The 57,671-nt window shown below is 56.7% G+C and carries 19 protein-coding genes (1 of these 19 running past the window's edge); 10 read left to right on the forward strand and 9 right to left on the reverse strand.

What is annotated here, in order from left to right; genetic code table 11:
* From LQR33_RS02665 to LQR33_RS02685, 5 genes are all read left to right on the forward strand, one after another.
* Positions 1-183: hypothetical protein (locus tag LQR33_RS02665; protein WP_414626562.1), on the forward strand; the 183-nt coding region annotated here is incomplete at its 5' end.
* A 10-nt stretch (positions 184-193) separates the two neighbouring features.
* Positions 194-1,450 carry an ABC transporter substrate-binding protein gene (locus tag LQR33_RS02670; protein ID WP_231467372.1) on the forward strand — a complete coding sequence of 419 codons (1,257 nt, stop codon included), beginning with the start codon at positions 194-196 and terminating at the stop codon, positions 1,448-1,450.
* 79 nt (positions 1,451-1,529) lie between these two features.
* Positions 1,530-2,399 (forward strand): carbohydrate ABC transporter permease, encoded by an 870-nt coding sequence (locus LQR33_RS02675; protein ID WP_231467374.1) that lies wholly within the window; start codon positions 1,530-1,532, stop codon positions 2,397-2,399.
* A gap of 7 nt (positions 2,400-2,406) precedes the next feature.
* A complete protein-coding gene (locus LQR33_RS02680; RefSeq protein WP_231467376.1) occupies positions 2,407-3,252 on the forward strand; it encodes a carbohydrate ABC transporter permease in 846 nt (281 codons plus the stop codon).
* Positions 3,249-3,743, forward strand: coding sequence for a hypothetical protein (locus LQR33_RS02685; protein WP_231467378.1), 495 nt, complete (start codon positions 3,249-3,251; stop codon positions 3,741-3,743). Before LQR33_RS02680 ends, LQR33_RS02685 begins: the two co-directional genes overlap by 4 nt.
* 47 nt (positions 3,744-3,790) lie before the next feature.
* On the opposite strand, the gene LQR33_RS02690 is transcribed toward LQR33_RS02685, so the two are convergent.
* Positions 3,791-4,084, reverse strand: a complete 294-nt coding sequence (locus LQR33_RS02690; protein ID WP_231467380.1) for a hypothetical protein — start codon at positions 4,082-4,084, stop codon at positions 3,791-3,793.
* 195 nt (positions 4,085-4,279) lie between these two features.
* Between LQR33_RS02690 and LQR33_RS02695 the strand changes: the two genes are divergently transcribed.
* Complete coding sequence (locus LQR33_RS02695) at positions 4,280-5,593, forward strand: MFS transporter (RefSeq protein WP_231467382.1); 1,314 nt, start codon at positions 4,280-4,282, stop codon at positions 5,591-5,593.
* Here the strand turns inward: LQR33_RS02695 and LQR33_RS02700 are convergent.
* On the reverse strand, positions 5,581-6,381 hold the full coding sequence (locus tag LQR33_RS02700) for a M90 family metallopeptidase (RefSeq protein ID WP_231467384.1): 801 nt from the start codon (positions 6,379-6,381) through the stop codon (positions 5,581-5,583). The two genes, LQR33_RS02695 and LQR33_RS02700, sit on opposite strands and share 13 nt — an antisense overlap.
* A gap of 93 nt (positions 6,382-6,474) precedes the next feature.
* Between LQR33_RS02700 and LQR33_RS02705 the strand changes: the two genes are divergently transcribed.
* The 4 genes from LQR33_RS02705 to LQR33_RS02720 all read left to right on the forward strand — a co-directional run bounded on the left by LQR33_RS02705 (position 6,475) and on the right by LQR33_RS02720 (position 11,142).
* Positions 6,475-7,680, forward strand: coding sequence for a cation:proton antiporter (locus LQR33_RS02705; RefSeq protein WP_231467386.1), 1,206 nt, complete (start codon positions 6,475-6,477; stop codon positions 7,678-7,680).
* The gene (locus LQR33_RS02710; protein ID WP_231178890.1) at positions 7,673-8,806 is read left to right on the forward strand and encodes a YbdK family carboxylate-amine ligase; all 1,134 of its coding nucleotides are present in this window, start codon (positions 7,673-7,675) and stop codon (positions 8,804-8,806) included. Before LQR33_RS02705 ends, LQR33_RS02710 begins: the two co-directional genes overlap by 8 nt.
* A gap of 25 nt (positions 8,807-8,831) precedes the next feature.
* Positions 8,832-9,629, forward strand: a complete 798-nt coding sequence (gene nudC / locus LQR33_RS02715; RefSeq protein WP_231467388.1) for an NAD(+) diphosphatase — start codon at positions 8,832-8,834, stop codon at positions 9,627-9,629.
* Between the two features lie 265 nt (positions 9,630-9,894).
* Complete coding sequence (locus tag LQR33_RS02720; protein ID WP_231467390.1) at positions 9,895-11,142, forward strand: hypothetical protein; 1,248 nt, start codon at positions 9,895-9,897, stop codon at positions 11,140-11,142.
* A 664-nt stretch (positions 11,143-11,806) separates the two neighbouring features.
* On the opposite strand, the gene fabD is transcribed toward LQR33_RS02720, so the two are convergent.
* The 7 genes from fabD to LQR33_RS02755 form a co-directional block, all read right to left on the reverse strand.
* Complete coding sequence (gene fabD, locus LQR33_RS02725; RefSeq protein ID WP_231467392.1) at positions 11,807-12,685, reverse strand: ACP S-malonyltransferase; 879 nt, start codon at positions 12,683-12,685, stop codon at positions 11,807-11,809.
* A gap of 64 nt (positions 12,686-12,749) precedes the next feature.
* Positions 12,750-22,097 carry an SDR family NAD(P)-dependent oxidoreductase gene (locus LQR33_RS02730; RefSeq protein WP_231467394.1) on the reverse strand — a complete coding sequence of 3,116 codons (9,348 nt, stop codon included), beginning with the start codon at positions 22,095-22,097 and terminating at the stop codon, positions 12,750-12,752.
* A 68-nt stretch (positions 22,098-22,165) separates the two neighbouring features.
* Complete coding sequence (locus LQR33_RS02735; protein ID WP_231467396.1) at positions 22,166-29,233, reverse strand: SDR family NAD(P)-dependent oxidoreductase; 7,068 nt, start codon at positions 29,231-29,233, stop codon at positions 22,166-22,168.
* Between the two features lie 51 nt (positions 29,234-29,284).
* The gene (locus LQR33_RS02740) at positions 29,285-34,855 is read right to left on the reverse strand and encodes a beta-ketoacyl synthase N-terminal-like domain-containing protein (RefSeq protein ID WP_231467398.1); all 5,571 of its coding nucleotides are present in this window, start codon (positions 34,853-34,855) and stop codon (positions 29,285-29,287) included.
* 68 nt (positions 34,856-34,923) lie between these two features.
* Positions 34,924-44,262, reverse strand: coding sequence for an SDR family NAD(P)-dependent oxidoreductase (locus LQR33_RS02745; protein WP_231467400.1), 9,339 nt, complete (start codon positions 44,260-44,262; stop codon positions 34,924-34,926).
* Positions 44,263-44,268: 6 nt separating this feature from the next.
* On the reverse strand, positions 44,269-55,023 hold the full coding sequence (locus LQR33_RS02750; RefSeq protein WP_231467402.1) for an SDR family NAD(P)-dependent oxidoreductase: 10,755 nt from the start codon (positions 55,021-55,023) through the stop codon (positions 44,269-44,271).
* A gap of 85 nt (positions 55,024-55,108) precedes the next feature.
* Positions 55,109-57,671, reverse strand: partial view of an SDR family NAD(P)-dependent oxidoreductase gene (locus LQR33_RS02755; protein WP_231467404.1) — the 3' end only. Its footprint extends 8,270 nt past the window's final position; the window shows 2,563 of its 10,833 coding nt (coding positions 8,271-10,833); its start codon lies beyond the right edge, outside the window; its stop codon occupies positions 55,109-55,111.

Here is a 57,671-nt window from a genome sequence, read left to right on the forward strand (position 1 = left end):
GCCTGGGCCATCGCCCGCGCGCTGGACCCGAAAGACGAATTGCCGGTGGCCTTGTGCGGCGGACTAGGCCAGGCGCTGCGCGATTGGCTGCCGCCGGGCTTCCGCCAGCGCCTCGTCGCGCCGCGCGGCGATTCCGCCCAAGGTGCCTTGCTGCTGCTGCAACGCTCGAACCCGCAACAATAAGGAGAAGACGATGAAACCGTTCCGCCCCGCGCTGGCCGCGCTCGCGCTGCTGGCCTGCAGCCTATCCGCTCATGCTGAAAAAGTCCGGCTGGAATTCTGGACCGACTCGCTGAAGCCCACCTTCGACGGCTACTTCGCCAACGTCAAGAAAACCTACGAGGCGCAACATCCCGACGTAGAAGTGCAGTGGGTGGACGTGTTCAACGACAATTTCGAAACCAAGCTCAACGCCGCCATCGCCGCCGGCCGGCCGCCGACGCTGGTCAACCACGACGTGCCGCGCCTGTTCAAATACGCGCAGAAAGGCACGTTGATTCCGCTGGACGCGGCGCTGGGCGCGGACAAGGCGGCCTATCTGCCCAACGCGCTGGCCGATCTCAGCTTCGGCGGCAAGCTGTATGGTCTGCCGTGGTACAACAACATCAATGTGCTGGTGATCAACGGCGAGCTGTTCAAGAAAGCCGGCCTGGACCCGAAACGGCCGATCGCCAGCCTGGACGACGAACTGCGCCTGGCCAAGATCATCAAGGCCAAGACCGGCGTGCCCGGCCTGCTGCCGCAACTGGGCCAGATAGACGGCATCATGCTGGGCCAGGGCCTGCCGCTGATCCAGAACGGCAAGGCCGTGTTCAACAGCCCCGCGCACGCCGCGCTGATCCGCAAGCTTGCCGACGCTTACAAGGCCGGCGCTCTGGCCAGGGACAATCTGTTCGCCGACGACAATTACCAGGCCAGCATCAAGCTATACAACAGCGGCCGGCTGGCGATGATGGAAACCGCGCCCACCTCCGCCCAGCGCACCCAGAGCGACGCGCGCAACATCTACGCCGCCACCGTGGTGCAGCCGGCGCCCCTGGGACCGACCAAGATCGCCCAGGGCGGCTATCTGTTCAGCTGGTCCGTATCCAAGGGGCTGCCGGCGCGGACGCAGCAGGAAGCGGTCAAGTTCGCCAGGTTTCTGACCGGCGACGCCCAGCAGCTGGCCTTCGCCAAAGTGACCGGCGCCACCTTCCCCTCCACCCGCCGGGCGCTGGCCGACAGCTATTTCGTCAAGACCTCGGCCGGCGGCGGCGCGGTAGAAAGCTCGCGCATCGAGGGCGCCAAGGTGGCGCTCAACATCCGCACCCTGGTGCTGACCGGCGTGCCCAATGTCGGCGATCTGAAAAAGAATCTGGTCGACAACGTGGAAGCCGCGGTCACCGGCAAGAAGGACGCGCAGAAGGCGCTGGACGACGCCGTCGCCTTCTGGAACCGCCAGCTGAAGTAACTCTCTTCCCTCCTCAGCCCCTCGCCGCGTCTTCCGGCAGGGGCGCTTTTTCTCCCGAAGCCCAAGCCGGACCGCAAGCATGACGCCGACCTCCGCCCGCAACGCCTGGCTGTTCCTGTCTCCCGCCCTGCTGCTGATGGGCGTTTTCACTTTCTGGCCGCTGCTGTTCGGTAGCTACGTCGCCTTCACCCGCTACGACCTGGTCTCGCCGCCGCAGTGGGTGGGCCTGGACAATTTCCGCTACCTGCTGGACGACCCGGTGTTCATCCAGGCGCTGGGCAACTCGCTGCGCTACCTGCTGGTGGTGCCGGCCATCCAGTTGGCCGGCATCGCGCTGGCGGTGCTGGTGAACCAGGCGCTGCCCGGCATCAAGTGGTTCCGCGCCGCCTTTTACCTGCCGGTGATCACCACGGTGTCGGTGGTGGGCATCATGTGGAACTGGATGTACGCCGATTACGGCGTGCTCAACGGCGCGCTGCATTGGCTGGGATGGGTAAAGCAGGAACACGATGTCGGTTTTCTCAGCGACGAAGACCTGGCGCTGTATTCGGTGATGTTCGTCACCTTCTGGCGCGGCATCGGCTATTACATGGTGCTGTATCTCGCCGGCCTGCAGGCGATTCCGGCCGAGATGCAGGAAGCCGCGCGGCTGGACGGCGCCAATGCCTGGCAACGCTTCTGGCGCATCACCCTGCCCATGCTCAAGCCCACCATCCTGTTCTGCAGCCTGATCTCCACCCTGGACGCGATCAAAGCTTTCGAGGAGGTGCTGGTGATGACGCGCGGCGCGCCGATGAACTCCACCTACACCGCTCTCTACTACGCCTTCCACCAGGGCTTCAACCAACTGGACTTCGGCCGCGGCAGCGCTGCCGGGCTGGTGCTGACCCTGGTCTGCCTGCTGCTGGCCTGGCTGAATTTCAAGCTGATCCGCGCCGATCACCGCTGAGGACGACATGACCGCCATCGCCCTGAACCGCGCCGCGCCGCGCAAGCTGCTGCGACGCCTGCCCGACTACCTGCTGCTGCTCGCGCTGTCCTTCGCCTGCGTCTATCCCTTCCTGTGGACGCTGGGCATCGCCGTCGGCGACGGCGAGCAGGTGTTCGACTTCCCGCCGCCGCTGTGGCCGAAAGACGCCGGCTGGCGACACTTCGCCGCGGTGTGGGACGCCATCCCGCTGGGACGCTTTTTCTGGAATTCGCTGTGGATGTCCGGCCTGACCACGCTGGGCACGCTGGCGGTGTCGGCGCTGGCGGCGTTTCCGCTGGCCAAGCTGCGCTTCCGCGGCCGGCAGCCGGTGTTCTACGCCATCATCGCCACCCTGCTCTTGCCCAGCGAGATCAACTTCATCAGCAACTACGTCACCATCAGCCGGCTGGGCCTGGACGACAGCCGGCTGGGCGTGGTGCTGCCGTCCATCGCCGGCGCTTTCGGCATCTACCTGATGAAGCACGCGTTCGAGGAGATTCCGGACGAGATCGTCGACGCCGCGCGAATGGACGGCGCCAGCGACTGGCAGGTGTTCCGCCGCATCTGCCTGCCGCTGTCCTTGCCCTACCTCGCCACGCTGGGCATCTTCACGCTGGTGTGGTCGTGGAACGTCTATGTCTGGCCCAGCGTGGTGCTGAAGACGCCGGACCTGTATCCGCTGTCGGTCGGCGTGCTCTATCTGAAAGGCGCGTTCGCCACCTCCACCCGGATGGTGGCCGCCGGCGCGGTGCTGACCATCCTGCCGGTGCTGGCGGTGTTCGCGCTGTGCCAGCGCTACTTCATGCGAGGAATGGACGGGGCGGTGAAATGAAAAACCCGGGCGACGGTTCCGGCGCGGCCGCGCCGCTGCGCGACATGGGTCCAGCGGACCCGTATCATGGCGATTCATCTTTCTCTCAGGAACCCGGCGTTCGCAATATCGCAATATGGGGGCTTCTCTCCGCCCTGCTTCTCGCCTTTTCCGCGGCCGCCGCTGCCGCGCCGCCGACACAGAAACTGCCTGAGCCGTCCATCACGGTGCGTTTCGATTATTACCCGCAAGACCTCGCCAGAATCCGCGCCCTGGAGCGCAAGCTGGCCAGCGCGATCAAACGCGCCAGGGCCGGCGAATTGGGCGAAACCGAGCTGCATCTGGACGGCAATGACGGCTTTTTGTACCTGTACGGCCCCGATCCGGACCGGCTATACGCGGCGGCAGGCCCCATCCTGAGACCATCCAGGCTGATGGTCCATGCCGAAGTGACAAAACAATACGCCGCCAGCTCAAAGACCTTTCCGCTGGGCAAAGACAATCCGGATTAAATCCGCCAGCCGCAGCGGGGATAGCCGCAGCCTCGACATGGGCTGGCTTAGAGATCCATCCGTTTCCTGAAAGACCGCAGCGCGCAGACCAGCGCCGCGATGCCGGGTATCGCCACGCACAGGAAGATGGGAACGCCCGCCGCGCCCATCAGGAAGCCGGCCAGCATCGCCGCCAAGCCGCAGATGGGAAGAATCAGCCACTCCCATAGCGCCAGGTTGGCGGCATCCTCCGCCATCGGACGCGGCGGATGGCCTCTTCCCCGCCGGATCACGCGTATCAGGTAAAGGTCCAGGACAAAGTCCAGCACGCCAAGCAGCATCCTGCCGATGAACTCCAGCATCGACGCCTCCATGATTCGATACGCGACGGTCCGAGTCTAGCATTGCCGGATGAAGACAGTGCCCTAACAACCGCGCGCCGCGAACGAGTCTTATTGTCAGACATCGCCGCCGTCATTTAATCTGCTCGGCACGACCTTACATTCAACAACCATACGGTCGATACATAACCATACCAAGACAAAGGAAATCGCCGCATGGACACCCGCTCCCTCTCGCCGCACCGCCCATTGAACCGGCAGGACTGCAAGACGCTGTTTCTGGCCGCGCTGGGCGGCGCGCTGGAGTTCTACGACTTCATCATCTTCGTGTTTTTCGCCGTGGTGCTGGGCAAGCTGTTCTTCCCGCCATCGATGCCGGACTGGCTGAGCCAGCTGCAAACCTTCGGCATCTTCGCCGCCGGCTATCTGGCGCGCCCGCTGGGCGGCATCGTGATGGCGCATTTCGGCGACCTGATGGGCCGCAAGCGCATGTTCACGCTGAGCATCGTGCTGATGGCGCTGCCTACGCTGGCCATGGGCATGCTGCCCACCTACCACGAAATCGGCATGGCCGCCCCGCTGCTGCTGCTGGCGATGCGCATCCTGCAGGGCGCGGCGATAGGCGGCGAGGTGCCGGGTGCCTGGGTGTTCGTCGCCGAGCACGCGCCGGCGCGCCACACTGGCTTCGCCTGCAGCGTGATCACCTCCGGCCTGACCATAGGCATCCTGCTGGGCTCGCTGATCGCCACCGCGATCAACCTGGCCTTCAGCCCGCAGCAGATCGCCGACTGGGCGTGGCGCGTGCCCTTCCTGGTGGGCGGCGTGTTCGGACTGGTGGCGATGCAGCTGCGCCAATGGCTGCACGAGACGCCGGTATTCGCCGAGATGCAGGCGCGCAAGGCCCTGGCCGAGGAGCTGCCGCTGAAAACCGTGCTGAAGAAGCACAAGGCCGCCGTCGCGCTGTCGATGTTCGTCACCTGGTTCCTGGCCATCTCCATCGTCGTCGCCATCCTGATGGCGCCGGCCTATCTGCAGAAGCAGTTCGGCCTGCCGGCGGTGGACACGCTGCGCGCCAACAGCCTGGCCATCGTCGCGCTGACGCTGGGCTGCCTGGTGGCCGGCGTGTCCAGCGACCGCCTGGGCAGCGGCCCCACCTTCATCGGCGGCAGCCTGCTGCTGGCCGCCAGCAGCTACGCGTTCTACTCGTCGATGGCGGCGCACGCCGGCCAGCTGTACACGCTGTATCCGCTGTTGGGCTTCAGCGTGGGCATCGTCGGCGCGGTGCCGCTGGTGATGGTGCGCGCCTTCCCGCCGCAAGTGCGCTTCTCCGGCCTGTCATTCTCGTATAACGTCGCCTACGCCTTCGCCGGCGGCCTCACGCCCATCCTGCTGTCCATCTGGCTGAAATACGACGCGCTGGCGCCGGCCTACTACCTGATGCTGCAATGCCTGATCGGCCTGCTGGTCGGCTGCTACCTGCTGTTCGCCGAAAAGAAAACCGGCTCGGCGGCGCTGGCTCAGGAAGGCTGAACCGGCATCACGCTGGTCTCGTCCACCGGCGGCAGCCTGGCCGCCGGGTCCTGGCGATAGAACTGGCTCAGCAGCCGGTACAGCTCGGGATAATCCCGCCGCGCCAGATGCGGGATTTCGAAGAAGGCCTCGCTGAGCACGGCGAAGAACTCCGCCGGATTTTCGCTGGCGTACGGGTCCAGCCAACCCTCCATCCCGTGGTCCACCTCGCGGCAGAACTGCCGGTAGGCTTGGTTCCAGGCCCGGCTCCAGGCGGCGCGGTCCATGCCCTTGTGCAAGGGCGGCGCGCCGTTGGCCGGGCCATCCAGCATGTCGAACTGATGCGCCGTCTCGTGGATCACCACGTTCCAGCCGTCCAGCAACGGCGATTCGTTGACGTCCGGCCAGGAAAACACCAGCGGACCCTGGTAGTTGGCCTGGCCGATCAGCACCTGCTCGCCCTCATGGGTAAGCCCTATCCCGTCCTGCCAGCGGTTGCGCGCCACGAACGGGGCCGGGTACAGTATCGCCTCGCGCCAGTTTTCGTAAGCGCGCATGCCCAGGTTCATGCCCGGCAGCGCCATTTGCAGCGCCAGCCGACAGCGCATGGCGTCGTCCACTTCCATGTCTTCCAGACCGGTAACGGTCTTGGCCAGCAGCAGTTCGCCGGCCAGCCTGACCAGACGGTCTGTTTCTTCGGCCGACAAGCCCTTCAGCAGCGGCATGCCGCCCGCCTCGCTCCGCAAGCGCGACAACAAGGCGGCCGGTATTCGTTTGCCGCCCAGGCGGCGCATCCAGTCTAATAGCATGAACTCTTGGCTCGGAATCGCGTCATTCATTGATACCTTAGGGCGGGGAAGGAGCAATTCAATGCCTCGCCCCGCAATACAGGAGAAACCATAATGACCACTCCCATCTGGCACAATCTGATGCTGAACCCGCTGGCCGCGTTTGGCATCCTGCTCGCGCTTGGCGTGATAGGCGGCCAGATCGCGGTGCGCGTCGCGCGCCTGCCCGCCATCACCGGCTACATCGTCACCGGCCTGATCATCGGTCCCTACAATCTCAATCTGCTCAACCAGCAATTGCTGAGCGAAGCCTCTCTGTTCGTGCAGCTGGCGCTGGGCATCGCGCTGTTCGAAGCCGGCCGCCGCGTGGACCTGCGCTGGCTGCGGGTGGAGAAAACCCTGCTCGCCACCACCCTTTTCTACTGCCTGCTGGTGTTCGCCGCGCTGTTCGCGCTGCTGAACAGCAATGGCTTCGGCGCGCCGGCCAGCCTGATGCTGGCGGCGCTGGGCATGGCCACCTCGCCCATCGTGGTGCTGGAGATCGCGCGCGAGTCGCGCGCCGACGGCCAGGTCAGCGAGCGGCTGCTGACCGCCACCGCGCTGTCCAGCCTGCTGGCGATGGCCGGCTTCGCGCTGGCGCTGTCCTACACCCATCTTTCCGCCGACCACAGCGTGGAGGACGGCATCCTGATGCCCGGTTGGCTGATCCTGGGCTCGGTGGCGCTGGGCCTGGTCGCCGGCTTGGTCACCACCCAGCTCAACCGCTGGCTGGGCGGCCATCAGCGCGAAGCGCAGCGCGTGCTGCTGTTCGGCCTGATCGCGCTGCTGGTCGGCACAGCCGACATGCTGCAACTGCTGGCCTTGCTGGCGCTGCTGGTGGCCGGCATGAGCACCCGCACGCTGCGTCACGGCTACACCGTCAGCGAACCGGGCATCCTGTCGATGAGCCATGTGTTCACCGTCGCCTTCTTCGTGTCCGCCGGCGCCCACCTGTCGCCTCAGGCGCTTGCCTCGCATTGGCAGCTGGCGCTGCTGTGCCTGATCCTGCGGAGCGGCATCGGCATGCTGGTGTGGTGGCTGGCCGCGCGCGGCAACGGTCTCTCCCGCCAGCAGGGCGCCTGGCTAGGTCTGGCGCTCAGCCCGATGAACAGCGGCTCCGCGCTGCTGCTGGGTCTGGGCATCGTGTCGCTGGGCGAAGCCGCCACCAGCTTCAGCGCGGCGTTGATGGCCGCGCTGCTGATCAACGAGATCGTCGCCCCCGTCCTCACCCGGCAGGCCCTGCGCCTGGCCGGCGAAACCGCAGGAGCCAGCCATGCTTGAATTCAACCAAAGCCAGCCGCTCACCCTGGGCGTGGAGCTGGAACTGATGATACTGAACCGCCGCGACTACAATCTCACCCGCGGTTCCGACGATCTGCTGCTGCAGATCAACCGCAAGCCGCACGACTTCGACATCAAGCCCGAGATCACCCAGGGCATGATAGAAATCGGCACCGCCGTCCACAGCGACGTCAACGCGATGCTGGAAGAGCTGCTCGCCATCCGCAAGCTGCTGGTGGACAGCGCCCACAAACTGAACCTGGGCCTGGCCGGCGGCGGCGCCCATCCGTTCCAGCACTGGGAAGACCAGCGCATCTATCCCAAGGAACGCTACCGCCTGGTGTCCGAGCTGTACGGCTACCTGGCCAAGCAGTTCACCGTCTACGGCCAGCACATTCACATCGGCTGTCCGGACGGCGACGCCGCGGTGCGGCTCACCCATTACCTGGCCCGCTACATTCCCCATTTCATCGCGCTGTCGGCGTCATCGCCTTTCTATCAGGGCGTGGACACCTCGTTCCAGACTTCGCGGCTGACCAGCGTCAACGCCTTCCCGCTGTCCGGCTGCATGCCGGTGGTGGATAGCTGGAACGCGTTCAACGACTACTTCGAACGGATGGAGGCGCTGGGCATCGTCGCCAGCATGAAGGACTTCTATTGGGACATCCGCCCCAAGCCGGAATACGGCACCGTGGAAATCCGCATCTGCGACACTCCGCTCTCCATCGAAACCCCGGTGCTGCTGGCCGCCTACGCCCAGATGCTGGCGCGGCGCTGCTTCGAGGAAGAGTGGAACGACATCTGCTCCGAACCCTACCTCACCTACAGCTACAACCGCTTCCAGGCCTGCCGCTTCGGGTTCGACGGCGTGATGGTGGATGCCCGCTCCAAGAACCAGCTGGGACTGCAGGAAGACCTGCTGGACACGCTGCGCGCGCTGGAGCCGCACGCAGAGGCGCTGGGCAGCCAGCACCAATTGGCGGCGCTGCGCCAGCGGGCATTGAAATGCCACAGCGACAGCCGCTGGCTGCGCCAGGTGTTCGAGCAGAGCGGATCACTGAGCGAAGTGGTGCGGCGCCAGAGCGAGCACTGGATGTACGCCGAGCCGGGAGTCGGCGTAAACTAAGCGATTCCAATCGGATCGCCCTTTTATGCCTTTCGAACTCCCGCAACAGCCGGCGCCGGAACTGCCCGCGCGCTGGTGCGTCTTCAACGGCGGCCTGCTCTGGCTGCAAAACCAGCAGCTGCCAGCGCATCCGCCTGCCGGCTGCGCGCTGACCGGCCAGCGCTTTCTCGGCATCCATGAAGACAGCAATCTGTTCATGGCGGATCTGGTCGGCGAAGCTCCGCCGCAAGCGGGAGAATGGCTGCCTCTGCGGCCGGCGCTGATGGCCATGCCCGCGGCCCAGGTTCAGGCGGCCGCCCGCGCCGCCCAGCTGCGCCAGTTCTTTCACAGCCACCGCTTCTGCGGCCATTGCGCCACGCCGCTGGCGGTAAACAGCGATCAGCTGGGCCGGCATTGCCCCAGTTGCGGCCAGGTGTACTACCCCCGCATCTCCCCCGCCATGATGGTGCTGGTCCGCCGCGGCCGCGAACTGCTGCTGGCCCGCAGCCCGCATTTCACCCCCGGCATGTACAGCGCGCTGGCCGGTTTCGTCGAACCCGGGGAAACGCTGGAAGAGTGCGTGCACCGCGAAACCTGGGAGGAAGTGGGCATCAAGGTGAAAAACCTGCGCTACGCCTTCTCCCAATCCTGGCCTTTCCCGCACTCGCTGATGCTGGCTTTCACCGCCGAATACGACAGCGGAGACATCCGCCCCCAGGAAGGCGAAATCGAGGATGCCGGCTGGTTTGACATAGACGCGCTGCCGACGCTGCCCTCGCCGATCTCCATCGCCCATCACCTGATCGCGCACGGGCGCGAGCTGATCCGAAATCAGCAAGCATAAGCCGCTCCCCAAACCTGAATCGGAGGGATGCGCCCTCCCTCCGATTCGGCGCCGGCTCCCAGACTTCACAAACCGTCCCAAAAGAAACGCCCGCACGGGAAAAATCCAGCGCAGGCATCGGCCAGCGCGTCCTCGCGCCATCTTTCATGAACAAGGCAGCGAGCTGTCATTGCCGCTGCGATGAAAATTCAAATAGAATATTTACTCGAGAAAAGCATTGCAAAATGCTGCTCGCCTTGTTTACTTCCGGATGAAAGAATCGATCGTGAAACAAAAAAACCTGCTGAACCTTGCCCTGACGATAAGCCTGCCCCTTGCCTGCGCAACCGCGCAGGCGGCCGCCATGACCGTGGACAGCCTGGACGGCCCGGTCACCCGCAACGAAATCCAGTCCTTCGTCGATTTCGCGCAGGGGCTGCAACCGGGCGCGTCCAATGTCGACAACGAATGGGCGCAAGGCCGCAGCGGCGAAAATCTGAAAGCCATGGCCCTGGTTTACGACATCGCGCCGAGCCAGCCCCTGCTGGACAAAATGGTGTCCTTCTGCGACGCGCTGCTGTCGGAACGCAACGACATCCTGCCGGCGCCAGCTGGCCAGCGAGTGATCTGGACCGGCCGCATCGATCCGGTATGGCCGAACAAGCCGGACGTCAGCCCGATCCAGACCGGCGGCGAACAAGGCGACCCGGTGGGCCACCTGGGCAGCTGCGCCCGGCAGATACTGAAAACCACTGCGGTATACAACCAGAAAGTGGCCGGCGGCGACCCCTTCCATTTCGGCGCCACCTATCTGCAGCGCGCCAAGACCTATCTGAGCCAAGCCGACAAGACGGTTGACCAGCACATCCTGAAATCGCTGATCAAGCTGACCGACGGCAACCGCATGTACTTCGCCGCCAACGCGCCATATAAAGCCGGTCTGCCCGTGCCGTGGAACCAGCAGATGATGTTCGGCTACGGTTTTCTCAACTTGGCACAGGCCCACGAACTGCTGAAAGACGACCCGGCCCGCGTCAAACGCTACGACCAGATCCTGCAAGCCAATCTGGACTGGCTCCTCCAGTCCGGCCTCACCCGCTACACCGACAAGGCCGGCCGCCCCGCCTACGATTGGGGCTACACCATGCCGGACACCTCCGGCGAAGACAACAGCCATGGCAGCCTGGACACCGCCGGCTTGTATCGGCTGTATCAAAGCGGACGCTACGGCCTGCAAGCCGCGCAGCTGGCGCCCATCGCCAACACCGTGCTCGACGTGATGCGCCTGGGCGACCGCCACTACGCCGGCCGCCTCAACGGCACCACCGGCGCCGGCAACAGCAAGGACACCAACTACCTGCGCAGCGGCTACCTGTTCACCGCGCTGTTCCAACCCAGCGCCTACTACACCATGATGAGCGACGCCGGCATCCAGGATGGCAGCAATGCTTCGCGCATCGACGCCTTCTCGCGCTTCCTAGCAGTGAAAGCCGTACGCGCGGGTGGAAACATCAAGTCGAAGACACCGCGCTGACGCCACCAGCCCTTCCCTGAACAAACCGCACAGAAAAATTGTGCGGTTCCGTCTTTTTCTATTCGGATTAGCGCCACACGATGCCCTCCCGTTTTAGCCGCGGAGAGCTTTAGAGTCCGGAGTTGATGTATCTGATTTCAGCGAACGATTTGGCGTAGACTGTCGGTGTCAAATAGATTTCTTGGGCCTTTCGTCATTGCATTCCCGCCGCCGAGCTTCGATCACAACCTGGGCATGCCGCACAAGCTGATGAGCCAGCGCTCATTCGGATACTCATAACGAAAGCGTCCGTTAAACGATTTGATATGGATGCTCTGTTTGGGTTGGAAGATCGAGAGAATTTGAGTCGGGCTATGGATCGCTGACGGCTACGCGATGAGGTATCAGCCGCTATCTGACGAATTGACATAACTGGCGGCAGCCCATCGTCACAACTATAGGTTTTCGCCGCCAGTCTGAGAAGCTCAACATTAAAATCTGTCTGAAAATGGCTAGCCAATACAGACTCAAGACTGCAGATGCTTCATAAAAATTGGCCTATTATACCTAATAAGGTGAAATGCAGCCCCCGGAATGCTTACTTGAATATTCTCACTCCGGGAGCTTGCAATTTTCATGCCCATCTTACACTATTCACCATCTGAACCAGATAGAAATCAGCTGATCATGACAGGCCAACACTAGCGAGATTTTTTTCGCTGCCAACTTCCTTGACCATCTTCGTCAGAATCGTGCTTCCAACTTCGATGAATTCAACATCGCCTTGGTCCATGACGTAGCGAACACTTTCCACCCATCGCACACAGTTGGCAATCTGCTTAATCAATGTTGCTTCTATGGCGTTGTTTTCGTAAGGTCTTGCAGTATAGTTTGCGATAACAGCACTCTTTGGGCTACGGAAAGCGAACTGTGCCGCAAATCTAACAAATACCGCCTGAGCATCCTCCATGTATCGCGAATGAAATGGCGCGCTAACATTCAATGGATAATAAGTGAAACCGCTAGAGTCAAATGCCTTTTCTGCAGCGACCATCGATTCCTTGGGACCTGCAATGATCGCCTGTGTTGGCGTATTCAGGTTGGCTATATCGATCTCATCTAGGTGATGGTCAGATATTATTTGTCGTACTTGTTCGATCCTAGCGCCAAGAATTGCGGCCATCCCCCCTTCTCTCGCCCGGGCCATGAGCTCGCCACGCTTCTGAACCAAACGAAGCCCCGTTTCGAAATCAAAAACATCGGCAGCCAGCAAGGCATTATACTCGCCCAAGCTGTGCCCCATCAGAAAATGGGCATCACCTAATTCCGGCCTCTCATTTTTAAGATTATAGTAATTTAGCGCATTCACTACATATAAGGCGGGCTGAGTATAATCAGTGTAACGCAGTTTCCCCTCAGGGTCCGATACACATAGCCGCTCGACTGAGTAACCCAAAATATCGGACGCCAGCTCAGTTAATTCGGGGAATAAAGGGAATACATCCTTGCCCATACCCTTGAATTGCGCGCCTTGGCCTGGAAAAAGAATTGCTATTTTTTTCAAAATGATCTCCTGATTGATAGCTTATCCAAACATGCCGACAAATGGCAGCATTACATAGACCCTACTAACTCAGACTCGACACTTTACCATCTGGCATATCTTTTTTCTGAGGAACACTCCAATTCAAGTGCCCAGTTCCACTTTCCATACTCGTTTTCGAGTAAAGATTCTCACAAAGACTGGAAATCTGTTCGAATGGTTGCTCTTCCGCCAGCAAGGACATGTGATTGGAAGAGTCAACATCTATGAACGTCAGTTTCGGCAGCAGTGCCGTCCACTCTTTCCAATAAGCTTCAGCTTCCATTTCAACCTTTTCACCTTCGGCCAGAAAATAAGGTTCCAGTACGCCGAGGAAAACACCGTTGCGATTCCTAAAGTAATGGCAGCTCACCTCTTCAGGTTTGCTCAGCGGAGAAAGAGTAATTTGATCCACCTGATAAGCATTTTGTACGCGAACATGCTGCATGACTTGTGAGCTCAACTTTACTGCGGGCCTCTTCAACCCACGCATCTTGGCGAGCTTCAGCAAAGCGGCAAGGTAATCTTGATCATCCAAATCCGAGGCCACTTCATCCCGATGTATCAACACCGACTCGGCTCCAGCCGGGTCCCCCAAAGACAATAACGACAATTGGGTGTTAATATATCTCAAAATATGCGTTTTGAGTGATATTTTTGAGTGCCTCATGGCATTGCCGTCAGGGGAGTCCAACATAACGATGCTATTGACCGTCCTCCCCAGTTCTTGCAATTGGCGTGTAACTTCGTATGCCAGCACGCCGCCTAAGGAGTACCCCCCCAGATCGCACCCCCCTTCCGGCCAAACCTTGCAGATTATGTGCGTATAGTAGGCTGCCATCGCTTGTATACCCTGCAGCGGTTCACGTTGCGTGCCCCACCCCCTGGCTTGAATGCCAAAAAATGGTCGCGTGCTCTTGCTGGCGATAGATTGATACGCCTCAACGCCCCCCATTCCAGCGTGAAACCAGAAAACTGGCATTCCCGTTGTATGGCGATTCAACTTTATCAATTCTGGAAATTGCGTCCAATCTTCTGCCACGCGCGCGTCCGGAAACGCTCCCATCAAATCACTCTCCTCATTTGGCGATCTGAAACGAGTGACTAATGCGTTAATCTCTTGGAGTGTGCGGCATGCCATTAAGTCTTCTGCCAAAATCGAAGAGCTTATTTTTGATTGCAATTGCGCAAGCAACTGCATCATACGAATTGAATCAATGCCGTAGTCACGTAATAATTTGCTAGGCTTCAATTCATCAACGCCTATTCCAATCAGCTCCGCGAGAATGCCCGCCACATTACTGACATGCGCAGTTGTTTTTTGCGTCGGTGCAGCTTTGCACTCGCTCGGCGCAGGGCCAGCATCCACCCAGTAGCGTTTTCTTTCAAACGCATAGGTCGGCAATACTATGCGGTGCGCGTTTTTCCCCTGGTGTAACAGCTCCCAGTCAATCGCCCCGCCGTATGCCCAGTAAAGCGCTATCTTTTCAGGGTTGCGTTCCTTGATGAGCGCCGCTGCAAGGTTCTCGCCAATAGATCCAAAGAACAACTCATTCAATATCGGGCCATCTTCGCTTTCCCCGACAAATATGGGAACTCTTACATCACCGTCCTTAGATTCATCCGGTTCAGAAAGGAATTCATTCAACCCAACGATCACGTCCGCGCAATGCTTAGCGACCAACGCAAGACGGCAGTCCATTGCCTCACGCCCGATCTGAAGCGTGTAAGAAAAATCAAGCAAGTTAATATCGCTCTGGGCTTCAATAAAATCCTTCAGCCGTCCCGCCATCCGCCGCAAACTAGTAGAAGATTTTGCGGAAAGCACGACAATGTGTTTCGTCTCATCGAAATCCGGCTGATTCAGAGGAGGCTCTTCCCGTACATATTCTTCAATGACAAGGTGCGCATTCGATCCCCCAGCGCCAAAAGCATTAATCATCGCGCGTCGAGGAAGCTCTTTTGCAACGCCTTCGATGTCGATGGCTGGCCGCCGCCAAGGCACTAACTCTTTGGCCAAACAAAATGGCATGCTTTCAAAATTTATATTAGGGTTCAGATTATCAGAATTAACTAAGGGCACGATCTGCTGATGCTGCATTTGCAGGACCACCTTAGAAAATTGCGACATGCCGGATGCCGCCTCTGCATGGCCTATGTTTGACTTCACCGACCCTATATGGCAAAAATCGCCCCTCGCCAAATCTTTTCCAAACACACTGGCCAACGCTGTCATTTCAATAGCATCGCCCAGCGGTGATCCATTTGCAGCCGCCTCAATATAACCGATCGTTTCCGGAGCGATGCCGGCTTTCGCCAAATTTCCTTTGATCAGCTGCGCCTGCGCATTAGGATTCGGTACGCCAAAACCATTCGTCTGTCCGCTATGGTTGATAGACGAGCTCTTGATAATGCCCAGAATGATGTCACCATCCATCTCAGCTTCGCTCAGCGGTTTCAACAATACTGCGCCCACTCCCTCCGCGGGTAGATAACCATCGCCATTGCAGAAACTTCTGCTACTGGGGCTGCTGCCAATTATCCTAGTCTGCGCTAGGCCGATATATTTCTGAGGACTGATCGATAGGTTGACCCCTCCGGCGATGGCCATCGCGCACTCGCCTTTGATTAGACTTTCGCATGCCATATGAATCGCACTAACGGAAGACGAGCACATAGTGTCGATAGCGATGCTCGGTCCATGCAATCCAAAGAAATGCGATACCCGATTCGCAATTGAACTATAGGAAGCCAGAGATAACACAGCTTCAATCTCAGGCTCCGTTTTCATCGCGCGATACTGCTGATACATGGCCCCGACAAAAACACCCACCTGTCCGGAAAATTTCTTTTTCAGCGAACTGCGCGTATACGCCGCGCTTTCCACTAACTCCCATACGGTTTCCAGGAACAAACGCTCTTGCGGGTCCTGCAGTGCGGCATCTCGCGGCGAGATGTTGAAGAACAATGGATCGAATTGGTCTACATCATCGATGAAACCGCCCCATTTGCAATATGTTTTCCCAGAAATATTGACATCGCTATCAAAATAAGGGGCATGATCCCAACGACTCTCGGGAATTTCCGTAATGCAGTCGCATCCGGCTTTCAAATTCGCCCAAAATTCATCCAAATTACGTGCTTTCGGATAACGGCCTGCCAAACCAATAATTGCAATATCAGTACTTCTCTCCTGATTTTTTTCCTCAAAAGGATTTGATTTAGGCAACAACGGCAATCTTTTATCTTTCAGCGCCTTGTAATCCAGACTCACACCATGAAGTGCAGGCAGTTCCGTTACCACATTGTTATCACGGAGATCTTTCTTGACCTGCCGTTCAGGTAGCTGCTCAGATGTAAATATTGCGGCCAGCCTTTCGCTATGTTCATTGACAAAGTACGAAGCAAGATCGCCAATATTCTGATACTCAAAGAATAATGTCTTGGGCAATTGGCCGAAAACTTTCTCTAACAAAGTAATCAGCTCCATCGACACAATAGAATCGACACCATATTTTTCTAGTGGTGAGTCAGGATCGATTTTATACTCAGGTACTTTTAATGCCGACGCTAGCGTATTTTTTAGCAAAGCGACAGTCTTTTCTGGTAACTTTGTTTTGTCGCTTTCTGCTATCAGTCCCGCTTGCTCCCTACTCAGCAGAGCATCCGAATACCGTTGCCCGGATGAAGGCGCAAAATGTTTTTTATGCCTGTTGTCTACATTGAGCTGCGTCCTTATCCGCGACACGTCCCCACACATGACAAGGAGTTGATAACATTCCGTTTGCAATGCGGCGGAGAAAATTTCGATGCCTGCAGACGCAGCCAACGGAACTAGACCAAGCTCCGTCGAATGTTGGTGTTCGCCACTAGGGCTCATCCCGCCTTCTTGCCAAAGCGGCCAATTGATCGAAATCGTTTTACCATAACGTTGCCCGCTTTGAACCAAACTATGCCGATACTCGGCATAACGGTCCATGAAGGCATTGGCCATAGAATAATCAGCCTGCCCTATATTGCCGCTGACACCAGCAAGCGAAGAGAACAACGCAAAAAAATCTAACTCGTCATACTTGGTGGCTTCGTCCAGATTGACCAGTCCCATGACTTTAGGCGACAACACCTTGTGCAGCTCGTCCGATGTTTTCTTGATAATGAAGTTATCTTGGATGACGCCGGCAAGATGAATGACTCCACTGATAGCTCCGTATTTATTTCGAATATATGTAAGTAAAGCCAAGGCTTCGCCGACGACCGCGACATCCCCTCTCTTGTACAGCACTCGAGCGCCCGCGGCGGCAATTCCATCGATAGCCAGCTGCTGGACCGCGGTCAGCTCGGAACGTCCGGCAAGTATGAGGACGACATTTTTCGCATGCGTCGCGGCTGCCTTGGCCAGGGCCAAGCCTATTTTTCCGGCGCCGCCGGTAATGAGATATACCCCATTGTCTTTCCACGGCATCTGGGCAGCATCACGCTGGCCGTGTTCGTCTTGCCATGCTTGAATATATCGTTTGCCGTTCATATCACGAACGAGCTTGTCTTGAGGTGCGCTGGCATTTTCCATAAGCAATTTAGCCAGCGCCGCGTCACTTTCTTCGCCATTAACACTGATTAATTGCCCAGACAAACCAGGATTTTCCAGACTGGCGGTATTCAGCAAGCCAATCAAGCCTTGGAGCGGCGTGTCTTCGCTTTTCCCCCCAACAAGGATTTGCACGAAGATACGCTGACTTCCCCTTTGTCTTAACACATCTTGGACTATGCGGAATGATGCTTCGGCATGGCATACAAAGCGTTCGTCAATCCCCTGTCCAGCTGAGCGCAGCAGATGGCACTGCACGCCTTGCGGCAATGCATCAGCCAGGGTTTCCGCTCCAACATCGCAGAGTAAAACCACATGTCTTTCGAAGGGAGGAGACGCGTTGACGCGCAGCGGCGCCTCCCGCCAGGCCGGCGTGAGCATGATAGAGCCAGCGGCCTCCGGCAAAAGGGCATCTCCGCCCGTTCCAGCATAGAGCCGAGCCGTAAATCCTTTCAGGTGCGCCTGTACCCAGCCATCTTGGTCGCACAGATCTATGTTCATCTCGATCTGTTCATGATTTAGGCTCTGCCCGCTCTCGCGACTGACAATCGCCCACATTTTCGGTGTGCACCGGCCCCGGACTTCCAGTTCGTGCAATGCGAAAGGCAGCAAAAGCCTGGATTGTCCATCCGTGCGGCTGTCGCTTCTCTCATCGAATAGCAAGCCAATACAGGCTTGCAGAGCCGAATCGGCAAGCCCGGGGTGCAGCGCGAAATCCTGTAAGGTCTGAAACATGTCTTCCGGCAGAACCAGCTCCGCAAGCGCCTTGTCATTGCCTAGCATAAGACTCTGAATCGTGCGATGTCCGTGTCCGTAGTCGACGCCTACCGCATGGAAAATCTGATAACACTCTTCATGGCTTAGCGTGCGCTGATTGCACTCAGCGATGCAGGCGGCAATATCAAACTGCTCTTTAGGAAAAGCTTCGACGAATTGCACATAGCCCCGGCTATGCGTCACTCTTGCCTCAATCGCATCTCGATCTGTTGTAAAGACTTCATAGGAAAGCTCGCCATCCTGCGTCGGAGTCAGCATCGCATGCACCTCGACTGTCTTATCGGTAAGCGATATCGGCCGTGCCCACACCACATTCTTGATCAGGACTCCAATTCCCTCCATCGCGACATCCATGGCATGTCGCGCAGCAGCCTGAGCCATTTCCAGATAAGCAACGCCAGGCAATACCGGATTGCCATTCACCACATGATCAGCCAAGAAGAACTCGCTGCCAGTGAATGTGGAACTGTATTTTTGCGCCGACAGATTCGAGGTATTCATATGCAACAAGGGGTGAATCCAGTTGACTGTCTGTCCAGACCCGGCATAAACATGACCACGTACCGCCTGGAGAGTCGGCTCGTACCAATATCGCTCCTTGGCAAATCGATAGGATGGAAGGCTTACCCGGCGCAGAGAACGATTGCCATGCAACAGCCTCCAATCGACAGCGGACCCATTGACCCAAAGCCGCAGCAATTTCTCATACTTGCCGTTTACTATCCAGGCAGAAATAAGCTTGTCCAAATCATCGTCGTTTAGCAGTATCTCCGACACCTGATTCTTGCTCGCCCGTCCTTGATAGAAATTTTTGATGCGCTTTTGCCCATCCAGGAATGCCTTCAGCATTTGCTCCAGCTCATCGAAGGAGCTCACCAGCATGGCCATGCGCTCCTCCATAGCCACTCTGCCGACTTGCAGCGTATAGGCCACATGCTCCAGGCTGGGGAGGGAAGTAAGTCTATGCTGCAGAAATGCTAGAAATTGCCGCGCTTGCTCTTCCAGTCTGTCGGCACTTTTGGCGGACAGCACTATGATCGCCGGTCCGATACATGGCGAATGGTCGGTATGACCATTGCAGCTATCAAATTCTTCAATCACTACATGCGCATTGATACCGGTGGCGCCAAAGCTGTTTATCGCCGCGCATCTCGGGTAGTCGGAATCAGGCCAATCCATCAATTGTGTATTGATGAAGAAAGGGCTTTCTTCTAGCTTGATAAAAGGATTGGTCTTCTCATAATTAAGGCTTGGCGGAATCTGCCTATTCTTCAGCGAAAGCAATACCTTGATCAACGACGTAATACCAGCCCCGGCGAAAGCATGTCCGATATTCCCCTTCACCGCGGTCAGCGCGCAATAAGCTGACTCTTGCGTGTTCTGCCGGAATGACGCCGTCAAGGCCTGCACTTCGATCGGATCGCCAAGTTTGGTGCCGGTGCCATGCGACTCGACCATGCCGATCCGGGCAGGATCGATGCCGAACTTTTTGTAGACTTGGCTCTGCAAAGCTGCTTGCGATGTCACGCTGGGCGCCGTCATCCCATTGGTCTTGCCATCCTGATTGCTTGCCCATCCGCGAATGACGCCATAAATGTGATCGCCGTCGCGGATGGCATTTTTCAGCAGTTTGAGCACAACCACGCCAAGCGCCTCGCCCAACACCGTGCCATTGGCGCGATGATCGAATGGCGCGCATCTCCCATCCGGGGAGAACAACAATGACTGACTGGACGAAACAAATAGGTTGGGTGTCGAATAAATACCGCCGCCACCGGCAAGTGCGACTTCGCAATTACCCAAAACTAGGCTATCGCAGGCATAAACTACTGCTGTCAGAGTGGATGAACACGCGGTATCAATACTCACTGCCGGCCCGACCAGATTTAATAAATAAGACACTCGGGAAGGAGCGGATGAATCCGTCGGCGCTAGGTAGGTATCATGCATTTTGTGAATGTGATAGGAATAATCTCCCTTAGCCGCAGCGAATACTCCCCAAGCTTTGCCGCTGATTTCGGTAGCCGCATAGCCAGCATCCTCAATCGCGCGCCAGCATTCCTGGAGAAAGATGCGCTCGCTCGGATCCATGCCCTCCGCCTCGCGCGGAGAGATGCCGAAGAACAGCGGATCGAACTTATCCACATCATCCAAAAAACCTCCCCACTTAGAGTAAGTCTTGCCGGGAGTTTGTGGTACTGGATCAAAATAATCGTCGATTCGCCAGCCTCTATCTGTCGGCGCCTCTTGAATGCTGCTAATGCCGTTCTGGAGATTTTCCCAGAAGCGGTCAACGTCCTCCGCGCCAGGAAACCTGCCAGACATACCGATAATGGCGACCGGCTCGGTCAGCTGAGTACCTGGAGACTGGATGCTCGCATTTTTGTCCTGTACTTCCGACGCGCCGGCGGTGAAAATCCCCACACACTGCCGAACGAATTTTTGCAGCCCTGCTTTAGAACGCAGAATATCGAAGTGATCCTCTCCATCTAGAATTATTGTCGTCAAGCTAGGCAATAACGTGTCCCATCTTGTCAACAGCGATAGCATGCTGCCATTCGCCTGCTGCACACGCTCCAAATACTCTGGACTCATTAATACACTAGAAGTCGCACGCCCTGTTCTCGTATGAAAGACAAATGAGCGGATCTCGTCCGGACGAGGCAAAGGCACGGCTTGATATTTCTGAGTTGCCACTAGGTTGGCCATATGAACGTCGGCCATAGACTTGAGCTTGAAAGCGACCTCTGCCCTGGATATCTTCAAACCACGTTGCAGACATAATTCCACTAAAAAATCTAATAAATTTTCGTCGTTTACGTCCGCGATATCGCTAGCATTAATCTGAATATCGGCCCAGGAAAATTCGCGACGCTCCAGCGCGTTCTTGAACGATGGATCCATGCTTAACAGCGTGATCAGCATGAAATTTGCATTAACTAGTAAATTATTTCGTGTTGACGACTGAAATAGCGGCCGATCTTTTTCCATCAACAGCGGCGCCTCAATCATGACTAAACTGGCTACCACCCGTTCTCGCAATTGCAATTGTCTGGCCACTTCGTAAGCAATTATTCCTCCCGTAGAAAAGCCAGCAAGATGAAAAGGTCCATCCGGTTCCAAGGCCACAATATGGTCCACATACCGCTTGGCCATTTCACGCAGGTCTGATAGTGGTTCACAATCAACCATCAAAAATCCGCGCGCCCGAATCCCAATCATTTGGATCGCATCGCCGAACTGCGTCGCAAGCCGGTTATACATACCGACATCTCCCGACATCGGATGTATCCAGAATGTTCGCGGCCCCTGCCCCTGTAGAGATAGGGGTACGATTTCCGGATTTCGCTTCGCGAATTCACTTATGCGCCGACCCAAGGTATCAGTTTCCCGCTCTGTATCACTATCAAAAGTCTTGATCGTATCGATATCATATTGAAGTAATATTCCATAGCCGAAATCTGGCCCCGTCTCCGACTGGTAATTCTCGATGACTCCGACAACGTTGGCCCCATTCAAGGTGTGGAGTTGAAATGCTGGCTCGCTCGCCCAGCCTTCTTTGATCGATTTTGCAAGATACGCAAGGTATGCCTGAGCATCTGAAGCTACAGCATGCATGCATCGCCCAACCCCTGCGATGCTTCGAATTCTCTGCTCAGCCTTCACGGCCTCTATCATGTTTAAGAGTAATAAGCGCCACACCTCCAACTCTTTCACACCCGATAGAATAGACACTCCCAGTAACAGCAGCGTCTCTCCAAATGGGTCGTGCAATGCCTGAAGATCTATCGCCTTGGCCCGATGCAGAGATTCAATGCCACCTATCCGCCTAGATAAAATCAGACCGACAACCCTCCCCTCTTGTTCAAGAAGAATCTGTCCTTGTGGAAAATCACGTACAAGGTCGGATATATCGACGTCGACACCAAAAATATCCGAGGCGGCACACTGCTTGCGAAGCTCCAAAAGCGCTGGAATATCTGAAATCTCTACCTTGCGAATCCTATTTTTATAGTTTGATATGGCTGGCATTATTTTGCATCCTATAAACATGTCGCTCGTCGAGCACCGAATAATTCAGACCGACTCATGGCTTGCTTTCACTCAACTCGCTCGAGACTAGATTCTGACCGCAGCAATGAGTGGATGTGGGCTCCCAGGGCTCTAATATTTGTATGGTCGAATACAATTGTCTCAGGCAATCCTAGACTTATTTCTCGATTGAGCTCATGCACATATGTAGCGATGGATATCGATGTCAAGCCTAGCTCAATGAAATTGGTTGCATCATCCACCTCATCCCTCTCGTCAAGGTAGAGAACTCGGTGCAAGACATCCCTGACAATTCCGATGATCTCGTCTAGCGTGGGTATTACAGAATCGCCAGGGTAAGACGACAACGGTTCGGTCGTAGTAGACAATCCCGTAGAGAACGAAGACAACAGCGCATCCAGCCCGATGAAACGCCCGGCCTCTTCCCGCGAGTGCTCTTCAGTATCCGCCTCAGTTGGCATAGGGCTATGCTGCGACAAGGATGTGGTAGGCGCTTGTGGATTCGGAACCTTTTCGCTCGCGGTGGCATCGACCCAGAGCTTTCTTTTCGCAAAAGGATAAGTCGGCAGCATCGTTAATTTTCCAGGCATGGCATTTTCGTATAACCGTTTCCATGGAATGGCTGCGCCGGCAATCCAAAGCTCGGCCAAAGCTTGACGATTTCTCTGAGCGATTAAGGTATCGATATCGGCCGTCTTCCCATTACCGGCATCGGTTGCCTCCTTGGCGCTCGCGGTTTGGGCATTGTCCTTGAAGTCTTGGTCGAGGTTGGCGATGAGTTGATCTACAGAATCGGCAACACAGGCGAATCTATGCTTCATTGGCTCGCGGCCCGTCTGCAATGTATAAGCAAGCGACAGCAGATTAATGTCCTGGTGCGCTTTTAAATAAGCCTGCCATTCTTTCTTGTATTCGCTTAAAGCTTGATTGGTTTTAGCGGACAGGACGAAAATGACCGGCTCTGACAATGGCAGACTGCCAGGACTCGCGATAAACTCCTCGATAATCACGTGGGCATTAACGCCGCCGGCGCCAAAGCTATTGACACCGGCTCTTCTTGGCATGGCCTTTCCAGCAATCCTCAACTCTTCCCAGTCGCATAATTCTGTCTGCAAGGTAAAGGGCAGCTTGTCAAACTCGATCGATGGATTTAAGAATGACGGCTGTGGGGTTGGGAAAATCATCTTCGATCGCAACTGAAGCACCGTTTTAATGATTTGCGCCATGCCGGAAGCAGCTTCGCCATGCCCCAGGCATGCCTTCACGGAACCAAGCCGATAATGCGCCCCACGCTCTTGCCTAGAGAAAGCAAACGCCTTTTCCAAAGCCTTCATCTCAATAGCGTCGCCCATTTCCGAACCATTCGCCGCCGACTCGATATAGGTAATCGTCTGCGGATCGATGTTTCCTCTTTCCAAAGCCACTTTGATGACAGCAGCTTGATGCTCAGGATCGGGCACTCCGTAACCGTTCGTTCGGCCCGCATGATTGATCGCCGATGCGCGAATGATTGCCAAAATATTGTCATTATCTCGCTTCGCATCTGCCAAGCGCTTCAACAGCACAACGCCAACTCCCTCGGAGGGCATAAACCCGTCGCCGCCAATGCCAAATACACTGCTCTCATGCGTAGCCGACAATAGTTGCCCTTGCGACAAGGCGACATAGTTAAGCGGGTGCAAATATAGGTTTACCCCGCCAGACAGAGCAATATCGATATTCTTGCTTCGCAGGCCTTCGCAGGCTTGATGCAAAGCCACCAAAGAAGACGAACACATGGTGTCCACCGGCAAACAAGGTCCGCGCCAATCCAGGTGATATGAGACACGGTTGACTAGCGAGGAGAAAGACGTGCTATAAACGACAGTGGATTTATCGCTGTTCCATAGATTAAATCCTGTCTTGGTAATGCCGCAAAAAACACCCGCGCGCTGCTTGATGCGCTCGGTCAAGGCTGACGGAGCATAGCCGGCATCTTCTAAAGTACGCCAACACTCCTGTAGGAATAAACGCTCTTGCGGATCAATGCCCATCGCTTCGCGCGGGGACATTTTGAAGAAAGTCGGATCAAAATCGGCAAAATCTTCCAGGAAAGCCCCGTGCTTGCCGTAACTCTTTCCCTTGACTCCCGCATGCTGCCTATCATTGTCGTAGAACACGCGCCAATCCCAGCGTTCCGCCGGTATCTCAGCGACCAGGTTCTTGGCCGTCTTTAGATTGTTCCAAAATGCCTCGATATTTTTCGCTTGCGGAAAACGCGCACTCATGCCGATGATGGCGACTCCATCATCCTCAGCCTCAATTTTTGCCGCGCTCCCAACTTGCGCAGTTAGAAATGCTGCCTGTGCGCGCGAAGTTTTGCTCCCGCATTGCGCCATATCCACATTCAGGTTCGTCGATGCAAAGGCACTCACCCATGCAAGACACGCGGTACGATACTCGTCAATGAGGTAATCCCCCAGCGCGCCGATATTTCTTTTCTCATAAAACAGAGTCTTGGAGAGGTTCCCGAAAATCACCGCCAATTTCTGATTGAGCTGAGTAACCATGACGGAATCCAGCCCTAACTCATCCATTGCTTCATCGGTATAGATATCTCGCGCATCCAGTTTAGTGATCTCGCTGAATATTTCCTTCAATTGTCCCAAAACGCCTTCGCGCAATTGCGCGTCGCTCAGATTCTCGGGTTCGGCGATGAGCGCAGGAGCGCCCTTTGCGGCATCGTTCAAAGAAAGACTCTGTCTTAGCCTATCCAGGTGCCCCGCCATCACCATCACTTGATCGATGCCAAGAGCGAAAGATCGATAGCAGGCTTGCATGCCAAGCGACGTCTCCATCGGCACCATGCCGAAGTTTTCCGCCATCAACCTCTCGGTTGTCTCATCCACCCCCATGCCGCCATCCCGCCATAGAGGCCAGTTAACCGACAAAGCGCGGCCATGACGTAGGCCTGCATCCGCTAGGCGATTCCGATAGGACGCGTATGCATCCATGAATGCATTGGCGGTCGCATAATCAGCCTGTCCAACATTGCCGATGACACCGGCTCCAGACGAAAAAATGAGCAAAAAGTCCAACTTCAGATGTTTGGTCTCTTCATCGAGATGCACTAGTCCATCGACCTTGGGCGCAAGCACTGAGGCGAACTCATCGACGCGCTTGCGAATGATGAAGTTATCCCGGATAAGGCCTGCGCTATGAATGACCCCGCTAAGCACGCCATGCTGACTGTCGATGTGTTCGATCAAGGCGCGCACCGCGGCACGATCTTCGATGTCGGCTCGACGATACTCGATACGCAAGCCGGGCCTCGCGAGCTTATCGATGCGCCCGCGCCTTTCTTCGGTCAATACACTGCGGCCCATGATTACAATCGTCGCCTCATGAACCTTGGACGCGACTTCCTCGGCAAATAGAAGCCCTAGTCCTCCCGCTCCTCCGGTAATGAGATAGACGCCCTGCTCTTTCCAGGGAATGGAGGTCGACTCTGCATGGTGGATGATGGACAAGGACTCGATCCAGCGCGCGCCATTGGCATACCTGACTCGATGGCACTCTGGATGTCGTTCCTCATCAATCAGTTTGGTTGTCATGGACAAGTCGACACCATCAATATCGACTTCAATGAGTTGGCCTATCAATTTCGGCTCTTCCAGCCTTGCCGTTTTCACGATGCCGGCCAACCCGGCCAGCAATTGTTCCGCCCCCACATTGGGCACCACAATTTGCACCAGCACATCATGAGTCGGTTTCGCCTGCACAATCCCTTTCACGATGTCAAATACGGTCGCCGCAGCCACATCAAACATTCGCGCGATTCCGCCATCGCAGACAGGGATCGAACGCAGCTGCAGCAATGGGATGCGTTCAGAAAGTTCTGCGGCATATATCTTGGCTGCGCCGCATAGCAGCACCCAACGCTGACTATATTCTCGCTGGGGAACTGGCGCGGCATCGCTTTCGCGCCATCCCGGATGCAGCATTAACAAATCATTGCCGGCCTGCTGCGATTTCCATTGCGCAGCTTCATCCTCCTTTTCTCGACGAACGGATATCCAGTAGCGGTCTTCCGCAAAAGGATAAGTCGGCAAACTAATACGACGTAGACGATATCCCGAATGCAGCAAGCACCAATCGACTGTCCCGCCAGATGTCCAATGCTGGGCGATTTTCTCGAACCGCTCCTCGCCCGCCCAGGAAGCTATTTTCTCGGCATGGTTTGGATCAGACAATGCGCTCTGGCCATGCGGCGTACTGCCGCGATAAAAACACTCTCCGTCGATTCCGCTTTCGATATCAGATTGGCTTGCGGCATATTCCAGATATAACCCCAATTTTTCTTGGAGCGCGGGAATACTGCTCACGACGAATGCAACTCGCTCGGTCAATGCCACTCGCCCCACCTGCAAGGTATACGCTATATCAGCGATTCGGATCCGCTGCTGATCCGCATGGCGGTCAAGGTGACTCAATAACTTTTTTGCATAAGCGCGCAAGCGCTCTTCATTTTTAGCGGAAAGAGGGATGATGAATACCGGCGCACCCTCCGCGCGCAAACCGGTATCGATGCAGGGGGCCTCGTACTCCTCAAGAATCATGTGGGCATTGGATCCCGATGCTCCAAACGCGCTGATCCCCGCTCGTCTCGGGATCGCCTTCCGGGCCTCAACGGTTGGCAGCGTTGGACGCTTCCACGGCTCCGCCCGGCGCTGGACATAGAACGGCGTCTGATCGAAGTCGATATAAGGATTCAGCTGATCCGCATGAAGAGACGGCACCAGCGTCTTGCGGGACAATTGCAGCGCCGTTTTGATCAAGCCGCAAACCCCGGCCGCGGATTCCGCATGACCGATATTCGATTTTAGCGAGCCGATGGCGCAAAATTGCTTGAGGTCAGTGTGCTTGCCGAAGGCTTTAACCAAGCCCTGTATTTCGATCGGATCGCCCAGCGAGGTGCCGGTTCCATGCGCCTCCACGTAGCTGATCGTGCTTGGATCCACAGCAGACTTGATGAGGCAGGCATCGATCATCTCGGCTTGCGCGATGGGGTTGGGAACCGTCACGCCGCTGGCGGATCCGCCATGGTTGATGACAGACCCCTTGATCACCGCGTAAATATTGTCCCCGTCCCGAATGGCCGCTTGCAGCGGCTTGAGCAACACGGCCCCCACGCCCTCCGCCGAAACATAGCCATCGCCGCCCGTTCCAAATGAACGGCATCGCCCATCTGATGAATGAAATTCGGCGATGCCGTATGTAAGGTATTTCGCGGGATGCAAAGACAAGTTCACGCCACCGGCCAGCGCTACCTCGCTCTCTCCTCGCAGAATACTCTCTACAGCAAGATGGCTTGCGGTCAGCGACGATGAACATACCGTATCGATCGCCATGCTTGGACCATGGAAATTGCACACGTAAGAAACGCGATTGGCAATTGGCGCGGTGTTAAGCGATAACGGAATTCCTTCCTCATGCCGCATCTCATCCATGCCTACAAGCGTGTAATCCTTATGCATCACGCCGACAAAAACACCGACCTTCCGTCGGCCCGCTGAGCCATGCGCGCTCACCAGGTTCTGAGGCGTGTATCCCGCATCCTCGATAGCCTCCCAGCACACTTCTAGAAACAGTCGCTCCTGCGGATCCATTAACTCCGCTTCTCTCGGCGTGATTCGGAAGAATTTCGCATCGAAGCGATCCACCCCGTCGATAAACCCGCCCCATTTGGAAATACGCTTCCCAGACGACGATTGGACCTTCTGATAACGCCTCCAATCCCATCGGTCGCGGGGAATTTCACTAACCGAGTCCACGCCCTCGCACAAATTGCTCCATAACGCCTCGATGTTCGCCGCACCCGGAAATCGCCCGCTGATTCCGATGATCGCGACTTCGCTGCCATTCGCGTCTTCGCGCGCATCCGGCGCCTGCGGTTCGCTCTCAGGCGCTCTCTCTTGCTGCGTCGTCTCCTGAAAGGATTCGGGATAGGTTTCGCGAAGATAATTCGCCAAACTGGCGATAGTCGGATACTCGAACGGCAGGATCGGCGAAACCGGTTGCCCAAGCTTGGCTTCGATATCCTTCATAATCAGCAGCATGGTCGCAGAACCAAGCCCCATCTCGTAGTATCCGGCGTCTGGATCTATTTGCGAGGCAGGGAGCTGCAAACGTTGCGCGATGAGTTCGCGTAGAAATGCTTGCGCATTCCTGTCCGCGGAAAAGGAGACGGGGCTCGCATCCGAGCTCGGCCGCGGCGGCGGGAAGCCATCCTGATTGCCGGCGCTAGCGCTTTCCCACCCCGCTCGAACCCTTTTGCTGGTAAGTTTCATGAGCTCGGCGACTTTCCGCCCATACTCATCGAAAAATTCCAAGGTTACACTCGACAGTTCTTTGTCATTGACGACCGGCGCTCGCCGCGCGCGCACGAGGCATCTGCTATTGAGCAATGCGGCTGCGCGAAAAGACTCGTAATACAGGGGCAGAAACAATGATTGGCTTTCGCCTTGGCCTCGCTCAAGGGTCACGGCGGCTCCGATCGCGCTGCCATCGATCAACACCGGATGAAACATGAAACCCGCCGCGCTATCGCGCGCGGCGCGGCCAAGAGAAAGATCCACAATCACAGCATCATTCACGCCATAAGCCGTGCCAGAGGCTCTCATGAATCTCGTGTGAACCAATCCGTACTCTTTGCAACCAGCATAAATCTCGCTCAAGGACGAGCGATTGGATGCGTCCCGCTTGAGCTCGCCCGCGCGAATCTCATCTTCGAATGACACGGGATCGACAATGCGCATTTGCGCAGTGGCATAGCATGTCCCCTCCCCCGTCAAGCCGTCGTCAACCGGACTCTTGCTATCGACACGAATCTTCCATACGCCTTCGGCGTACTCCTCACATTCGATTTCAATATCCAGCCCCGCGTCTTTCCGAACAACCATCGGATGGAAAATGAGCAGATCCCGCAACTCAAGACAACTAAAATCGTAACCGCGGTCACGGAAAATCTGGTACAGGATATCGATATATGCCAGCCCAGGCAGCAGGCTCTCTCCATGCACTTTATGGTTGCGAAAGATAGGATGGTCCACATCGAAGCGCAGCTGTTCTCTCATCTTGTTCTATCTATGCTATTGGTTTCAGGTTGTGCCCATTAACTCGGGATGCTATTCAAGTTCAGCAATGCCCTGCTTCCAGACATTTCCGTTGCGAGACTCGGCTCCCAGCTTAGTGCGCCCGCGAACAGGCGATGGAGCCGACGGCTGGCTGGCTCTGACATCAATGCGGCGCAACGAAGGCGGGGCTATTGATTGGCGTAAACCGGCTGTTGCGCGATATTCTCGCCAGGCGTCAATGACAACATGGGCATTGGTGCCACCGTCAGCGAAACAGTTGATTGCCGCCGTCGCAGTTTCCGCTGGCCAATCGCATGCTTCACGCGCGAATTCAAATGGCGAGGACGCAAGGTTGAAATGCGTCATCGGCTCGATAGCAGATAAGAATGGAACCAATTTGCCGTATTTCAGGCCGAGCGCGACCTTGATAAAGCTAGCGATGCCTTCCGCGCTGAGCGGATGTCCGATATTCGGCTTCATTGACCCCAGCCACAGCCGTTGTTTGGAGCCGGATCGATACACGGACTCGATCGCCTTAAGCTCCAGCAAGTCTGTCACCTCCGATCCGGAGCCATTGACATCGATATAGCTGATCTCCGCTGCAGTCTTGCCGCTGCGAGCCAAAGCCTGCCGTAACACTTGTTTTTGAGCCTGCGGATTGGGCGTGGCCGGACCCGCCGTGCGTCCATCGTTGTTGATGGCCATGCCTTTGATAACACAATGAATCTGATCGCCGTCCTCAAGCGCGCGCGCTAACGTCTTGATCATGACCACGCCGATGCCTTCTCCCAACACAATGCCATTCGCGCGATTGTCGAAGATGTGAAACTCGGCACCGCCGAGAATATGCCTTTGCATGAACAGCCGATGCGCGCCATCGCCATCCAGCAAACTGACGCCGCCGACTAAAGCAGCCTCGATATCGCCATCGCGCAACGCTTGTATCGCCATATTCATGCCTACCAGCGCAGATGAGCAGGCCGTATCGATAACCAGGCTAGGCCCGCGAAGGTCGAAAAACTGTGAAACATTAGCCGCCAGGTAATTCTGGCCAAGGGCGATGATAGGATTCTTCGTCGCAAGCAAACTGGCTTCGTCTGGCTGGTGCTTGCTACGCGCACCGATATACACGCCAATCGCCTTGCCTTTCACATCCCCAAGCACATATCCGGCATGGCACAAAGCATTCATGCTTTCTTCCAGCAGCAGCAGCCCCTGAGGATCCATCGCAGCCGCATCTTCGGAAGAAATGAGAAAAAAACCGGGATCGAACATATGGATGTCGTCTAGCACGCCGGCGAAATTTTCGGCGCTGGCTGTCCAGCGCTCTTTCGGCACATGTCTGATCGCAGAACGTCCCTCCGCCAGCAGCCGCCAATATTCGTCCAGGTTGGCTGCGCCAGGGAAACGGCAGGCAAGGCCCACCACGGCAATATCTAACGCGCCTGGCTCGCCGGCTAGCCTCGGATTGACGGGCGGCGGCGTGGCGGACGCATGGCTAGCGGCCAAGGGCAAAGTGGGCTCAATAGAAACGGGATCTGAGCCTGGCTTCATATTTCGCCCAGCTTGCTCATCGCTTATCGCCTTGCCAGCATGCCGATGCTGAACCAGCAATTTGGACAGCCGTTCCCCATGATGCTTGGCTAACCAAGCAGAAAGCGCCGAGAGAGTGGGGTGTTCGATCAAGACGGATGGGTCCAGCTCCGTATCAAGCTGTTTGTTCATCGTCCCTAATATTTGCGCCAGCAAAACCGAGTCTGCGCCATAGTCGGCGAACGACGTATCCGGATTAAGCTGGGTGGCGTCCAATCGTAGTTGATCTGCCACCAAACCGCTTACCCACTGCAGGATATCCGACGCATGCGAGCTTACCCTTTGTCCGGATGGGCTTTCTGGCGACAACTGCGCTTGAGCTACCGGGACCGCATTGCGGGAAGTACGCAGCATAAGCTCTTGTGGCTTGAATGCAGTGGGATCTACCCAGGCTGGCAAAACAACAGGCCCATACCCGCCTGTGAGAATACGATCCAGCAGAGCCAAGCCATCATCATTCGACAAGCCAAGCAGCCCGGTGCGCGCATACGCCGAACTTTGCACAGGCCCCATGCCCGCCTCGCTCCAACTGGGCCATTGAATGCTGACAATCGGCAGATCTGGATGATGCGCCAATGCCACGTAGTCCATATAGGCATTGGCCGCCGCATAATCGCTTTGCCCGCTACCCAAGGCGGAAATGGCGGACGCAACGGAAGAGTAAAGAATGAAGAACCGCAGCGGCTGCTCTTTCATAGTGGCCAGCAACGCATCCAGTCCGGCAATCTTCGGCTCCCATACTCGGCGGATTCCATCCAACGGCTTGCGAATGAATGCCGGATTTTCGCGATCGCTGATGCCGGCGCAGTGAATGACGCCGCCGACAGGCCCCATGTTTTGATTAATATCATCCATGCAGCGGCGCAAGGCATCGGGGTCGCTCAGCGGCACGGACAGAACCCTGACCTCCGCCCCCCCCTCCTCTAACGTCTGGACGGCGCGAATTTTCCGCGCCAGCGACGTATCTACAGCGAGAAGAGATGGCCATTCATCGCGCGGCGGCATCTCCTCGCGCCCCGTCAGTACGATGCGCTTGACTCCATACCGCTCGACGAAATGCCTCGCGCACAAATAGCCCAGGCCACGCGTGCCCCCGGTCACCAGCAACACTTGCTCCTCAGGGAAGGCGGGCATCGGCTTGACCTGACTGTCCTGGGTGATCGCATCCAGGAATGCCGCATACCGCAGGCCTCCCCGATAGCACACCTCAACCTCGTCCGCCTCGACCAACAGCTCATCAGCGATCAAGCCCGCGTTGACAATGTCCTCCGCATCGGGATCCAGGTCGACATGTCTTGTGCCCAAATGCCGGTATTCGCTCTGCAGCGCGCGGCACAGGCCCGCGCGGCGCGCGCCGGCTAAATTGATGCTGGTATTCTTGAAACCTTCCAGGCCTTTGCTAAAGCACAACAGCATGACGCCTTCGCGGCGACCTTTTTCCGCCATGCCTTGCAGCCATGAGATCCAGTCCAGTTCGGCAGGCTCCTCTTTGCCGCAGCCCACCAGATCGATGACTACGTCGTAGCTGCTCCACGCGGTTTCCTGCCTGCGCTCTGCGTCAGCGATATCCTCAGGGTGAAGGATATCGGCAGCCGCAAAACGCCTGGATACCCATTGCGCCAGCTGACTCGTCTCGCGAGACGATAGAATCGCTATTTTTTTACTGCCCGCCCCGCTCGCCTCCCGCGGGCTCGGCATCCATTTTTTTTGCAGGAATCGCATTTCACGCGGTTTCTGGCCATCGTCAGAGCCAATCGCCCCAGCGGCGCCATGGTTTGTCGCCAGCCAATAACGCTTCTCCGAAAATGGATAAGTCGGCAAACTGATACGCTTTGGCCTTTCCGCTGAATAAAGCCGATTCCAATCGAAATTCCAGCCGCTGACCCACAAGCTCAACAGCCGCGCGAATTTACCCTTTGCGATCCAAGCGCCAATCGTCGCGTGCATATCCTCATCCGAGGCCAGTCCCGCAAACTGCTTCTTGTCGCTTGCGGCCAGTCCGCGCCAAAGATTATCGATATCGTCACTACCCTCGCAAAACGCGCTAAGCTTGCTCTCCAGCTCTTGCAGCGATGCCGCGGTGAACGCAAGCCGCTCATCCATGGCCTCCCGCCCCACCTGCAGCGTATAGGCGATATCAGCCAGATTCTCATGCGTCCACGAATTGGCGCGAACGCTCGACAACATCTTGAGGGCAAACGCGTGAAGTCCGTCCTCATCCTTAGCGGACAATACAATCAGCGCGGGTCCGACGTTCCCAACGACCTTATTTGCAGGTTGCTCCGGCGGCATATATTCCTCAATGACGAGGTGGGCGTTCGAGCCCCCCGCGCCAAAAGAGGAAATGCCGGCCAACCTAGGCAACTCGATGGATTCGCCATTGGCTTCGCGCAACGGGCGATGCCACTCGGCCAGTTCTTGCTGCACGACAAAGGGGCTGCATTTGAAATCAATATTGGGATTAAGCGTCGTGGAATGAAGGGATGGGACCAGCGTCTGATGTTTCAATTGCAAAAGTACTTTGGTCACGGCCGCAATGCCTGCCGCGCTCTCGCAGTGGCCGATATTCGATTTGACCGAGCCAATCGCGCAAAATCTCTCGTCCTTCGTCCACTCCTGGAATGCCTTGGTCAGTGCGGCGATCTCGATCGGATCGCCAAGCGAAGTGCCGGTGCCGTGCGCCTCTAAGTAGCCGATATTGCGCGGATCAATCTGTCCTAGCTTGAACGCGCGCCGAATAACGCTCGTCTGAGCGCCCGGATTCGGGACGGAATAGCCGTTGGTCTTGCCGCCATGGTTGACTGCGGTGCATTTGATGATTCCATAAATATGATCCCCATCTGCGATCGCTTGCGACTTCAACTTAAGCAGAACCGCGCCGACCCCCTCGCCGGGAACATAGCCATCCCCGCTGGCGCCGAAACTAAGGCAACGGCCATTGCTTGCAGCGAAATGCCCCTGGGCGAGCATGAGATATTTGTTCGGGTGAATGGATACATTGACACCGCCAGCAATCGCCATCGAGCACTCTTCCTGGCGCAAACTCTGGCAAGCCAGATGTATCGCGCTCAAGGACGACGAGCACATGGTATCCACCGTCATGCTGGGGCCATGCAAATTGAAGAAATACGAAGCCCGATTCGCAATCGACGCCAAGCTTCCCGAAAGAGCGATCGGCCGTCCCAACGCAGTCTCTTGCGCGCCGTAAAGCTGGTATTCTGAATACATCACACCGACGTAAATGCCGACGTTGCCGGAGAGCCCATCTCTCTCATATGCGGCAAGACTATCTCTGGTATAGCCAGCGTCTTCTACAGTCTCATATACGCATTGCAGGAATAGTTTCTCCTGCGGATCCAAGAACTCGGCTTCCCTCGGGGAAATATGGAAAAAAGTCGGATCGAACTTGTCGACTCCATCAATAAACCCCCCCCACTTGGCATAAGTTTTTCCAGTCTTCCCCTTAACCGGGTCGAAATAAAGATCGTGGTCCCATCTGTCTGGCGGAATTTCGGTAATGCAGTCTTTTCCATCTCGCAACACCTGCCAAAATTCATCGATATTTTTAGCCTGCGGATAGCGCCCAGCCAATCCAATAATGGCAATATCGATGGATTGAGGCGTCTGCTCCTGTTGCGCCCCTTTCCCTGCCGAATAAAAACGCGCCTGCTGATGGCGGGATTTGGATGGACTTGCGCCGCTGTGCTTGTCCCCATTCGCCGCGCTAGTGGCAGAAACCGGCTTCGAAGCGTGCTCCCCGCCAAACAGCTCGACCAGCTTTTCTTCATGCTGCGCGACGAAGTAGTCTGATAGGTCCTTAATTGTCCGATATTCGAAAAACAAGGTCTTGGGTAGCGAAGCAAAAACCTTTTCCAGTCGATTAGTCAAATCCATGGCCATAATCGAGTCGATGCCGTATTTTTCCATGAGTTCTGCGGCATCTATCTGGTCTACTGTCGATCGTATCGTCGTGGCCAGCAGCTTCTTCAGATAGTGGACCATCTTGTCACGCAAGTCGTCTAACCCCATGCGAATCTCCACGGTTGTCGTTTCTTCTTCGTTCCGTTTACTACATGATCATCTTGGTAAAGGTCGCCTTACCGGCCACTCGCCTCCAGCAGCCCGCTAATCGCTTCGGCATTGCCTTCCAAAACCATGAGCTGGCTTTGTCCCATTCCTAGACCGTGGTAAAACGCGCGCAAACCGGTTTCTGTCCGCATTGGAATAAGACCGGCCGCCCGCAACTTTTGATCTTCCATCCGTTTGTCGAGCTCCATGCCTCCCTCTGCCCAGAACGGCCAATTCATGGATAGCGTCAAACCATGCCGGCTTCCTGCCTGAACCAGCCGGTTGCGATAGGCGGCATAACCATCCATGAACGCATTGGCCGCGGCATAATCCGCTTGGCCTGGATTGCCCAAAACGGCAGCGATCGAAGAGAAAGTCACAAACATATCCAACGCCATATCCTTGCTAGCCTCGTCCAAATTGACGATTCCCTGCACCTTAGGCGCCAAGACATCCGGCCAGTCCTCGCCGCGTTTCTGTAGGATAAAGGCATCCCTAGTGATGCCCGCGCAATGGAGAATGCCGTTCAGCTGACCGAACTCTGCTCGTATCTCCTCCAACAGCCGGTCAAGCGAAGGGGCATCCGCTACATCAAGCCGTCTATAGGCAACTTGCGCGCCGGTTGCGCGCATGGCATCTAGTTTTGACACCTGCCGCTCATCCAGCTCGGATCTGCCGACCAAAACCAAAATGGGATTGAGGGCTCGCCGACAGATTTCCTCCGCGAATAGGCAGCCGATGCCTCCTGCGCCGCCAGTAACCAGGTAGACGCCGTTATCCTTCCATGGCAACTGCGCATTGGTTTCCGGAACAGCAAGTTCGCGCCAGAATTGCGCCCGGTGTTTGCCATTTTCAGCGCGAATCCTGCTCGCCTCCGGATACAGCCTTCCCACATTCAGGGCATCGACGATGCCTTGCGCATCGTCCGGCCTCGCCGCCTCGATCAATTGAGCGGCCAAGCCTGGCTCCTCGGCCCGAGCCGTTCTCAACAGACCGGCCAGACCGCTCATCGCTTCATGTTCGCCCCGGAATGGCACCACAACCTGTAGCAGTGTCCGGCCCTGCGTCCTTGCCGCAAGCAAGTTTTGCACTCGCTCGAACACGCGCACGGCATAGTGGGTGAAACCCTCGCCGATGCCGACATCTCCGGCCTCGAACCCGACACAATCGACATCAGCCATCATTTCAGCCATGCGCTCCGGCTCGACATGGCCCTTGCCGCACAACAACACGACATGCTTGCCGAACTTGGCGTCCGACGCCTCCCCCGCGAGCTCGCTCCAGTTCGGCACCAGCATCGCAACGTCATGCTCAGCTGTTTTTCCATGCCCTGGAAGGTGCCACTCGAACTCTCTGGTCGAGAAGCCCTTCATTTCTATCCCCACATTGCCCGCTTCGTCGCAAAGACTGATATCGAATTTGCGCGTCCCGCTCTCGGCACAGTCGTCTGCGCTGTAATGAGCCCATACCCACTGCGGCTTGATCGACAGATTCGGCGCATTCAATTCAGTCAACGCAAATGGGACCAAGGCTTTGCGCATCACATCAACGTAGTCCGCATCGGAAACAAACCCGAGCAACGACTGCAGCGCTGCGTCCAAAATCGAGGGGTGCACGAGAAACTGCGCTGCCGTCGCCGCCACATCCGCAGGCAGGCGGATCTTGGCCAATACTTGGCCCTGGCCGGAATAAATCTGTTCGATGCCCCGGTGGCTGGGGCCATAATCGATCCCCATTGAGCGATAAGCCGCGTAGCACTGCTCGGCGTCGATCGCTTTATCGCCGCAAGCGCTGCGTATGGCTTCGAGATTCAGCGGAGCCAGAAACGTCTGTTCGCAAGGCTCGGCCACGCCTTGGCCATGCACGACCACCTCGGCGGCATCGGTATCTTCGCTGTAGATTTCGTAATTGACCTGCTCTCCCTCTCCGGGGAAAAGGCCAATATGTATCGTAAGGGGCTGTCCATCTATTATCGTGATCGGCCTTGCCCACACGACATGCCTGAGCGCGATCGGACGCATGCCTGGCGCATTCGCGCCGGTTGCCCTTCTAGCCGCCTCTAACGCCATTTCCAACGAGGCTACGCCAGGCAACACGGCTTTGCCCTGAATCACATGGTCGCGGAAGAAGAACTCCTCGCCGGTGAATGTCGAGCTATAACGTTGCTCGGACAGATCTGAGGTATTGGCATGCAGCAGAGGATGAAGCACCGACCTCTCCGGCAACATAGACTTGATACGAGAGGACGAAGCCCGCATATCGTCGAACCAGTATCTTTCCTTCACAAACGGGTAGGCCGGCAAGCTGATGCGCTGCGGCTTGCCGCCTTTATGGATAGCCTCCCAGTCGATATCGAAGCCCGCGACCCAAAGATCCAGCAGTTTGTCGAACTTCCGCTTGCGTAACCAAGCATCGATGACGACGGCCATGTCCTCGTCGCCGGCCAGTCTCGAGAGAGGCCATTCCTTGCGGGACCGCCCGACGAAGAGCCCGTCAACGCGTTCGGCCCCGCTGCAAAACGCTGATAGTTTGTCCTTCAGCTCACTCACCGTGGAGCAGGTCAAGCCAAGCCGCTCCTCCATTTGCTCGCGCCCCGCTTGCAAGGTGTAAGCGATGTCGCGAAGGCGATCTTCGCCGAAGGCATCGCCTCCTATCGCGGCGAGCAATCGTTGCGCTTGTTCGCGCAATTGTGTTTGCGTTCTAGCGGAAAGCACGATCATCGCCGCTTGTTCTGCTATGAAATCCGGCTTGGCCGGCCAGTCATCCTCATGGTATTCCTGAATGACGATGTGTGCGTTTGAGCCTCCCGCGCCAAACGAAGAAATGCAGGCGATGCGCGGATATTCTTTGGCTTCCTGGCCATCGATCGCGACAACCGGCCTTTGCCAGGCAGCGTTTTCGCGCTGCACGAAAAACGGCGTCCGCGCGAAATGGATATTAGGATTCAACTGCTCCGCATGCAGGCTGCGGACCAGCGTTTGCTGATTCATCTGCAAAACGATTTTCGAAACACCAGCGATGCCAGCGGCTGCTTCAAGATGACCGATATTCGACTTGACCGAACCGAGCGCGCAATATTGCGCATCTTTGGAATCTTGTCGAAAGGCTTGCGTCAAGCCGGCCAGTTCGACCGGATCTCCTAACTCAGTTCCGGTGCCATGAGCTTCGACATAGCTTACGGTCCGGGCATGGATGCCTGCCTTATCGAGCGCCTTCCTGATCAGGTCTGCCTGCGCATTGGGGTTGGGCACGGTATACCCGTTCGTCTTTCCACCATGATTTATGCTGGTGCCGGCTATCAAAGCATAAATATGGTCGCCATCCTTGATCGCTTGCGAAAGCTTCTTGATCAGGATCGCGCCCACGCCTTCCCCAGGCACGAAACCGTTCGCTTCGGCGCCAAAGCTTTTGCACTTGCCGTCTTGCGACAACATATGTTTGGCGCTCAGACCGATATAGCCGGTAGGATGAAGATAGAGATTGACCCCCCCGGCGATCGCCATCTCGCACTCGCCGCGGCGAATGTGTTCGCATGCCTCATGAATCGCCGTCAGCGAAGACGAACACATAGTGTCTATCGGCATGCTGGGGCCGCGCAGATTCAGCAAATAGGAAACTCGGTTGGCAACCGAGCTGAAGGAAGTATGGGGATAAATCGTTTCTCCGCGCTTGACGAGCTCAAAGCCGTGCAAATCGAAGCCTGTCTTGGTGATGCCGACGAACACGCCCACTTCACCACGGTGCTTTTCCTCGATGCGCTGCTTTGTATAGCCCGCATCCTCAAGCACCTCCCAGCAGGATTGAATAAACAGCCGTTCCTGCGGATCAATCGTGATGGCCTCACGCGGGGAGATATTAAAGAAGAAAGGATCGAAATCCGCGAACCCTTCAAGAAATCCGCCCCATTTGCAGTAGCTCTTCCCTTGAGCCACCGCCTTATTCGGGTCTGACTCGAAAAAATCATCCAGTGGCCAGCGGTCCGGTGGAATTTCCGTAATACAGTCCTTGCCCGCAAGCAGATTATTCCAATATTCAGCCAGATTGGCAGCCTGCGGATAGCGCCCGCTCATTCCGACAATGGCAATGTGCTCATTGGATTCAATGTTGTGATGCAAATGAGCGCCCTTCGCATCAGATGCGAAGGAGGTCGATGCTTCGGCAGCTTGAGTAGTGGATGCCTCTTCAGAGGAGACGCCGCAGGCGCGGGACTCCGGCGCTTCGAAACCGGTCCATAGACGACACTCCCTCACATACTCTTCAGCCAGATACTGGGCTAGCGAATCGAGAGTCTGGTGCTCGTAAAACAGCGTTTTTGATACTTCTCCGAAAACGGCTTCCAGCTCCTGATTAAGCTGAGTGATCAGGAGAGAGTCGATGCCGTAGCTTTCAAGCGGCTCGGAAGTATCGATCCTGGATGGATCAAGCTTGATCAACTTCCCGTACAAGGTTTTCAGCTCGACGACGACTTTGCTTTGCAATAAGTTTGCTTCGGCAGGTTCGCAAAGCTCAGCTGTCTTTTGCTGTCGCGGCCAAGCGGCATTCGCTGCGCTGTCTTGCAGTCGACGCGTGACCTTCTCTGGATCGCCTTCAATCACCAGCAACTGGCTTGTCTCGCCTGCCAGCGCTTGGTGAAGCGCATGCATGCCGTTGTTGGTGCTCATCGGCGTCATGCCTAACGCATTCCTCATTGTCGCTTCGACGTCGGCGCTGACGCGCATGCCGCCATCCCGCCACAACGGCCAATCAATCGAAATCGTCTTGCCGCGGCGGCGGCCTTCAAGCGTCAGCGCCTGGCGGCGCATGGCGTAAGCATCCAAGAAGGAATTTGCCGTCGCATAATCAGCCTGCCCGATATTGCCCAATACACCCGTGGCCGACGAAAACAACACGAAAAAATCGAGCGCTAACTCTTTCGTCGCTTCGTCCAGACATACCGCGCCATGCACCTTGGCGGCGAATACCGCCTGCCACTCGTCAAACGTCTTGCCAAACATGACATTGTCTCGCGTCACGCCAGCAGCATGAAGGATGCCGGTAATCGACCCATATTCTCCTTGTATGGTCTGTATCAACCCGTTGACGTCCGCCTGTTTCGACACATCGCACTGCAGATAGGCAATGCGGACTCCGCCGCATTCGATTTGCCCAAGCTTTTTGCTCGCCTCCGGGGACAATGCCGAGCGGCCAACCAGGACGATGGTTCCGCTCTCCATATGGCGAGCGGCGTTCTCAGCCACCAACAATCCCAATCCACCCAAACCGCCTGAAATAAGATAGACACCGTTCCGCCATGGAGCCGGAGCGGCAGCGCCGGCAAAAGGCGTCTCACGCCAAGACGCGATGAATCGTCCCTCGTCCTGATAGCGAACACGCCGGTCTTCAGGATGACAGCTGTCTACCGTCAGTCTTTCAACGATCTGCTCCGCCCGGCAATCTTGTTCAAACTCGATCAACTGGCCGGCAATCCGGCTGTTTTCCAGTTCTGCCGTTCTCAGCAAGCCATGCAATCCTGCGAACAAACCGCTTTCTGTCCCAGAGGCAAACGCGATTTGAATGAGCGCGTCGGCCGGCTTGCAGATCAGCAAGCTCTTGATCGCGTCGAATGCCTTTTGCGCCGCGAAAGCAAACCGGTCCGCCGCAGATGCCTGCGGAGGGTTGATGGCAAGAATTCGACTGTGAGGAAGCTGTTTAGCGATCAGATTGGAAAGTCCATCCTCCAGACCGCACAAAATGATGTGATGCTGCTCATAACGCGCAGCCGTTGCGGCTGGCGCCTCTTCTTTTTGCAACCAAGCCGGAAGAAACAACATGGGGCGCGCCGCATCGTCGCCAGCAACGGAGGCCTCTAGCCGCTCCGCTGCCGCGGTGCCGACTTCTCTCTCGCTCAGCGGCGTCGCGGCACGGACCCCAGCTTTATCGCGCGGCATCCAATAACGCTCGCGAGCAAAGGCATACGTCGGCAGGCTAACCCGCTGCCGCTCGCCAAGGGAAGGCAGCGCCATCCAATCTATCGACAGCCCATTCACCCACGACTCGGCTAACTTGCTGTAGTTTCTCGCTTCAAGCCATTTGCCAAGCTGCTCTGGTTGACCATGCCCGGCAACACCCTTATCGCGTTTTGCATTGCCCGCAAAACAGCCTTCGACGTTCTGCTCATATTTGATGAAACTCGCCAGTTTGGCAGCCAACTCATCGCAAGTGGCGGCGATAATCGCAAGCCGCTCTTCCATCGGCTCTCGCCCAACCTGCAGCGTATAGGCGATATCTGCCGCGCGCTTGCTTGCCAGCTCCCCTTTGTGGATGGCTGTGACGAATTTTTCCGCCAGCCGATGCAAGCTGTCTTCGCCCTTAGCCGAAAACACAAACAAAACGGGAATATCCTGTTCGCCAGATCGCGAGGCATGGACATCTACGGCATCGTATTCCTCCACTACGAGATGCGCGTTCGCGCCCCCGGCTCCAAACGAGGAAATGCCAGCGATGCGCGGGTATTCAACAGTGTTTCCCGCAACCTTCACCGCCGGCCTCTTCCAATCAGACAGCTCGTATTGCAAATAAAACGGCGTCGCCGCGAAGTCGATTTCAGGATTGGCGCGGCTCGCATTTAAAGTCGGGGCAAGCTTCCCATGCTTCATTTGCAAAAGCACTTTCGTCAACCCCGCTATGCCGGCTGCGCTTTCGCCGTGACCTATATTGCTTTTAACCGATCCCAAAGCACAAAACTGCTTATCCTCGGTATCCTCCGCAAAGGCTCTGGCCAGTCCCTCCACTTCAATAGGATCGCCTAAGGCAGTTCCCGTGCCATGCGCTTCGACATAACTGACCGAGCGCGCGTTGACATTGGCGCGCTTTAGCGCTTCAGCAATCAACCGCGCCTGGCCGGCGGGATTCGGCACCGTGTAGCCATTCGTTCGCCCGCCCGCGTTCAGCATGCTTCCTTTGATCACCCCATAGATATGGTCGCCATCCTGTCGCGCCTTGGAAAGCGGCTTCAGCAAGATCGCCCCCACTCCCTCGCCGTCGACGAAACCATCCGCTCCATCGCCAAATGCGCGGCAGCGATCACTGGAAGCCAGCATCCTCATAGCGGTGAGCTTGATGTAATGCTCGGGCTCGAGTATGAGATTGACCCCACCGGCTATAGCGCATTCGCTAGTGCCGCTGTGAATGCTCTCGATTGCCAGGTGGATGGCAGTCAGCGCTGATGAGCATGCCGTATCTACCGCCATGCTCGGGCCGTTAAAGTTGAATAAATAAGAAATACGATTGGCGACAGACCAATAAGCTGCGGCTTCTGGATAATGTGAGTTCATCACGCCGACGAATACGCCGACCTTGCCCTCACCAGACAGCTTGGCCGGCGTATAACCCGCATCCTCTATGCATGAATACGCCTGCTCAAGAAACAGGCGCGCCTGGGGGTCCATGGCCTCTGCTTCGGCCGGCGTGATCCGGAAGAATAGCGGGTCAAACTTGTCCACATCGGCCAGAAATCCGCCCCAGCGGCTATAACTGCTGTCTTTCTTGCCCTTCTCTTCATCGTAATACCGTCGCCAGTCCCAGCGATCAGCAGGGATTTCGGTAATGCAATTCACGCCGTTCTTGAGCCGCTCCCAGAACTCGTCGATATTTTCCGCTTGCGGGTATCGGCCCGACAATCCGACAATAGCGATATCGCCTGCATGACCCAGCGGCACCTCCCGACGCATCGGCTCTGGGTGCATCCGTTTGCTGGGTTTCGCAAACCGCGTGTTCGATTCCGCTTTGCTAAGCCCTTGCATCGGCAACGCGACCTCCGCCGCCGCTTCCGACGCGATGCTATCCGCGCTTGCGGCGCTGCCAACCGCCAGCAAGCTAGTCAATGCCTCTTTCTTGGCGGCGAGAAAATGCTTGGCAATCGCTTCAACGGTTTGATGTTCAAAAAATATGGTGCTGCTGACCGGCCCAAGAACATCCTTGAGCAAGCTGGACATTTTGACGATCAGAATCGAATCCAACCCATATCTTTCTAGAGGCTCCAGCGGATCGATATCGTCGCTCGGCATCTTGAGCGTCTCGGCCACAACCTGTTTGAAATAGGCTATCGCCGCAGACAGCAGATCCGCCGCGCTAGTCACTTCATCCTGCTCGACAAGCTGAGCGGTCTGCCTGCCTCCGCGCCGATTCAGCAAACTCGAACCGCGCGCTGCCGCCTCTGACGTCTCCAGCCTCTGCCGGACAATGCCATCGCTCTCCGCCACCACGATTTGCTGTCCAAGGTCATGCAAACTTTCGACGGCGAAAAACACTGAACGAAAACCCTCCATTTCCAGTACGGCTTTCCACATGCTCGGAGACAGCGCGGGTGAGCCAGGAATGCGCAGAAAAGGATCCTCGTACAACCACCAGCCCTCCAGCAGACCAAATGTCAGGTGTGCGAACAAGCTGTTTTTGCTGATTTCATTGAGGACAAGCAAGCCATTATTAGCCAGGAGCGCTTTGGCGTTTCGTATCGTATTCGCGATGCTTTTAGTCGCATGCAGAACATTGGCGGCAATGACGATATCAAAAACTCCGATATCCATGCCTTGCCGCGCGAGCGGCTCTTCCACATTGAATATTCTGTAGTTCAGGAATGCATTGCCTTTGCCGAATGTCTCTTCGGCATGCTGCAGGAAGGCTTTGGAAATGTCGGTGTAACAATACTCTTCGATATGTTTCTTATAGGGAGATATTTTCTCCAAAACGACAGCGCTTGTTCCTCCTGTGCCGGCGCCGATCTCCAGGATTCTCAGCTTAGCCGAGGGATTCCATGCCAAGGTTTCATGAATGAATCGCTCGACGATGTCGGCCAACGCATCGTTGTAATGCTGCGCGAGCTCGTTATGCTTGTAGATCCCTTCGACCAAAGCCAGAGATGAGTCCGGGAAAATGACATCGGTAGCCGCTCGCCGACCGGCGAGAATATCCGGCAAAGCAAGCAGTGTCGCCTCTACTAACTCGATTTGCGCTTTAAGGTCTGGTTCTTGGCACCATTCAATCTTTCGCCGCCGCCAATCCTCCCATGCAGATGTCTCTGCCTGACGCGGAGATTGGCACTGGTAACGCCCTGCGGCCAGCCGGATATAATCTTGGCGCGAAAGCTCGGCGAGGGTTTCCTGAAGCCATTTTTCGTATACAGGCCCCCCCAGGATTCGCCTCGTCAAATCCACAACGCTTCCGCCTCCCGCCTCCAAGCCCATTGACCGCAAGCTCTCCCATAACAAGGCGGCCAATGCCTTGTCCATCTCGCCCCGCATATGGTTCTTGGCTTCGAAATACTCTCTGAAGCGGTTTTCCATGAAAAGCGGAACTTCAGCAAACCGATCATCGTACTGATGCCTGCTCATGCCTGCCTACTCCACATAGTCTGCACTGCTTTCCAGAAACATCGATGGTTGCCTTGCGGCATCGTCGCTCAATGCCCCTCCGGCGATCTCTGACACAACAAATTTTCGCGGCGAAGGCTGTGTGAATGTGCGATCCCGAATGAGCTTTATCAGCGAAGGCTGGCGGTTACGGGCCTCAAAAATAAATTCCGCAGCACTCACTCCATCCATTGCCAGCGAGCGAGTCGTCTTGATAAAAGCGAGCTGATTGATCGGCCCATTCAGCAGAGTATTCAGCGCCTCCATTCCTTCCTCAGGCTGAAGCGAGCCGACACCCAACTGCTCCATCCGCTCGAGATATTCCGGCAAAGCGACAGCGCCGACCGACCCCCAAAAACCCCAGTTCATGATTTTCACGGCGCAAGGCCACTCCGCGGCCAACCTGCGCGCGAAGACGTCCTTGAAGGTGCAACCGGATGCGTAATTGCTTTGCCCGGCCGCTTTGGAGAAGGAAATCATCGATGAGAAAAACAAGACGAAATCCAGCGGTTCCTTCCGGAAAACATGTGCCATATGCGCGCTGATATTGACCTTGGGAGCCAAGCCCGAACGGAAGCTCTCCTCGCTCATCCTGGCTATGCTCTTGTCACTCAAAACGATTGCAGAGTGGATTATACCATTGACAATGTCATGCTTGAGCTTGATTTGCGTATACGCTTCCGCTAGCGATTCGCCATCGCTCGCATCGGCCGAGAGATAAAGGGGGGGCTCGCCGAGTTGCGCCAACCTGTCTATTTTGGCTTGGAGAGTCGCATCCATTGGCTTGCGCCCTATCCAGACAATGCGCGCATCGTAATTGCGAATCATGTATTCGCTCCAGCATTCGCCGATCCCACCCGCGCCGCCGATAACGACATACACTCCTCGCGCTTTATATAGCTGTGAATCGGCCGCGCGAGCCTTGCTGGGCAAAAGAAGCTGGCGATACCAAACGCCGCCTCGCCAAGCCCAGACATCGCCGTTCGGGTCGGCGGGAATATGGAACATACCCGGTAGCGGCCATTCGACATCCGCTTGCAGATCCAGGAGGCGGATGCGCCAATTGGCGAACTCTTTCGCCAGAGAGCCCGCGAATCCACACAAACTTGAGAAAGATGGCCGTAGCCTGTCAGCAGGGTTGACCGCTTGCGCTTGGCAGGTGATGAAAGTCCAGCCAAGAGCGCGATCCTCGTAGCCGGCAAGCAGCAAGGCCTTGGCCATGCGGAAGCATTGAATCACACCGCGCTCTTGATCTGCGATAAAAACGCCCGCTTGGGAAAGTTCAGGATCGCTATCTGGCGCAATCCAGAAAACATGATCAATAACAGGTAAATTGCCTAACGCAACGGTGATTGATTCGATGTCTGCGTCAGCGTCAAGCCTCATCACATGCGTATGGCGAAAGCGCTGGCTGATGGCGGCCTGCTCATGCCCATAGCCACCAATCACCAATACTTGCTGATCCTGAGCGGGAAAGAGCCCTTCATCAGGGATAGGCTGCGGCTCCCAGCTAGGCGCGAGCATGGTAGTCGCGGCCGAACCCACCGTCTCGGCCCCCTGTTCTTGCTTGGAACGCCTAGTCTGGTCGCCATCCTCCTGCAAAACTCTGGCGCATAAGCCTCTGACGCGAACACGGAGCTCTCCTTCGCTGTCGTATAGATCAGCGTCCAGAATACGCACTGCATCCCGGCTTAGCTGCTCGCGATAAGCGACTACAACCCACATCTTCGGCGTGCAAGCACCGAACACCTCAACGCTTTCAATAGAGAAAGGCAATAGCGCCTTCGTTGGTTCGACAGCAGGCGAATAGCCCAATATCAGCCCAAGCGATGCCTGCAATGCGGCATCCAGCATGGCCGGATGCAGGACGTACTGGTTGGCGGTCTGCGATATCTCAGATGGCAACGACAATTTGGCCATCACTTTGTCGCGTCCAAGCCATACCTCTTCCACCGCCTGATGGCCTGGCCCATAATCGATGCCCATGCGGCGGAAGCTTTGGTACAGTTGCCTCGCCTCAATAGAGCCATTGCGGAACGCCTGCCGCAATTCGCCCAGAGAAACCTTTTGCGGATCATGGATCTCAAAAGCCGCAATGTGTCCCTGTCCGTGTAGCGCAAAGCTCTCGGGCCCGCTTGAACTAAAGACTTCGAATTCAGCTTCCCCATCCTGCTGTGGCGTCAGCCGGATATGCAACTCGACCGCCCCCCCTTCCACCATGGCAGGTTGCGCCCAAGCAACGTCCTTTATGCATATGCCCTGACCTGCCACGGCGCCGTCCGCCATGCCCATGGCCGCATACGCCATTTCAAGGTATGCCACCGCTGGCAATGTGGGCCGGCCGCGAACAACATGGTCTTTTAGAAAAAACTCGTCTCCCTTGAATACGGAAGTGAAGCGTTGCTCCGCAAAACTGGAGGTATTTCGATGCAATAAAGGATGCAGCCTGCCACTATCGGACGAAGCCGCGCACACGGAGGCTGGCAATAGATCCGAGTCGGATACCCAATAGCGCTCCGTCTCAAACGGATAGCTTGGCAAGCTGACGCGGCGCGGTCGCTCTCCGGCATACAGCCTGGTCCAGTCCAAATCCAGGCCTTTGATCCACAGCGCCAGCAGTTTTTTGTATTTTCGGCGCGAGAACCATTTGTCTATCGTTTCCATCAGTTCGTCATCGTCCGAGAATAGGGCAAGCGCCTCTTTGTCACGCTGCGCCCGGCCTCGGAACAAACCTTCGGCCGTGTCGCGGCCCGCAATGAAGTCCTGGAGCTTGCCCTCCAACTCATCGACAGAAACCACAATCACGGCGAGCCTTTCCTCCATGGCTTCCCGCCCAAGCTGCAAGGTGTAAGCCATATCGCTTAAAGCGTGACTCGAGCGTCTAAAATCAGGCAGCGCTGCTAGCAGTTTGCTGGCTAAGGCGCGCAGCCGGCTCTCATTGCGCGCGGACAATACGATGGCGACGGCAGCATCGCGGCGCGTGATCGGCGGCGCAATCGAGGCATTCGGAACATATTCCTCAAGAATTACGTGCGCATTCCCCCCGCCCGCGCCAAACGACGATATGCCTGCCACTCTTGGATATTCGACGGTGACGCCGCTACGCTCCACTACCGGACGCTTCCAGTCCGCCAGCTCCCGCTGAACAACGAAGGGGCTGTTCTCAAAGTCTATATAGGGATTCAGCTCCGATGAATGCAGCGAAGGCACGAGTTCGCGATGCTGCATTTGCAAAAGCACCTTGGTAATGCCCGAAATCCCGGCCGCGCTTTCGCAATGGCCGATATTGGACTTAACGGAGCCGATCGCGCAAAACCCATTGTCGTCCGTGAATTCGCGGAATGCTTTCGTTAATCCTGCGATTTCGATTGGGTCGCCCAAGGAGGTGCCAGTGCCATGGGCTTCGATGTAACTAATGGCGCGCGGGTCGATGCCTGCCTCGGCAATGGCTGTGTAGATTGCCCGGCTTTGCGCATTTGGATTGGGAACGGAGTAACTGCTGGTTTTGCCGCCATGATTGATGGCGGTGGCGCGGATGATGCCGTAAATATGATCGCCGTCTCTCTCGGCTTTCCACCTGGGTTTCAACATGACGGCGCCTACGCCTTCGCCTGGGACATAACCATCCCCTCCCTTGCCGAAACTTTCACAGCGCCCCTTGCTTGATGCGAAACTACCCTGCGCCAGCATCAGGTATTTATTAGGATGAACGGACACATTCACACCGCCGGCGATGGCAGCTTCGCACTCGCCGCTCAGAATGCTTTGGCATGCAAGATGAATGGCCGTTAAAGAAGACGAGCACATGGTATCCACCGCCATGCTGGGGCCGTGGAAGTTATAAAAATATGACACTCGATTGGCAATGGACGACGGGCTTCCCGTCAGCGCGATTGGTTTTCCAATCGCCATGCGCTGTGCGCCATAGAGCTGATACTCCTCGTACATGACGCCGACAAAGACCCCTACATCGCCTCCCTGGCCGGATGACATCTCCACCGCCAACGCGTCTCGCGTATAACCCGCATCCTCAAGCACCTCATGCGCGCACTGAAGGAATAAGCGCTCCTGCGGGTCCATCAACTCCGCCTCGCGCGGCGAGATATTGAAGAACAAGGGATCAAACCTATCGACGCCATGGATGAAACCGCCCCATTTGCTGTAGGTTTTGCCATCGAGATTTTTGTTTGCGTCGAAATATCGGCTGTGATCCCATCGATCCCCGGGAATCTCAGAGATGCAGTCCTTACCCTCACGAAGGTTGCGCCAGAACTGGCTCAGATCATCCGCCTGCGGATAGCGGCCTGCCACGCCAATGATGGCAATGTCTAACGGATGGCCGGAATTGGTTTCGTCGCTGGGCGGCGGGGACAACATTGGCTCGCACGCTGGCTCGCGCGCGGCGGCGGCATCTTCGACTACGCAGGACGACTTCGCACTCACACCGGCCTCTAGCTCCGCAGGCCTCGCTACCGCGATGCCAAGCCCAGCCATACGCTTTATCCGCTCCAAATGGGTGGATAGGAAGTAAGCAGCCAATTCACGGATACTGCGATATTCGAAGAACAGCGTTTTCGACAATGGGCCGAATGTTTTTTCCAACTCCGTGGTGAGCTGCATCACCATGATGGAGTCAATGCCGTATTTCTCCATCGGAGCATCGGCATGGAGGCGTGCCAGCGGCACGCCGATAACGGCGGACAACACGTTCTTGATATGGCTCACCGCATGCTCGGCCAAGCTCTCGCGATCCAAGCTGTCGGCTGCGATTGGCGGCGTTTCTGTAAACGCCAACGCCGGCGCGTGAACATTACCGTCGGCCCGCAAGGCAGCCTGCAAGCGCGCATGATCCCCCTGCAGCACCAGCACCTGGGAATACGCAGTCCCCAGCGCGCGGTACAATGCCGCAATCCCATTTGCGGTCGGCATGGCCAACGCGCCGACACTTTCCCGCATAGCCCGCTCGGTCGCTTTATCCACTCGCATCCCGCCGTCTTGCCATAACGGCCAGTTGATAGCGAGGGCGCGACCATGTCGCTGCTTCGATTCAGCCAATGCGTTTCTATATTCGGCGAATGCATCCATAAATCCATTCGCCGCCGCGTAGTCAGCCTGTCCAGGGTTACCGAATACGGCCGCGCCAGCTGAAAACAAGATAAACACATCAAGCGCGAAGTCTCGGCTAGCCTCATCCAAATTGATGAGCCCCCTTACTTTGGGAGCCAGTACCTTAGCCAAATCCGCTTCGTTTTTCCTGACGATGAAGCTGTCTCGAATCATGCCAGCGCTATGAATAATGCCGTCGAGCCGACCATAATCGGTTCGCACATGCTGCATTAAACGGAAAACCTCCAACTCGTCAGCGATATCCACTTGTCGATATGAGACCCCCCCCCCAGAAAGCTTGAGCGCCGCGAGTTCCCGCTCTTTTTCCGCATCAAGATGGGAGCGCCCTACAAGTATCACCGTTGGCGACTTAGCATTCCGACAGATCTCCTCGGCAAAGATGCGGCCCAAACCACCGGTGCCTCCGGTAATCAGGTAGACGCCTCCATCCTTCCAACGCAGGCTTTCTCGTTGCGGGCTGTCATCCCACGCTTCCCACACGCAAACCGAACGCTTCCGCCCCTCGTAGCGCACCCATTGGCTCGACGACGCGTTGAACTCCTGCACTAGAATGGGTTCAGCGTCCACCGCGCTGATCGTGGCATCCAATTCAATCAGCTGAGTATCCAACCCTGGATTTTCGAGCTTGGCCGTTTTGAGCATCCCCGCCAATCCCGACAATACTCGGGCCTCTCCATCATTTGGGATCAACACTTGCAACTTGGCATCGCCGTCGCTCCAGCTGGCGAAAATCTGCTGGATCCGCTGCAGCAACTGGATTGCATAGGCTTCAAAGCGCGCCCCTAAGTTCGACGAAACGCTGTTCAAGCGCACGCAGTGGGCGCCAGGCAGCCTCGCCTGCAGCGCGTCGACGGACAGTGCTTCCAGCTCACACAACAGCACGATGTGCCGCGTAGATGCGCTCCGCCTCTCCTGCCCGTGCAAAGCCTCTTCAATCCACACCGGATGAAGCGACAACGTGCCAAACGCGGCCGAGGCCTCGGTCGATGCGCTCGCCCTCGCAATAAAGCCTTTCAGGTCTACGCAAACCAAGCCGTCGTTGTTGAACAATTGAAGGTCGAAGCGCTCCAGTCCCGCAGACTGTCCGGTCGAAACGCCACGCGTGACATGCGCCCACATGACAGGTTCGCAGCGAGCCAATATCCGGACATCCTCCATAGAAAATGGCAATGCCGCTCGGAGCTCTCCCTTATCCAAACCGAATCCAATAGTCGTCTGCAGGGCGGCATCGAGCAAACTGGGATGCATCACAAAATCCGTCAGCGATGCCTGGATAGAAGATGGCAATACCAGTTTCGCCACAATCTGATCGCCGCCGACATGCAGCTCGGCAATTGCTCGATGCCCAGGGCCATATTCGATGCCCAAAGACGCGAAGGCATCATAGATTTGCTGCGCGGCAAACGTCTTGTTCGAGCATGCGCGCTTCAAGGCGTCCAAATCCACTCGCCGGCGATCGATATCGTCAATCCTCTCGACCCAGCCACGGCTATAAATCCGCTCCGGCAGTTGCTCGGAGTCCAAGCCGCCAATCTCGTAGGCGCAGCGGCCCGGCTCACGCGAATGCAGACGAAGCAGCACGCTCTCGGCGCCCCCCTCAACCATAAGCGGCCTGCCCCAGATGATATTTCGCAAACGGAGCCCCCCCTTCTCGCCGCCCCCCTGCAACGTCAGCTGTGCCGCCGCGCGCGCCATCTCAAGGTACGCAGCCCCCGGCAGCAATTTTCGACCGCCGATGACATGGTCGCGCAGAAAGAACTCAGTGCCGTCAAAGTTTGCGCTATAGCGGGATTCGTTGGGAATCGACACATCCTCATGCACGAGGGCATGCAGCCGCGGCGCCATCGATATCGATGGCGCCGCGGCATCGCGCCAAGGACGGATTTCGCTCTGTGGAATCCAATAGGACTCCCTGGCGAAGGGATAGGTTGGCAAAGGTACTCGCTGATGGCTGCCGTCAATGAATAGTTCCGCATAATCCAGCTCGTAGCCCTTCATATAGAGCTCAGCAACAACGCGGATATTCTCGTGATATGACCCATCCGCTTCTGGCTCGGCGCATTTTTTGATGCACGCTTTGCCAAGCTCTTTGTCGGACTGCCGCTCCTGCCACTGGTACTCATGCACTTCGGACACAGATACCCGATCCGACAGGCCCCGCTCCGACCACTCCGTCAAGAGAGCGTTCAACTCCTCGCATGAGGCAGCAATGCAGGATAAGCGATGACGCAAATGTCGCCTTCCAGTCAAAAGAGTGAAGCTGACATCGCCGCAGCTCATTGCGATGTTCTGACGGCAATGGGCCGCAAGCCGCTGCGCCTGCAGATAGAGTTGCTCCGGCGTTTCGGCTGACAACGCGATCAAATAGCCGGGCCTCGCAACCATGCTCCTGCGCGGAATGGGCGGCGCTTCCTCGACAAGCATGTGAGCATTGGTTCCGCTGAAACCAAACGAGCTCAACGCAGCCATCCGCCTCTGGCTCGGCGGAGCAACCCAGTCCGTCAAGGCGGTATTGACATAGAATGGGCTGTTTTCAAAATCGATATGAGAGTTGCCATTCTTGAAATGAATGGAAGGCGGAATCTTCTTGTGCTTCAGCGATAACAATATTTTGAGCAAGCCGGCCACCCCGGCTGCCGCAGTCGTATGCCCGATATTCGATTTGATCGAGCCGACCGCGCAGAACTGTTTTTTCGCTGTGTGCTTCCGGAATGCCCTAGCAAGCGCGTCGAATTCAATTGGATCGCCTAGCTTGGTGCCTGTTCCGTGCATCTCGACCATTTGGATATGCTCGGGGTCGACGTTATGCTTCTCGTACAGCCAGCATTCCAACTGCTCCTGCGATTTGGCGCTCGGCGCGGTAATTCCATTGGAGGTGCCGTCTTGGTTGATGCCGCTGCCCCGGATCACCGCATATACATGATCTCCGGCCTCGACGGCATCGGACAGCCTCTTCAAAACAACCACGCCAGCACCTTCGCCCGGCACGAAACCGTCCGCCCGCTCATCTAGCGTGTAGCAGCGGCCGCTAGCCGATAGCATTTCGGCGCGACCAGCGGAGGTGTAGAGGTCCGGCGTGCACTGAATCGATACGCCGCCAGCCAACGCAAAGTCTATTTCGCCCGCCAGCAAGGCTTGGCAGGCCAGATGGATCGCCACCAAAGAGCTCGAACACGCCGTATCGACCGAAATAGCCGCACCTTGCAGATCGAGGTAATACGCGATACGAGCCGGAATAATCGAGCTTGCATTGCCCCACATGGATTGCGCGGGCGCCTTATCGCTAAACAATTGTCGATAATCCGAAGCCCCGCAGCCAACATACACGCCGCCATTCCTCCCTTGCATCGCAATACCGGCATAGCCTGCGTCCTCCAGCGCCTTCCAGCACTCCTCAAGGAAAACCCGCTGCTGCGGATCCATCCACGAGGCCTCAACGCCGGAAATATTGAAAAATGCCGGATCGAATTTATCGATATCGTCCAGGAAACTGCCGTGATTGCAGTACCGCTCGCGATCTTGGAAATACTCCGCCAGATTCCAACGAGTCACAGGCTGAACCAGGTCGGCGCCATTAGCCAAATGCTCCCACAGGTCATGGAGCTCATTCGACTGCGCAAACCGACCGCTCATCCCCACCACGGCAAGCGTTTCGCCTGTCAACGAGGTTTGCGGGCGAGCTGGGGCCAAGAGGGAGCTTGGCAGCCGCGCAGCGGCGTCGGCGTGATCAACCTTATCGGGAGCCCGGCTTGGCAGCGGGCGGCCTTGAGCCGCCCCGTCTCGCGCCAAACGCTCGGCCACATCCGCAAACCGCTCCAAAATATGTCGAGACAACCGCTCTATCGAGCTATGTTGAAACAAAACCGTCGTTTTCAGCTCGATATCCAACGCTCGGTTCAGCGACTGGGTAAACTGACCTGCAGTAATAGAATCGAGCCCGTAGTCGGCAAATGCCCCATCCTGGCCCAGATCCTCGGCATTCAGGTGTAGGCATGCACACAATTGCTGCCTGACTACGCTCTTCACTCGGCTTTTGGCAGCCTCAAATAAATCCTCGCCAGAGAAACTCGTCTCTATGCGCGCGCCTTCTGGCTTGACCGACTCGCCGACGGTCATCGGAGATGGCGACCCCGCCTCCGCAAATACGGCAGAGACCGATGCGACGGCTGCCGCCACCGCCGTTTGGTGTTCGCTCAACAGATATTCACTGAGTCGATTCACCGAACTGTGATCAAATAATATGGTGGTCTTCAGCTGGATATTCAGCGCGGTGTTGATCGCATGAACCAACTGCCCGGCCGTGATCGAATCCAATCCATAATCCGCAAACGATTTGCGGTCAATCACCTCTTCCTGGGCGATGCATAAGCAACGTCCGATATGGCCGCGAATGATTTCCTTGAGCCCGGCTTCGAACGACAAACCAGTAGCCGCGCACTGCTGATTGGCGGCAAACTGCGCCGGTTCCCGCTTTTCTGTCAGGGATGGCCTTCCATTCCCTGCGCCAAGCTGAGCGTTTCTTTGCCGTCTCCGCAACATGCCATCGCTCTCGGCGACAAAGACTTGCTGTTCGGAATCGAGCGGGCTGGCCTCCGGGCGCGCGGACAGTTTAAAACCCTCCTGGGCCAAAATGGTCTGCCAAACCTGCGGATAGAGCGCTGGACAGCCTGGAATACGCAACGCCGCATCGTCATATGACCACCAAGCCTCCAGCAAACCGAAGGTCACGTGCGCGAATAAAGAATACTGGCTAAGCTCGCTAATCACGATCATGCCGCGGGCGACCAATAGCCGCTTCGCATTTTGCAAAGTATTTCTGATGTTTTTCGTTGCGTGCAGAACATTGGTCGCAAGCACGATATCGTAGCTGCCACAGCTTAGCCCTTGCTCCTCAGGAGGAGATCCGGCATCGAAAATATGACACTTAATGAAGGGATAGCGGCCCGAGTACTCGCGTTCGGCATGCCGTAAAAATGCCGTCGAAAGATCCGTATAGCCATATTCGTCTATATACGCGGCAAATTCTGACAGTTTCTCGAGAACGGCTGCGCTAGTTCCGCCCGTTCCCGCGCCGATTTCAAGAATCCGCACTTTTCGAGAGGGTGCCTCGCCAATAGACTCCCGCACGCGGCTCGCCACGGTTTCCGCTACGATATTGTTATAGAAATCGGCCTGATCGTTGTTCTTGTAAACTCCCTCCACCCGCTCCATAGAGGAATGGGGAAACATGACTTCCGTCGCCAGCTTTTCTCCCGCCAGTATCTCGGGCAATGCCCGGAGCATCTCCTCCGCCAGACGCGCCTTAGCGCGATAATTCGAATGACTAAAGAACAGCGTCTTTCTTGCCTCCCATGCCGGCCAGGCTTCTTCTACTCGGCGCGCTACAGACGTCGGGAGGTAGCGGCCCCGTTCCAGGCTAAAATAAGACTCCCCGACCAGATGGCTTAGGCTTCCCTCAAGCCAGCGCGCATAAAAAGCCGGCAATCCACGCTCGGCCGCAAACGCTGGAAGGCTGTCATTTGTTTGCCCCGCCACGCCAGCCATTTGCAATTGGCATGCCAGCAATCCGCAAAGCGATTCATTGAATTCCCTATCCAGGGCAAAATCATTCTTCACGATTATCAACCTATATATCTGTACGAAACGATGTCCGACTCAACAGCCCTATCGGCGGAAACCCGGATGATTCTCGACAAGCGTTTCAATCCGCATGCTCAAGCCCTTCGGCCGGGAGCTTCGCTGAGGCAAACCGCTCTCTCTCGTAGAACTCTATGGACTCGCTGGTATCGACGCCATCCATGGCAATGGGCCGAGAGGTCTTCAAGATTCCAACCCGCCCCAATGGCCCGCCCCATAACCGGTCAAGGCCGTCAATCGCCTCTGCCGGCTCAATGGACGCCACGCCGATCTTTTCCATGCGCTTGCGGTACGCCTCTGAAGCGACTACGCCTACGCTGCCCCAGTAACCCCAATTCATTACCTTGACTTTGCATGGCCACTCCTGCGAGAGTCGTTTCGCAAAGCTGTCCTTGAACGCGCAACCCGCCGCGTAATTGCTTTGGCCTGCCGCCTTGGTGAAAGAGATGATCGAGGAGAAAAACAGGACGAAATCCAGCGGCTCGCGTCCAAATACTTGCGCGAGCCTGGCGCAAACATCGACTTTGGCCGAAAGCCCAGCTCGAAATCTGCCTTCAGTCATGTTGGCGATGCTTTTGTCAGTCAGCGCGATCGCGGAATGCACGATGCCGTCTATCCGTCCAAAACGCTGTTTTATTTCCCTATAGGCATCTTCCAACTCATTGCGCCTGGCGGCATCCGCCGCGATATAGTGCGGGGCGGGTCCAAAAACAGCGAGGTGATCCAGCTGCGCCTGGATGGTTGCATCTTTCTGGCGTCGGCCTATCCACACCAACTGCGCGCCATAACGGCGCAACATGTGCTCGCTCCATGCCGCGCCAATGCCGCCAGCGCCGCCGATCACGACATATATGCCGCCTCGCTTGCCATGCCCATCTCGGGGCAAAGGAAGCTTGCAGGGAACCAGCTTTTCTCGGTGCCACTCGCCCGTGCGATAAGCCGATACATTGCCACTTGGACAAGGCGGCAGACTCAATATTTGGTCAACCGGCCAGCCTTCGGCTGCGTCCATATCGGCAACTCGCACTTTCCATGCCGGATACTCCTTAGCAAGAGATCCCATAAAGCCATGGAGCCCCGCATGGACGGGATTGACCTCTTCCTCGCCAAGGCTCAACGCAGCAGTCGTAACGGTGGTCAAGGACAGGCGCTTGGATTCATACCCCAAATGAATAAGCGCCTTAATAAGCCGGAAATAGCTGAGCAAGCCGTCACTCTGGGCATCAATCAGCTTGTCATCTGCCGCCGAAGCGATCGGCGTCTCGGGAGCGCACCAGAACAAGTGCCCGATAGGCCCGCATTCCGCCAACTTGGCCACGATCGTTTCTATCGTGTCATCCGCTGCGACAAGCAGCCTGCGCCAACCGGGCTGCATCGCGCGCACCTGCTCTTGCACGCTTGCATCGCCGCCCATCAATACGAACGTGCCGGCCTCGGAGCGGTGTCGTGGCGATGCATGGACTTCCACCGTATCCCACACCGAAGTCAACATCACCGTGCCGTCAAGCAACGGCATGGCGTCGCCGCTTTGGGCCTCGATGACAGTCGGCCGCTCGCCCGTTGCTTCAAGCGCTATCCGGCCTTCATCGTCAGCCAATACGGATGGCGTCGTTGGACGCGCCGCTTCGGGTCGACCAGCCGATACCCAATACGCGCCCTTGGCGAAGGGATAGGTCGGCAAAGCCAATCTTGCGAACCCATCACCGGCGAACAGGCTGGGCCAGTCGATTCGATAGCCTTGGACATACAAATCCATTACGACGGCGAGATGCTCGAAATATACGCCGGCATCCTGCTCTTCCCGGCAATCGGCAAGGCACTGATTCGCTAGGCTCTTCAGGGAGTCCGGCAAATCGATCTCCTTCTCTTCCAATGCGGAAACGCGCACTTGCGGCGAGACGCGGCCTTCTAGCCACCCGGAAGCCAATTCAAGCCACTCGTCCAAGTCGCGCGCGATGCACGCCCAGCGATGAGACAAGTGTTTCCTGCCAAGCAAAAGCGTGAAGCTGAGATTGCCGCAATCGGTAGAGGGCGTCTTCCTGCCAAAAGCCGCGAGCTGCTCGACCTGCTGGCGCAACTGTTCGCCCGTGCGCGCTGACAGCGCGATCATGTAGCCTGGGCGGTCGCGATGGCGACGCATGATCGCCGGCGCTTCCTCAATAACCATATGCGCGTTAGTGCCGCTCAGTCCGAATGCGCTGACAGCCGCGCGACGCTTCACACCGGCCTCAACCGTCCACGGCTGCAATTCCGTATTCACATAGAAAGGGCTTTGCTCGAATCTGATATTCGGATTCTCGTTCTGGAAATGAATCGACGGCGCAAGCTGCCGATGTTTGAGCGCGGCAAGGATCTTAATGACGCCAGCGACCCCTGCTGCCGCGGTGGTATGCCCGATATTGGTTTTGATGGAGCCGATCGCGCAGTACTGCTTTTTGTCGGTGTATTTTCTGAATGCACTAGACAGCGCGCGAAACTCAATCGGATCTCCAAGCTGAGTTCCCGTGCCATGCGCCTCGACCAACTGAATGTGGGCCGGGTCGATGCCGAAACGATCGTACACCTCGCACTCGAGCCGCTCCTGAGACAAAGCGCTTGGCGCCGTTATCCCATTGCTTGCGCCATCC

It is taken from the genome of Chromobacterium piscinae, from assembly GCF_021129175.1.
GTDB classification, from domain to species: Bacteria; Pseudomonadota; Gammaproteobacteria; order Burkholderiales; family Chromobacteriaceae; genus Chromobacterium; species Chromobacterium piscinae.

Coding starts and splice junctions, on each gene's coding strand:
- LQR33_RS02730 (WP_231467394.1), bottom strand. CDS start 22,097: ATGCCAGCCATATCAAACTATAAAAATAGGATTCGCAAGGTAGAGATT.
- LQR33_RS02685 (WP_231467378.1), top strand. CDS start 3,249: ATGAAAAACCCGGGCGACGGTTCCGGCGCGGCCGCGCCGCTGCGCGAC.
- LQR33_RS02695 (WP_231467382.1), top strand. CDS start 4,280: ATGGACACCCGCTCCCTCTCGCCGCACCGCCCATTGAACCGGCAGGAC.
- LQR33_RS02680 (WP_231467376.1), top strand. CDS start 2,407: ATGACCGCCATCGCCCTGAACCGCGCCGCGCCGCGCAAGCTGCTGCGA.
- nudC (WP_231467388.1), top strand. CDS start 8,832: ATGCCTTTCGAACTCCCGCAACAGCCGGCGCCGGAACTGCCCGCGCGC.
- LQR33_RS02740 (WP_231467398.1), bottom strand. CDS start 34,855: ATGGGGTTAGACGACTTGCGTGACAAGATGGTCCACTATCTGAAGAAG.
- LQR33_RS02710 (WP_231178890.1), top strand. CDS start 7,673: ATGCTTGAATTCAACCAAAGCCAGCCGCTCACCCTGGGCGTGGAGCTG.
- LQR33_RS02700 (WP_231467384.1), bottom strand. CDS start 6,381: ATGCTATTAGACTGGATGCGCCGCCTGGGCGGCAAACGAATACCGGCC.
- LQR33_RS02675 (WP_231467374.1), top strand. CDS start 1,530: ATGACGCCGACCTCCGCCCGCAACGCCTGGCTGTTCCTGTCTCCCGCC.
- LQR33_RS02705 (WP_231467386.1), top strand. CDS start 6,475: ATGACCACTCCCATCTGGCACAATCTGATGCTGAACCCGCTGGCCGCG.
- LQR33_RS02735 (WP_231467396.1), bottom strand. CDS start 29,233: ATGAGAGAACAGCTGCGCTTCGATGTGGACCATCCTATCTTTCGCAAC.
- LQR33_RS02690 (WP_231467380.1), bottom strand. CDS start 4,084: ATGCTGGAGTTCATCGGCAGGATGCTGCTTGGCGTGCTGGACTTTGTC.
- LQR33_RS02670 (WP_231467372.1), top strand. CDS start 194: ATGAAACCGTTCCGCCCCGCGCTGGCCGCGCTCGCGCTGCTGGCCTGC.
- LQR33_RS02745 (WP_231467400.1), bottom strand. CDS start 44,262: ATGAGCAGGCATCAGTACGATGATCGGTTTGCTGAAGTTCCGCTTTTC.